46 protein-coding genes, 4 tRNA genes and 1 pseudogene (2 of these 51 only partly in view) are annotated in these 57,671 nt (G+C 61.2%); 25 read left to right on the top strand and 26 right to left on the bottom strand.

What is annotated here, in order from left to right; translation table 11 throughout:
• Positions 1–669, bottom strand: partial view of an alpha-ketoacid dehydrogenase subunit beta gene (locus tag C4J87_RS15680; protein ID WP_124363420.1) — the 5' portion only. It extends 390 nt beyond the left edge of the window; 669 of the gene's 1,059 nt are visible here — the first part of the coding sequence; the start codon lies at positions 667–669; its stop codon lies beyond the left edge, outside the window.
• Position 670: 1 nt separating this feature from the next.
• Positions 671–1,906, bottom strand: coding sequence for a 3-methyl-2-oxobutanoate dehydrogenase (2-methylpropanoyl-transferring) subunit alpha (locus C4J87_RS15675; protein ID WP_124367525.1), 1,236 nt, complete (start codon positions 1,904–1,906; stop codon positions 671–673).
• 194 nt (positions 1,907–2,100) lie between these two features.
• On the opposite strand from C4J87_RS15675, the gene bkdR reads away from it, so the two are divergent.
• Positions 2,101–2,589, top strand: coding sequence for a Bkd operon transcriptional regulator BkdR (gene bkdR / locus C4J87_RS15670; RefSeq protein WP_122489983.1), 489 nt, complete (start codon positions 2,101–2,103; stop codon positions 2,587–2,589).
• Between the two features lie 60 nt (positions 2,590–2,649).
• Here bkdR and C4J87_RS15665 read toward each other — a convergent pair whose 3' ends face one another.
• Positions 2,650–3,513, bottom strand: coding sequence for an MBL fold metallo-hydrolase (locus C4J87_RS15665; protein WP_124367524.1), 864 nt, complete (start codon positions 3,511–3,513; stop codon positions 2,650–2,652).
• A 94-nt stretch (positions 3,514–3,607) separates the two neighbouring features.
• Here C4J87_RS15665 and C4J87_RS15660 point away from each other — a divergent pair, with 94 nt between their 5' ends.
• From C4J87_RS15660 to C4J87_RS15640, 5 genes and pseudogenes are all read left to right on the top strand, one after another.
• Positions 3,608–3,943 carry a helix-turn-helix transcriptional regulator gene (locus C4J87_RS15660; RefSeq protein WP_005789341.1) on the top strand — a complete coding sequence of 112 codons (336 nt, stop codon included), beginning with the start codon at positions 3,608–3,610 and terminating at the stop codon, positions 3,941–3,943.
• Between the two features lie 51 nt (positions 3,944–3,994).
• A complete protein-coding gene (locus C4J87_RS15655) occupies positions 3,995–5,239 on the top strand; it encodes an FAD/NAD(P)-binding oxidoreductase (RefSeq protein ID WP_124367523.1) in 1,245 nt (414 codons plus the stop codon).
• Positions 5,240–6,043 carry a sulfite exporter TauE/SafE family protein gene (locus tag C4J87_RS15650; RefSeq protein WP_124367522.1) on the top strand — a complete coding sequence of 268 codons (804 nt, stop codon included), beginning with the start codon at positions 5,240–5,242 and terminating at the stop codon, positions 6,041–6,043.
• A gap of 109 nt (positions 6,044–6,152) precedes the next feature.
• Positions 6,153–7,799, top strand: a complete 1,647-nt coding sequence (locus C4J87_RS15645; RefSeq protein WP_124367521.1) for an MFS transporter — start codon at positions 6,153–6,155, stop codon at positions 7,797–7,799.
• Positions 7,796–8,940, top strand: a pseudogene (locus C4J87_RS15640) (HlyD family secretion protein). Before C4J87_RS15645 ends, C4J87_RS15640 begins: the two are co-directional and overlap by 4 nt.
• Before the next feature lie 63 nt (positions 8,941–9,003).
• Here C4J87_RS15640 and C4J87_RS15635 read toward each other — a convergent pair.
• From C4J87_RS15635 to copC, 9 genes are all read right to left on the bottom strand, one after another.
• Entirely contained in the window at positions 9,004–9,909 is a 906-nt protein-coding gene (locus tag C4J87_RS15635; protein WP_256679883.1) for an aldose 1-epimerase, read from the bottom strand.
• Positions 9,910–10,056: 147 nt separating this feature from the next.
• Positions 10,057–11,337, bottom strand: a complete 1,281-nt coding sequence (locus tag C4J87_RS15630) for a TRAP transporter large permease (protein WP_124367520.1) — start codon at positions 11,335–11,337, stop codon at positions 10,057–10,059.
• Position 11,338: 1 nt separating this feature from the next.
• Positions 11,339–11,866 carry a TRAP transporter small permease gene (locus tag C4J87_RS15625; protein WP_124367519.1) on the bottom strand — a complete coding sequence of 176 codons (528 nt, stop codon included), beginning with the start codon at positions 11,864–11,866 and terminating at the stop codon, positions 11,339–11,341.
• 74 nt (positions 11,867–11,940) lie between these two features.
• The gene (locus C4J87_RS15620) at positions 11,941–12,903 is read right to left on the bottom strand and encodes a TRAP transporter substrate-binding protein (RefSeq protein ID WP_124367518.1); all 963 of its coding nucleotides are present in this window, start codon (positions 12,901–12,903) and stop codon (positions 11,941–11,943) included.
• Between the two features lie 51 nt (positions 12,904–12,954).
• Entirely contained in the window at positions 12,955–13,830 is an 876-nt protein-coding gene (locus tag C4J87_RS15615) for an SMP-30/gluconolactonase/LRE family protein (RefSeq protein ID WP_124367517.1), read from the bottom strand.
• Positions 13,831–13,860: 30 nt separating this feature from the next.
• The gene (locus C4J87_RS15610) at positions 13,861–14,676 is read right to left on the bottom strand and encodes an NAD(P)-dependent oxidoreductase (protein WP_124363408.1); all 816 of its coding nucleotides are present in this window, start codon (positions 14,674–14,676) and stop codon (positions 13,861–13,863) included.
• A gap of 226 nt (positions 14,677–14,902) precedes the next feature.
• The gene (locus tag C4J87_RS15605) at positions 14,903–16,165 is read right to left on the bottom strand and encodes an OprD family porin (protein WP_124367516.1); all 1,263 of its coding nucleotides are present in this window, start codon (positions 16,163–16,165) and stop codon (positions 14,903–14,905) included.
• A 274-nt stretch (positions 16,166–16,439) separates the two neighbouring features.
• The gene (copD, locus tag C4J87_RS15600; RefSeq protein WP_124367515.1) at positions 16,440–17,297 is read right to left on the bottom strand and encodes a copper homeostasis membrane protein CopD; all 858 of its coding nucleotides are present in this window, start codon (positions 17,295–17,297) and stop codon (positions 16,440–16,442) included.
• A gap of 3 nt (positions 17,298–17,300) precedes the next feature.
• Positions 17,301–17,666: a copper homeostasis periplasmic binding protein CopC gene (copC, locus tag C4J87_RS15595; protein ID WP_124363405.1), complete on the bottom strand. Its 366-nt coding sequence runs from the start codon at positions 17,664–17,666 to the stop codon at positions 17,301–17,303.
• A gap of 116 nt (positions 17,667–17,782) precedes the next feature.
• Here copC and C4J87_RS15590 point away from each other — a divergent pair, with 116 nt between their 5' ends.
• Positions 17,783–18,403: a TetR/AcrR family transcriptional regulator gene (locus C4J87_RS15590; RefSeq protein ID WP_124367514.1), complete on the top strand. Its 621-nt coding sequence runs from the start codon at positions 17,783–17,785 to the stop codon at positions 18,401–18,403.
• A gap of 111 nt (positions 18,404–18,514) precedes the next feature.
• Here the strand turns inward: C4J87_RS15590 and preA are convergent, their stop codons facing one another.
• The 3 genes from preA to hydA all read right to left on the bottom strand — a co-directional run bounded on the left by preA (position 18,515) and on the right by hydA (position 22,760).
• Positions 18,515–19,789: an NAD-dependent dihydropyrimidine dehydrogenase subunit PreA gene (gene preA / locus C4J87_RS15585; protein WP_124367513.1), complete on the bottom strand. Its 1,275-nt coding sequence runs from the start codon at positions 19,787–19,789 to the stop codon at positions 18,515–18,517.
• The gene (locus C4J87_RS15580) at positions 19,789–21,156 is read right to left on the bottom strand and encodes an NAD(P)-dependent oxidoreductase (protein ID WP_124367512.1); all 1,368 of its coding nucleotides are present in this window, start codon (positions 21,154–21,156) and stop codon (positions 19,789–19,791) included. Before C4J87_RS15580 ends, preA begins: the two co-directional genes overlap by 1 nt.
• 164 nt (positions 21,157–21,320) lie before the next feature.
• Complete coding sequence (hydA, locus tag C4J87_RS15575; RefSeq protein WP_124367511.1) at positions 21,321–22,760, bottom strand: dihydropyrimidinase; 1,440 nt, start codon at positions 22,758–22,760, stop codon at positions 21,321–21,323.
• Positions 22,761–23,363: 603 nt separating this feature from the next.
• Between hydA and C4J87_RS15570 the strand changes: the two genes are divergently transcribed.
• A complete protein-coding gene (locus C4J87_RS15570; RefSeq protein WP_124367510.1) occupies positions 23,364–24,851 on the top strand; it encodes an NCS1 family nucleobase:cation symporter-1 in 1,488 nt (495 codons plus the stop codon).
• 157 nt (positions 24,852–25,008) lie between these two features.
• Complete coding sequence (locus tag C4J87_RS15565) at positions 25,009–26,292, top strand: Zn-dependent hydrolase (protein ID WP_124367509.1); 1,284 nt, start codon at positions 25,009–25,011, stop codon at positions 26,290–26,292.
• 206 nt (positions 26,293–26,498) lie between these two features.
• Here the strand turns inward: C4J87_RS15565 and C4J87_RS15560 are convergent, their stop codons facing one another.
• Genes C4J87_RS15560 through C4J87_RS15550 form a run of 3 tightly spaced genes read right to left on the bottom strand, consistent with a single transcriptional unit; the run spans position 26,499 to position 32,281 of the window.
• Positions 26,499–27,917 carry an efflux transporter outer membrane subunit gene (locus C4J87_RS15560; protein WP_124367508.1) on the bottom strand — a complete coding sequence of 473 codons (1,419 nt, stop codon included), beginning with the start codon at positions 27,915–27,917 and terminating at the stop codon, positions 26,499–26,501.
• Positions 27,901–29,070 carry an efflux RND transporter periplasmic adaptor subunit gene (locus tag C4J87_RS15555; RefSeq protein WP_124367507.1) on the bottom strand — a complete coding sequence of 390 codons (1,170 nt, stop codon included), beginning with the start codon at positions 29,068–29,070 and terminating at the stop codon, positions 27,901–27,903. The genes C4J87_RS15560 and C4J87_RS15555 overlap by 17 nt, the downstream gene beginning before the upstream one ends.
• On the bottom strand, positions 29,060–32,281 hold the full coding sequence (locus C4J87_RS15550; RefSeq protein ID WP_124367506.1) for an efflux RND transporter permease subunit: 3,222 nt from the start codon (positions 32,279–32,281) through the stop codon (positions 29,060–29,062). Before C4J87_RS15550 ends, C4J87_RS15555 begins: the two co-directional genes overlap by 11 nt.
• Positions 32,282–32,485: 204 nt before the next feature.
• Here C4J87_RS15550 and C4J87_RS15545 point away from each other — a divergent pair, with 204 nt between their 5' ends.
• Positions 32,486–32,896: a hypothetical protein gene (locus tag C4J87_RS15545; protein ID WP_124367505.1), complete on the top strand. Its 411-nt coding sequence runs from the start codon at positions 32,486–32,488 to the stop codon at positions 32,894–32,896.
• On the opposite strand, the gene C4J87_RS26145 is transcribed toward C4J87_RS15545, so the two are convergent.
• A complete protein-coding gene (locus C4J87_RS26145; RefSeq protein WP_164485263.1) occupies positions 32,893–33,054 on the bottom strand; it encodes a hypothetical protein in 162 nt (53 codons plus the stop codon). The genes C4J87_RS15545 and C4J87_RS26145 overlap by 4 nt on opposite strands.
• A gap of 213 nt (positions 33,055–33,267) precedes the next feature.
• On the opposite strand from C4J87_RS26145, the gene C4J87_RS15540 reads away from it, so the two are divergent.
• A complete protein-coding gene (locus C4J87_RS15540) occupies positions 33,268–33,930 on the top strand; it encodes a peptidase C39 family protein (protein WP_124367504.1) in 663 nt (220 codons plus the stop codon).
• A 126-nt stretch (positions 33,931–34,056) separates the two neighbouring features.
• Here C4J87_RS15540 and pbpG read toward each other — a convergent pair whose 3' ends face one another.
• Together pbpG and folD are read right to left on the bottom strand one after the other, a co-directional pair.
• Positions 34,057–34,980, bottom strand: coding sequence for a D-alanyl-D-alanine endopeptidase (gene pbpG / locus C4J87_RS15535; RefSeq protein WP_124367503.1), 924 nt, complete (start codon positions 34,978–34,980; stop codon positions 34,057–34,059).
• 205 nt (positions 34,981–35,185) lie between these two features.
• Entirely contained in the window at positions 35,186–36,040 is an 855-nt protein-coding gene (folD, locus tag C4J87_RS15530) for a bifunctional methylenetetrahydrofolate dehydrogenase/methenyltetrahydrofolate cyclohydrolase FolD (protein ID WP_124367502.1), read from the bottom strand.
• A gap of 274 nt (positions 36,041–36,314) precedes the next feature.
• On the opposite strand from folD, the gene C4J87_RS15525 reads away from it, so the two are divergent.
• From C4J87_RS15525 to C4J87_RS15480, 10 genes are all read left to right on the top strand, one after another.
• Positions 36,315–36,391 (top strand) — tRNA-Arg (locus C4J87_RS15525).
• Between the two features lie 32 nt (positions 36,392–36,423).
• Positions 36,424–36,499, top strand: a tRNA-His gene (locus C4J87_RS15520).
• Positions 36,500–36,554: 55 nt separating this feature from the next.
• A tRNA-Leu gene (locus tag C4J87_RS15515) sits at positions 36,555–36,639 on the top strand.
• A 77-nt stretch (positions 36,640–36,716) separates the two neighbouring features.
• Positions 36,717–36,792: transfer RNA gene (locus C4J87_RS15510), tRNA-His, on the top strand.
• Positions 36,793–37,192: 400 nt separating this feature from the next.
• Entirely contained in the window at positions 37,193–38,503 is a 1,311-nt protein-coding gene (gene tig, locus C4J87_RS15505) for a trigger factor (protein WP_124363387.1), read from the top strand.
• Positions 38,504–38,594: 91 nt separating this feature from the next.
• Complete coding sequence (gene clpP / locus C4J87_RS15500) at positions 38,595–39,230, top strand: ATP-dependent Clp endopeptidase proteolytic subunit ClpP (RefSeq protein ID WP_003174822.1); 636 nt, start codon at positions 38,595–38,597, stop codon at positions 39,228–39,230.
• A gap of 112 nt (positions 39,231–39,342) precedes the next feature.
• Positions 39,343–40,626, top strand: coding sequence for an ATP-dependent Clp protease ATP-binding subunit ClpX (gene clpX, locus C4J87_RS15495; RefSeq protein ID WP_010209414.1), 1,284 nt, complete (start codon positions 39,343–39,345; stop codon positions 40,624–40,626).
• A 190-nt stretch (positions 40,627–40,816) separates the two neighbouring features.
• Positions 40,817–43,213 carry an endopeptidase La gene (lon, locus tag C4J87_RS15490; RefSeq protein WP_124367501.1) on the top strand — a complete coding sequence of 799 codons (2,397 nt, stop codon included), beginning with the start codon at positions 40,817–40,819 and terminating at the stop codon, positions 43,211–43,213.
• A gap of 149 nt (positions 43,214–43,362) precedes the next feature.
• On the top strand, positions 43,363–43,635 hold the full coding sequence (locus C4J87_RS15485; protein ID WP_003174819.1) for an HU family DNA-binding protein: 273 nt from the start codon (positions 43,363–43,365) through the stop codon (positions 43,633–43,635).
• A 231-nt stretch (positions 43,636–43,866) separates the two neighbouring features.
• Positions 43,867–45,741 (top strand): SurA N-terminal domain-containing protein, encoded by a 1,875-nt coding sequence (locus tag C4J87_RS15480; protein WP_124367500.1) that lies wholly within the window; start codon positions 43,867–43,869, stop codon positions 45,739–45,741.
• Between the two features lie 81 nt (positions 45,742–45,822).
• On the opposite strand, the gene nhaA is transcribed toward C4J87_RS15480, so the two are convergent.
• Positions 45,823–47,166: a Na+/H+ antiporter NhaA gene (nhaA, locus tag C4J87_RS15475; RefSeq protein WP_124367499.1), complete on the bottom strand. Its 1,344-nt coding sequence runs from the start codon at positions 47,164–47,166 to the stop codon at positions 45,823–45,825.
• 233 nt (positions 47,167–47,399) lie between these two features.
• On the opposite strand from nhaA, the gene C4J87_RS15470 reads away from it, so the two are divergent.
• Positions 47,400–48,224, top strand: a complete 825-nt coding sequence (locus C4J87_RS15470) for a DUF2242 domain-containing protein (protein ID WP_124363379.1) — start codon at positions 47,400–47,402, stop codon at positions 48,222–48,224.
• Between the two features lies 1 nt (position 48,225).
• Here the strand turns inward: C4J87_RS15470 and aceE are convergent, their stop codons facing one another.
• The gene (aceE, locus tag C4J87_RS15465) at positions 48,226–50,886 is read right to left on the bottom strand and encodes a pyruvate dehydrogenase (acetyl-transferring), homodimeric type (protein WP_124367498.1); all 2,661 of its coding nucleotides are present in this window, start codon (positions 50,884–50,886) and stop codon (positions 48,226–48,228) included.
• 144 nt (positions 50,887–51,030) lie between these two features.
• On the opposite strand from aceE, the gene C4J87_RS15460 reads away from it, so the two are divergent.
• Positions 51,031–51,501 carry a MarR family winged helix-turn-helix transcriptional regulator gene (locus C4J87_RS15460; protein ID WP_124367497.1) on the top strand — a complete coding sequence of 157 codons (471 nt, stop codon included), beginning with the start codon at positions 51,031–51,033 and terminating at the stop codon, positions 51,499–51,501.
• Positions 51,502–51,528: 27 nt separating this feature from the next.
• Here the strand turns inward: C4J87_RS15460 and C4J87_RS15455 are convergent, their stop codons facing one another.
• The 3 genes from C4J87_RS15455 to C4J87_RS15445 all read right to left on the bottom strand — a co-directional run bounded on the left by C4J87_RS15455 (position 51,529) and on the right by C4J87_RS15445 (position 55,038).
• Positions 51,529–52,536, bottom strand: coding sequence for a pyruvate dehydrogenase (locus C4J87_RS15455; RefSeq protein ID WP_124367496.1), 1,008 nt, complete (start codon positions 52,534–52,536; stop codon positions 51,529–51,531).
• 332 nt (positions 52,537–52,868) lie between these two features.
• Positions 52,869–53,903, bottom strand: a complete 1,035-nt coding sequence (locus tag C4J87_RS15450) for an AraC family transcriptional regulator (protein ID WP_124367495.1) — start codon at positions 53,901–53,903, stop codon at positions 52,869–52,871.
• A gap of 4 nt (positions 53,904–53,907) precedes the next feature.
• Positions 53,908–55,038 carry a carbon-nitrogen hydrolase family protein gene (locus C4J87_RS15445; RefSeq protein ID WP_124367494.1) on the bottom strand — a complete coding sequence of 377 codons (1,131 nt, stop codon included), beginning with the start codon at positions 55,036–55,038 and terminating at the stop codon, positions 53,908–53,910.
• A gap of 211 nt (positions 55,039–55,249) precedes the next feature.
• Here C4J87_RS15445 and C4J87_RS15440 point away from each other — a divergent pair, with 211 nt between their 5' ends.
• Both C4J87_RS15440 and C4J87_RS15435 read left to right on the top strand, forming a co-directional pair.
• Positions 55,250–57,289 carry an NADPH-dependent 2,4-dienoyl-CoA reductase gene (locus tag C4J87_RS15440; RefSeq protein ID WP_124367493.1) on the top strand — a complete coding sequence of 680 codons (2,040 nt, stop codon included), beginning with the start codon at positions 55,250–55,252 and terminating at the stop codon, positions 57,287–57,289.
• Positions 57,290–57,357: 68 nt separating this feature from the next.
• A protein-coding gene (locus C4J87_RS15435; protein WP_124367492.1) for a 1-aminocyclopropane-1-carboxylate deaminase/D-cysteine desulfhydrase crosses the window boundary here: on the top strand, positions 57,358–57,671 show its start. It continues 577 nt past the right edge of the window; the window shows 314 of its 891 coding nt (coding positions 1–314); the start codon lies at positions 57,358–57,360; the stop codon falls past the right edge of the window.

Raw genomic sequence — 57,671 nt, 5'->3', positions numbered from 1 at the left:
CGGCACGGTGTAGTAACCGTCCGGCACTTGCGCTTGCGGATGTTTCGACCACGGCGTCACCGGGCGGTCGTGGTGGCCATCGAACGGGCCGTTATACAGGCGCTTGGGTTCAAGGAATATCACCGGGTCATCGTTTTCGATGGAGGCGATCAGCAGGCCTTTGGCGTCATAGGGGTTGGACGGCATCACCGTGCGCAGGCCGCAGACCTGGGTGAAAACCGCTTCGATACTCTGGCTGTGGGTCTGGCCGCCGTAGATGCCGCCGCCGCACGGCATGCGCATGGTCAAGGGCGCGGTGAACTGGCCGGCCGAGCGATAACGCAGGCGCGCAGCCTCGGAGATGATCTGGTCGGTGGCGGGGTAGACGTAGTCGGCGAACTGGATTTCCGCGACCGGGCGCAGGCCGTAGGCGCCCATGCCCACCGCCACGCCGATGATGCCGCTTTCGGAAATCGGCGCGTCGAATACCCGTGAACTGCCGTACTTGGTCTGCAGGCCTTCGGTGCAACGGAACACGCCGCCGAAGTAACCGACGTCCTGGCCGAACACCACCACGTTGTCGTCACGTTCAAGCATCACATCCATGGCCGAGCGCAGGGCCTGGATCATGGTCATGGTGGTGGTGGTCATGGCGGTTTCCAGTTCGATGCTGTTGTTGTGATCGTTCATGTCAGACCCCCAGCTCTTGACGCTGGCGCTTCAAGTGCTCCGGCATCTCTTTATAAACGTCTTCGAACATGGTCGCGGCGCTTGGAATCTGGCCGCCGGCGAGGGTGCCGTACTGTTCGGCCTGTTTTTGCGCGGCGATCACTTCGGCTTCAAGTTCGGCACTGACTGCCGCGTGTTCCTCTTCGGACCACTGGCCAATCCGGATCAGGTGCTGCTTGAGACGGGCAATCGGGTCGCCCAGTGGGAAGTGGCTCCAGTCATCGGCAGGGCGGTACTTGGACGGATCATCGGAGGTCGAGTGCGGGCCGGCGCGGTAAGTGACCCACTCGATCAGGCTCGGCCCCAGGTTACGGCGCGCACGCTCGGCGGCCCAGGCAGACGCGGCGTACACCGCAATGAAGTCGTTGCCGTCGACCCGCAGGGAAGCGATGCCGCAACCCACGCCGCGTCCGGCGAAGGTAGTGGCTTCACCACCGGCGATGGCCTGAAAGGTCGAGATGGCCCATTGGTTATTCACCACGTTGAGGATCACCGGCGCGCGGTAGACGTGGGCGAAGGTGAGGGCGGTGTGGAAGTCCGATTCTGCGGTGGCGCCGTCGCCGATCCAGGCCGAGGCGATCTTGGTATCGCCCTTGATCGCCGAGGCCATGCCCCAGCCCACGCCCTGTACGAACTGGGTGGCGAGGTTGCCGGAAATGGTGAAGAAGCCGGCGTCCCTGACCGAGTACATGATCGGCAACTGGCGACCCTTGAGCGGGTCGCGCTCATTGGACAGCAGTTGGCAGATCAGGTCGACCAGCGGCACGTCGCGGGCCATCAAAATACTTTGCTGGCGGTAGGTGGGGAAGCACATGTCGTCGATGTTCAAGGCCAGGGCCTGGGCGCTGCCAATGGCTTCTTCGCCTAGGCTCTGCATGTAGAACGACATTTTTTTCTGGCGCTGGGCGACCACCATGCGGTTGTCGAAGATGCGCGTCTTGAGCATCGCGCGCATGCCTTTGCGCATGATGTCGGCGCTGACACCCTCGGCCCACGGGCCCAAGGCCTGGCCCTGGTCGTCGAGCACGCGGATCAGGCCCTTGGCCAAGTCGGCGGTGTCGGCCGGTTCTACGTCGATGGCGGGTTTGCGCACCAGGCCGGCGTCGGTCAGGCGCAGGTAGGTGAAGTCGGTCTTGCAGCCTGGACGGCCTGAGGGTTCAGGGACGTGCAGGCGCAGCGGTTCGTACGGCTGGGTCATGGCTTCTACGCTCGATCTTGTGAATTTCTTGTAGTGGGCGCGCTAGCTGACAGTCAGTCTTCGGATAGAAGAAATCTTGTCCTACAACAATCATAGGCGTGGCGTAGAAGAATATTTATCTGTGTTTCGTTGCGCTCAAGATCATTTGCGGATAAAAAATCTGCATAAACATAATAAACAGGTGATTTTGTCTCATGCGCAAACTGGACCGTACCGATATCGGCATTCTCAACGCCCTGCAGGAGAACGCGCGCATCACCAACGCCGACCTGGCCCGCTCGGTCAACCTGTCGCCCACGCCGTGCTTCAACCGGGTGAAGGCGATGGAGGAGTTGGGCCTGATTCGCGAGCAGGTCACGCTGCTGGACGCCGACCTGCTGGGGCTGCATGTGAATGTGTTCATCCATGTGAGCCTGGAAAAGCAGAATGAACTGGCGTTGCAGCAGTTCGAAGGGGCGATCTCCGACCGGCCGGAAGTGATGGAGTGTTACCTGATGGCCGGCGACCCGGATTATCTGATCCGGGTGCTGGTGCCGACGATCCAGGCCCTGGAGCGCTTCATGATGGACTTTCTGACCAAAGTGCCGGGTGTGGCGAATATCCGTTCCAGCTTTGCCTTGAAGCAAGTGCGCTACAAAACCGCACTGCCGTTACCGGCCAACGGCATCAGCCTAGGTACCTGACTCAACACGGAACAAAATGTGGGAGGGGGCTTGCCCCCTCCCACATTTGGTTCTGTGTTCCTAAAGTTGGTTGAGGGGGATCTTGAGGTACGTCACGCCGTTTTCTTCCGCCGGCGGCATATTCCCCGCCCGCACGTTCACCTGGATCGCCGGCAACAAAAGCGTCGGCATCCCCAGCCCCGCATCACGGGCGGTGCGCATCGCTACAAACGCCGCTTCATCCACCCCGTCATGCACATGGATATTCCCCGCCCGTTGTTCCGCCACCGTGGTCAGGCACTTGGCCTCACGGCCCTCGGGTGGGTAGTCGTGGCACACATACAATTTGGTATCCGAAGGGAAGGCCAGCAACTTGCGCATCGATGCGTACAACTGGCGCGCATCGCCGCCGGGGAAGTCGCAGCGCGCGGTGCCGACGTCGGGCATGAACAGGGTGTCGCCCACCAGGATCAAACGCCCGTCGATCAGGTAAGCCATATCCGCCGGTGTATGCCCGGGCACATGCAGCGCCTGGGCCTGCAGGCCGCCAATGTGAAAGATCTCATCCGGCGCAAACAAGTGGTCGAACTGCGAGCCATCGACGCGAAACTCCGGCTCCAGGTTGAACAGGTGCTTGAACACGCCCTGCACCTGGCTGATGGACTGGCCGATGGCAATCTTGCCGCCCAAGGCGCGTCGCAAATAAGGCGCGGCGGACAGGTGGTCGGCATGGGCATGGGTTTCCAGCAGCCATTGCACCTTGAGGCCATGCGCTTGGACAAAGGCAATCACCTGGTCGGCTTGTGCGGTGTCGGTGCGCCCGGATGCCGGGTCGTAGTTGAGCACCGAGTCGACGATGGCGCAGGCACCGCCGTCCGCCTCATAGACGACGTAGGTATAGGTCGACGATGCCTCGTCCAGAAAGGCTTGAATCAACGCTGGCATGGCGGCTGTCCCCGATGCGGAAAAAAGTGGTTACAATCAGTTTACGTTTACACATAATGTTTTGAGCTTAAGTGAGACGAAGGAGCCGAGGCAAATGGAATCTACGTTGAGTGAGGGCGAAGTCGCCCAGTTGCGTGCATCGGCGTCCAAGGCCTGTTCCTTGCTCAAGGCGTTGGCCAACGAAGACCGCCTGTTGATCCTGTGCCAGTTGACCCAGGGCGAGCGCAACGTCGGCGAGCTGGAAGCGCTGACCGGCGTACGCCAGCCCACGCTGTCACAACAGTTGGGCATCCTGCGGGACGAAGGGTTGGTTGCCACCCGTCGGGAAGGCAAATACATTTTCTACGGATTGGCCAGCCACGAAGTGATTCAAGTGATGAAGACCCTGTCCGGCCTGTACTGCGGCGCGGTCATAAAAAGCTGGGCGTGACGCCATCCGGCAGCGACCCTTGTGTGCACTGACTCAAAAAGGCAGTAGACAATGACCGAACAACACTGGGGACCTACCATCAGTGGCGATATCGTAGTCATCGGCGGCGGCTCCGCAGGCATCGGCCTGCTGGCCAGCCTGCTCAAGCGCGACCCGCACCTGAACATCACCCTGATCGAACCCAACGACTTCCATTGCTATCAACCCGCCTGGACCCTGGTTGGCGGCGGCGCCTATAACCTGCAAAAGACCCGGCGCCCGCTGGCCGACGTACTGCCCAACGGCGTCACCTGGATCCAGGCCGCGGTCAGCCAGTTGTTGCCTGACGAGCAGAGCCTGGTGCTCGACAACGGCCAGCGCGTCAGCTGGCGCCACCTGATCGTCTGCCCCGGCCTGCGCCTGGCCTGGGAAAAGATCGAAGGCCTGCAAGATACCCTCGGCCGCCATGGCGTCACCTCCAACTACAGCTACGAGCATGCCGCCTACACCTGGCAGCTGGTGCAGCAACTCAAGGGTGGCAAGGCGCTCTTCACCCAGCCGGCCATGCCGATCAAATGCGCCGGTGCACCGCAGAAGGCCATGTACCTATCCTGCGATCACTGGCTCAGGCAGGGCGACCTGAAAAACATCGAGGTGGAATTCAACCTGGCCGGTGCCGCGCTGTTCGGCGTGCCGGCCTTTGTGCCGCCGTTGATGAAATACGTCGAGAAATACAACGCTCGCCTGGCGTTCAATGCCAACCTGATCAAGGTCGATGGCCCGGCACGCAAGGCCTGGTTTGAAGTGAAGGACGCCGAAGGCAACGTCAGTGTCGTCGAAAAAGCCTTCGACCTGCTGCATGTGGTGCCGCCGCAAGTTTCCCCGGATTTTATCCGCCAAAGCCCGCTGGCCGACGCCGGCGGCTGGTGCGAAGTGCACCCCCACAGCCTGCAACACCTGCGTTACCCGCATATCTTCGGCCTCGGCGATGTGTGCGGCACTCCCAACGCCAAGACCGCTGCGGCGGTGCGCAAGCAAATCGTGGTGGTTGCCGAGAACCTGCTGGCCCTGCGCAAACAGGCGCCGCTGCCGCTCAAGTACGACGGCTATGGCTCCTGCCCGTTGACGGTGGAGAAGGGTAAGGTGGTGCTGGCCGAGTTCGGTTATGGCGGCAAGCTGCTGCCGACTTTTCCTCTCGACCCGACCCAGGCACGCCGCTCAATGTGGTTCCTCAAGGCCACGCTGCTGCCGTGGTTCTACTGGAACGGCATGCTCAAAGGCCGCGAGTGGCTGACCCGCCTGAGCAAGGTGGACTGAATGCTGCTTGCGAGTGTGTTGGGTGTATTGATGGGCCTGGTCATGGGCCTGACGGGTGCGGGCGGCGGCATCCTCGGGGTGCCGGCATTGGTGCTGGGGTTGGGACTGACCATGACCCAGGCCGCACCGGTGTCATTGCTCGCGGTGGGCGCGGCGGCGGCGGTGGGCGCGATTGACGGCCTGCGCCACGGCCTGGTGCGTTACCGTGCGGCGCTATTGATCGCGTTGCTGGGCGCGCTGTTTTCGCCGCTGGGGGTGTTCGTCGCCCATCAACTGTCGGAGCCGGTGCTGATGGGCCTGTTCAGCGCATTGATGGTGCTGGTGGCCTGGCGCATGTTGCGGCGCGAAAAGCTCGAGGCCGGGCCGAGTGACCACGGCGCGGCCTCCTGGGGCCAGAAGAATTGCATGCTCAACCAGCAGACCGGCCGCCTGGCCTGGACCGCCAGATGCAGCGCGACCCTGGCGGCGCTGGGTGCGGTGACGGGCGCCGTGTCGGGGCTGCTCGGTGTGGGCGGCGGCTTCCTGATCGTGCCGGCGTTCAAGCAACTCACCGATGTGCAGATGCGCGGGATTGTCGCCACCTCGTTGATGGTCGTCAGCCTGCTGTCGTTGATCGGCGTGGTCGGGGCCTTTCACGCCGGGGTGAGCATCGAGCCGGTGGGCTGGGCGTTTATCGGTGCGAGTATCGTCGGCATGTTGGCCGGGCGCCGCTTGTGCTCGGTGATGCCTGCGCGTGCGCTGCAGGTGGGGTTTGCCAGTCTGTGTGTGATTGTGGCCGCAGGCATGCTGCTCAAGGCTTTCTAGGGACCCTCAGTTATGCGCTCAAAAGTGACAAAATGAACCCCGCTCAGGTTTACTGTTCTCTGAGTCATGGCTTCACCGGCCTTGCGCGTCGGTTCATCAAGGTCACCGAATGGATAAATACACCCCACACGCCTGGCAACCCCACGAGCGGCCGAGCCTGCCCGGCTCGCCGTCGACGCCGTTGCACCCCACTCACAAGCGCTGGCTGTTTGCGCTGGTCGGCGTACTGGTGGCAATCACCGGTGGGTTGGGCAACGCGCTGGTCATCGCCAATCTGCAATACCTGCAAGGTGCCCTGGGCGCGACCACGGCGGAAATGGCCTGGCTGCCCGCCGCCTATGTGATGACCAACGTGTGCATGAACCTGCTGCTGGTGAAGTTTCGCCAGCAGTTCGGCCTGCGCGCGTTTACCGAAGTGTTCCTGGTGCTGTATGCGCTGGTGACCTTCGGCCATTTATTCGTCAACGACCTCAACTCGGCCATCGCCGTGCGCGCGGCCCATGGCATGGTGGGGGCGGCGCTGAGTTCGTTGGGCTTGTACTACATGATCCAGGCGTTCCCGGCCAAATGGCGCTTGAAAGCCCTGGTGCTGGGGCTGGGCACGGCGCAGCTGGCATTACCCCTGGCGCGGCTGTTCTCCGAGGATTTGCTGCAGATCGCCGAATGGCGTGGCCTGTACCTGTTCGAGCTGGGCCTGGCGTTGATCTGCCTGGGCTGTGTGTTCCTGCTCAAGCTGCCGCCCGGCGACCGCTTCAAAACCTTTGAAAAACTTGATTTCCTCACTTTCGCAATTCTGGCCACCGGCGTCGCCTTGCTCTGCGCGGTGTTGTCCCTGGGCCGCATCGACTGGTGGCTGGAAGCACCGTGGATCGGCGTCGCCTCGGCCTGTTCGCTGGTGCTGATCATGGCCGGGCTGGCCATTGAGCATAACCGCGCCAACCCGCTGCTGATGACCCGCTGGCTGGGCAGCGGCACCATGATCCGTCTGGCACTGGCGGTGATCCTGATTCGCATGGTGCTGTCCGAACAATCCACCGGCGCGGTAGGTTTCATGCAGATGCTGAACATGAGCTATCAGCAGATGCATACGCTGTACGTGGTGATGCTGGCCGGAGCGATTGCCGGGCTGGTGGTCAGCGCCTTGACGATCAACCCGGCGCACTTGTTGATGCCGCTGGTGATTTCCCTGGCGCTGATGGCGACCGGGTCGGTGATGGACAGTTTTTCCAGCAACCTGACACGGCCGCAGAACCTATATATCAGCCAGTTCCTGCTAGGCTTTGGCGGTACCTTCTTTCTCGGCCCGACCATGGTGCTGGGCACCAAGAACGTGTTGACCAACCCGCGCAACCTGGTGAGTTTCTCGGTGATGTTCGGGATTTGCCAGAACCTCGGCGGCCTGATCGGCGCGGCGTTGCTCGGCACCTTCCAGATCGTGCGCGAGAAATATCATTCAAGCCTGATCACCGAGCACCTGACCCTGCTTGACCCCCGTGTAGCCGCGCGGGTGCAAAGTGGTGGCTCGGCTTATGGCGGTATCGTCGCCGACCCGGAGTTACGCAACCTCATGGGCATCCGCAGCTTGGCCACGGCGGCCACCCGTGAAGCGAACGTGATGGCTTACAACGATGTGTTCATGCTGATCGCGATCATCGCGATCCTGACCATGATCTGGATCTTTATCCGCAGCCTGTGGCTGATGAGCACCACCAAAGCGGCAACCCCTCCCGTTCAACCTGTCGGCGCCTCTTCATGACCGAACCCACGACCACCACTACCAATGCGATCGCCTCCACCCCGAGGGCACCACGCCGCCGGGCGCTGCGGTGACCGAACCGCGCTCGCTGCGGGTGCGCATCCTTTCGTCCCTGGGCTTTGCCGCGATTGCCATCGTCGGCGTGCTGATCGTGCTGTATGCCTGGCAACTGCCGCCGTTCAGCAGCGCGGTGGAAACCACTGAGAATGCCTTGGTGCGCGGGCAGGTGACGATTATCGGCCCGCAGCTCAGCGGCTATGTATTCGAAGTGCCGGTGCAGGACTTTCAGTATGTGAAAGCGGGCGACCTGCTGGTGCGCCTCGACGACCGTATCTACAAGCAACGCCTGGACCAGGCCCTGGCGCAACTGGCGGTGCAGAAAGCGTCGTTGGCCAATGTGGTGCAGCAACGCAACAGCGCCGAAGCGACCATCAAATTGCGCCAGGCCGCCCTGGTCGACAGCCAGGCCCAGGCGCGCAAAAGCACCGCAGACTTGCGCCGCAATGAAGAATTGATCAGCGACGGCTCGGTGTCCAGGCGCGAACTGGACGTGACCCGTGCCGCCAATGCCCAGACTATCGCCGCCGTGGCCCAGGCCCAGGCCAGCCTGGAAATCGCCCAGCAGGACCTGCAGACGGTGATCGTCAATCGCGGCTCCCTGGAAGCGGCAGTGGCCAGCGCGGAGGCGGCAGTGGAATTGGCGCGGATCGACCTGTCCAATACCCGCATCACTGCGCCACGGGACGGCCAACTGGGGCAGATTGGCGTGCGCCTGGGGGCCTACGTCAACTCCGGCGCGCAATTGATGGCGCTGGTGCCCAAGCAGTTGTGGGTGATCGCCAATATGAAAGAAACCCAGATGGACAATGTGCAGGTCGGCCAGCCGGTGACCTTCACCGTGGACGCGCTGAACCACCGCAAGTTTCACGGCACGGTGCAGCATATTTCCCCGGCGACCGGGTCGGAGTTCAGCCTGTTGCAGGCGGACAACGCCACCGGCAACTTCGTGAAAATCGCCCAGCGCGTGCCGGTGCGGATCACGGTCGACCCCGACCAGGTCGAGAGCGAGCGGTTGCGGCCGGGGTTGTCGGTGGTGGTGAGTATCGACACGGCAGGAAGGCTTAAAAACAGCCCGCCCTGAAGGAACTCGGTCAATGTGGGAGGGGGCTTGCCCCCGATTGCGGTGTATCAGTCAGCAGTTTTTTTACTGACCGACCGCTATCGGGAGCAAGCCCCCTCCCACATTTGCACTGTATTTCAGGGTGAAATTGAGTTGGGTTGACTGGCCTTGCTCCAGTAGCTTCAGGCCCGGTTTGCCCGGCAAGTGATGGGCATTGACCGGATGGCTTACCGGTTCGATGCAGAAAAATTCCAGCCCCGGCGGGCAGTACAGCAGGAAGTAATCGGCGCCGGTGGCCTGGCATTCGAGGGTATATCCAAGCTCCGGTTGTTCGATCAAGCAGTACCCATCCCACTCGCAGAATCCATTGTCCACCAGGCCTTCCGGCAGGGTTTGGGGTTGCCTGAAATCCCACTCCTGCGGCACCGGCGCCAACCCCGTCGGCAGCTTGGTAGCGTCACTCATCCACACCTGCGCCGCCTTGGCCTGCAAGCGCGTACCCGGCCGACGCGGGAAGTACGGGTGCAAGCCTACGCCATGCCATGCGGCTGTTTCGGCCAGATGCGTGACCCGCAACTCGATCCTCAGCACCCCACCGCTCAAGCGGATGCGCTGCTCGGCGCGATAGGCGAACGGCGTGTCACAGAGCACTTCCAGCAGCACCTCATCCGCCGACTGGCTGACCACCTGCCACGCTTGCTGCCAGGCCGAGCCGTGAATCGGCAGCGGATCGGTGAGGCTGTTGGGCTTGAGCGCGAGCCAGCCGTCGGGGTTATCGAAGCCTCCCTTGGCGACGCGGTTGGACCAGGGCGCCAGTGGGTAGCAGCCCAATTTGCCCGGCAGTCCGGTGTTGATCGCCTGCTCATCGCTGTGCCGCAACAGCGGCTGGCCGGTGGCGCGTACCGTCCAGTTGACGAGGCTGCCGCCGAGGGCGGGGGCGAGTACCAGATGGGTGAATTGATCCGTAAGCTCAACGAAGTTCAAAGACACGATCGACCTGCCGTATGGAAATAGTAAAAACAGCGCTGCCCGAAAGGTGGGAGGGGGCTTGCTCCCGATAGCGGTGTTTCAGTCAAAGATGCTCAGACTGACCCACTGCTATCGGGAGCAAGCCCCCTCCAACATTTAATCGCTGGGTTACAGCACCACGCTCGGCAGCCACAACGACAATGCCGGAATGTAGGTCACCGCTATCAACACCAGAAACAGCACCGCATAAAACGGCAGCAGCGCTTTCACGGTCTTCTCGATGCTGACCTTGCCCACTGCCGCGCCCACGAACAACACCGCGCCCACTGGCGGGGTGATCAGGCCGATCCCCAGGTTCACCAGCATGATCATGCCAAAGTGCACCGGGTCGACGCCGATGCCGAGGATCACCGGCAACAGGATCGGTGTGAGGATCAGGATCAGCGGCGCCATGTCCATCACCGTGCCGAGCAACAGCAGCATCACGTTGATGCACATCAGGATCACGTAGCGGTTGTCCGACAGGGTCAGGAACAGCGTGGTGATCTTCGCCGGAATCTGCATCAGGGTCATGATGTAGCCGAAGCTGGCGGCGAAGGCGATCAGGATCATCACGATGGAAATGGTGCGCACCGTGCGGTGCATCAGCTTGGGCAGCTCACTCCATTTGTAGTCGCGGTAGATGAACATGGTCACGAAGAACGCCCACAGCACTGCAATCGCGGCAGACTCGGTGGCGGTGAAGATACCCGACAGGATACCGCCGAGGATGATCACCATGGCCATCAGGCCCCAGAGCGCGTCGGCGGCGATCTTCAGCGCCTGCTTCAAGGGGATGACTTCGCCTTTGGGGTAATCGCGCTTTCTCGCGAAGATCAGGCACAGCACCATCAGGCACGCGCTCATCAACAGGCCTGGCACCACACCGGCCATGAACAGCGAGGCGATCGAAACGGTGCCGCCTGCCGCCAGGGAGTAGAGCACCGAGTTATGGCTGGGCGGCGTCAGCAGCGCCTGCACCGAGCCGCTGACCGTCACCGCAGTGGCAAATTCGCGCGGATAGCCGCGGCGTTCCATCTCCGGAATCAGCACCGAGCCGACCGACGCGGTGTCGGCCACCGACGAGCCTGAGATCGCGCCGAAAAACGTCGAGGCCATGATGTTGACCAGCGACAGCCCGCCGCGCACGAAGCCCACCAGCACCCCGGCAAACGCCACCAGCCGCCGCGACATGCCGCCCTCGGCCATGATCGCGCCGGCCAGTACGAAGAACGGAATCGCCATCAGCGAAAACTTGTTCACCCCACCCGCCACCTGAATCATCAGGGCCTGGAACGGAATGTCGATCCACCATGCGCCGATCAGCGCCGACAAGCCCAGGGCGTAGGCCACCGGCATGCCGATCAGGATCAAGGCGATAAAGCTGCCCAACAGAATAAACGCGTCCATATCAGGCGGCCCCTTCGCTTTCTTCAACCAGGTCGAAGCGCACCACGCGCCGGTTGCTCTGGTCGCCCAGCAGCAGTTTTTCCACCACGAATATCAAGGTCAGCAAACCGCCAATCGGGATCGGCATGTAGGTGATGCCGACCCGCAGCGTCGGGATGGCGCTCATGAACTGGTTCCAGGTGGACAGGCACAGCTTGGCGCCCCAGATCGTCATGAACAGACAGATGGTACCCATCAGCAGTTGCGAAACAATGCCGACGATGCGGCGTTGGGCGGGCGGCAGGCGGTCGGTGACCATGGCCACCGACATATGCGCACCGGCGCGGTAGCTGGCAGCAGCGCCGATAAAGGTAAAGACCAGCATCAGCAGGATGGCGGTGGGCTCCGGCCAGCTTGAGCCGGTGCCGAGGATATAGCGGGCAAAAATGCCCCAGGGAATGATCAGTGCGACCCCGAGCACCGAGAGGCCGGCGACCCAGATGCAGGTCATGTAGATGCGGTCATTGATGCGCAGCAGTAGATTCTTCATGGCGTTCACCGTAACCGGGCGCGGCCCCCTGCATGAGCAGCGGGCCGCGCCGGGCCTTGTCAGGAAGGAGGGCGTTATTGAACGGCGTCGATACGCTTGATGATGTCGGCGTAAGGCGCGCCGTACTTGGCGCGAACCTGTGCGGTGGCGTCATAGAAGGGTTTCTTGTCGACGGTGATGAACTCGACCCCGGCCTTCTTGAGTTTTTCCTCACTGCTGGCGGACTTGGCATCCCACAGCACGCGCTCGTCAGCCTGGGCGGCCTTGGCGGCTTTCTTGACCATGTCCTGCTGCGCGGGGCTGAGCTTGTTCCAGGTGATCTTCGACATCACGATGGGCTCGGGCAAAATCAAATGCTCGGTGAGGGTGTAGTACTTGGCGTTCTGGAAATGGTTGTGCTCGAGCAGCGTCGGCGGGTTGTTTTCCGCGCCGTCGATCACACCGGTCTGCAATGCGCTGAAAATCTCGCCGGTGTCCATGGCAATGCCGTTGGCGCCCATCGCATTGAAGGCGTCGATGAACAGCGGGTTGCCCTGAACGCGAATTTTCATGCCCTTGAGGTCTTCGATCTTGCGCACCGGTTTCTTGGTGTAGAGATTGCGCGTGCCGCCGTCCATCCAGGCCAGGGCGACCAGGCCGAACTCGGAATCGGTGATTTTGGCCAGGATCTCATCACCGATCTCGCCGTCGATGACCTTGCGCATGTGCGCCTGGTCGCGGAACACGAACGGCAGGTTGAACACGTTGACGTCCGGCACCACCGGGCCGACGATGCCGAGGCTGACGCGGGTCATCTGCACGGCGCCGACCTGGGCCTGTTCGACCACTTCCTTTTCCGAGCCCAGCACGCCGCCCGGGAAGTACTTGAAGGTCAGTTCGCCGTTACTTTCCTTGGTCAGGGCCTCGCCCATGTTTTTTTCGGCGACAACGGTTGGGTAGCCGGCGGGGTGGATGTCGGCGAACTTGATTTCCAGCGCGTGGGCGGCGCTGCTGAGGGCCACGAGTGTGGCGGCGAGCAAGGTGCGTTTGAAGTCCATGGGCGGTCATTCCTGTCTTGTTATTGTTGTATTCAAGGCACAGCGATGCAGCTAGAGGATGAAGCTGGGTTCGGGCAGTCCCTGCACGCCAGGGTTGAGGGCAAACACGCCGCCGGACAGCGATTGATCACTCGCATCGTCACGGATGGAGGTGACGTACAGGGTGTCCAGGCGACTGCCGCCAAAGGCGCACATGGTGGGTTTTTTTACCGGTACGGGCAGCGACTGGTCGAGGCGGCCGTCCGGGGTGAAGCGGTGGACCAACCCGGCGTCGTTGGCGCAGATCCAGTAGCAGCCGTCGGCGTCTACCGCTGCGCCATCGGGCCGCCCGAGGTGGTGATGCATGTCGACGAACACTCGGCGGTTGGACGGCGTGCCGGTCTCGATGTCGTAGTCGAAGGCCCAGATCTGCTGCACCAACGGGTGTGAGTCGGAGGCGTACATCGTGCGGCCATCGGGGCTGAACGCCAGGCCGTTGAGAGTGATGAAACCGTCCAGCTGTGCGTGGGGCGCCGCACCTGACGCGTAGCGATAAAGAATGCCCTCGGCGGCGTTCAAGCTCATGTCCAGCACCATGCTGCCGGCCCAGAAGCGGCCCTGGCGATCACAGCGGCCGTCGTTCAGGCGCATATCCGCGCGCGGGTGCTCGACGCCGGCCAGCGGCATGGTCTCAAGGCTGCCATCGCTGCGCGGGGTCAGTTGGAAAAAACCGCTCTGCATGCCGGCGACCCAGTTGCCTTTATCGGTGCGAGCAATACAGGCGAGCACCTGCGGGGCCTGCCAGGCTGCCACCTGGCCTGTGGTCGCGTCCCAGCGTTGCAGGCGACCGTTGGGAATATCCACCCAGTACAGGGCGTTTTCTTCGGGCACCCACACCGGGCATTCGCCCACGGCGTTGCGGGCGTCGGCAATCAATTCTGCACTCATGGCCACTCATTCCCTTGGGTTGCTGTGAACTCAGTCACCGAATGGCCCAGCAGCGCAGAACGCGCCGCCCTGATAGAGCTTGGCCGGGTCGTTGTCAGCCACCGGCGGCTGGGCCTCGACCTGGGCGCGGAACACTTCGGAGCTGTCCTTGGGCGCAAAACCCAGGTGCGCGGCGTAGCGGTTGTCCCACCAGGTGTCCTGGTTATTGGACATGCCATAGACCACGGTATGGCCGACGTTCGGCGTGTACAGCGCGCGTTCGAGCAGTTGGGTCAGGTCGTCGAAGCTCAACCAGGTGTGCATCATTCGGCGGTTCTGCGGTTCCGGGAACGAGGAGCCGATACGGATGCTCACGGTCTCGATGCCGTAGCGGTCGAAGTAGAAACTCGCCATGTCTTCGCCATAGGACTTGGACAGACCGTAGTAGCTGTCCGGACGGCGCGGTGAGTGGGCGTCGAGCTTTTCGTCCTGTGGGTAGAAGCCGATCACATGGTTGGAGCTGGCGAAGATCACGCGCTTCACACCATGACGGCGCGCGGCTTCGTAGATGTGGAAAACGCCGCTGATATTGGCGCCGAGCACTTCTTCGAAAGGGCGCTCCACCGACACGCCGCCAAAGTGCAGGATCGCATCGACGCCTTCCACCAGATGGTGCACGGCTTGTTTGTCGGAAAGATCGCAGGTTTGTACTTCTTCATGGGCGGCGGCGGGGGCCATATCAGCGATGTCTGACAGGCGCAGCACCTGGGCGTAGGGACGCATGCGCTCGCGCAGCACTTTACCCAGGCCGCCGGCGGCGCCGGTGAGCAGGATGCGGTTGAAGGGAACGGGGGTAGTGGTGGTCATGGGTAGTCCAATTTTTTGTTGTAGGTTGTCGTATGACTAAGTCGAAGTATTGTTAGGGATCCCCAGGTTGTCAACGTTCTTCCAGACGAGTGAGATTCAAATGTGGGAGGGGGCTTGCTCCCGATGGCGGTGGCCCAGTCAGAAATGTATTCACAGACACTCCCTCATCGGGGGCAAGCCCCCTCCCACATTGGTTTTGCAGTGGTTTTTAGATCACCAACAACTTTTAAAGCAGTGAGATTGGATAGCTGACGAAGATCCGGTTCTCGTCGAATTCGTTATTGCTGAAATCCCGACGCATGGTCGAGTTACGCCACCTGACGTTCAGGTCCTTCAGTGCGCCGCTCTGCACGGTGTAGGCCAGTTCCGATTCGCGGCCCCATTCCTTGCCGTCGGTGATTGCCCCGGTGTGCACGTTACTGCCGCTGATGTAGCGGTTCATCATGGTCAAGCCAGGAATGCCAAGCACCACGAAGTTGAAGTCATGGCGCAGCTGCCAGGATTTTTCCTTGGCGTTGTCATAGCTGGAGTTATAGCTGTCGTTGGCCAGCGTGCCGCCGCTGGTGCCGTTGACGCGCATCCACACACTGTCGCCGGTGAGTTTCTGCAGGCCCACGTAGAAGGTGTTGCCGTTGTACTTGGCCGACAGCAGGGCGAACACGGTCTTGTTGTCGAGGTCGCCTGCCAGCGCGCTGCCGTCTTCCTTGCCATTGAAAAAGCCGAGGTTGGCGCCCAGGGTCCAGTCACCCACCGGCTGGCTGTGGGTGAGGTTGAGGTACTGCTGCTGGTAGATATCGGTGAGTTCGGCGTACCACAGGCCGACCTGGGTGCGCTTGTCATTGAACGTGTATTCGCCGCCGCCGAAGTTGAACCGGTCGGAGGTGAACGCGGCTTTGCCGTTCATGAACATGTCTTCCATGCTCGCGTCGTTGCGCGGGCTGTTGCCGCGAAACTGGCCGCCGTAGAGCGTCAGGCCGGCGATCTCGTTGGACGTTACCTGGCCGCCGCGAAAGGTCTGGGGCAGGGAGCGGCCATCATCGGAGCGCAGGATCGGCAGCACCGGCATCCATTCGCCGACCTTCAACTCTGTCTTCGATAACTTGGTTTTCAGCGCTACGCCCAGGCGTCCGAAATTATCGGCAGGGCGCCCATCGTCATGCACCGGCAGCAATTGGGTGCCAGCGGTGCCTTTGCCGCCATCGAGCTTTTGCGAGTACAGGCCCAGGACATCAATGCCGAAACCCACGGTGCCACGGGTGTAGCCGGACTTGGCATCGAGAATGAAGTTCTGCGTCCACTCTTCGGCTTTGCCCTGGGGATTGGCGGGGTTGGTGAAGTTACGGTTGAAGTAGGCGTTGCGCAGGTTGAGCGTGGCCTTGGCATCTTCGACGAACCCATCGGCGTGGGCCGTGAGGGGTAAGGTGAATGCGAGGCTGCCGAGGCTGATCAAACCGAGACGCGAGGACAAATGACGGGCGAATTGACTCACAGTGAGGCTCCCTTTTCTTTTGTTGTTTTTATTATTCGTCATACGTTGTCGTACAACGATGGGCGGGATATTTACGGGGATTCAAGGGAGTGTCAAGCAGAAGTTATAGGATGACTTGCTCAGCCTAGCTAAATGTGGACACGGTCAAAATGTGGGAGGGGGCTTGCTCCCGATAGCGGTGGGTCAGCTACACATAAGTTGACTGTCACACTGCCATCGGGAGCAAGCCCCCTCCCACATTTGATTGGTGACCAATCATAAGAATGGCGGGGTTTCAGCCGGCCATGACCATTGGGGGCAGGGTGCCCAGCAGGGAAACCGCTGCCACTGCTGCAATACCCAATAGCCATTCCAGCAGGACACTGGCCTTCAAGCTGCCCACCCGCTGTTCACACTGTTCCAGGCGCAATCGGTTCAGCAAGGCCAGCACCAACATGCCCGCTACCAGCAGCACCTTGATCAGCAGAATCAAGGCAAACCCTTCAAACGGCGGGGTAGGCCACAGCTGCCCGGTGAGCACGCGCACGTTGACCAAACCGGTCACCAGCAGGCCGGCAACCAGGCCATAACCCACCCCACTGAAGCGCCGCAGGATCGGCTGCAGGGTCAGCGGCCGTGGCTGTCTGAGGATCAACACCAGCAGCAGCAAGCCGCCCAGCCAGGCACCGACGCACGCCAAGTGCACCACCTGGTTGAGGATCAGCAGTCGCCCGCTGAGGCCATCGAGCATGGCGCCGTGGCCCACCGGAGCCAGGGTCGCCAGCACCAGCGCGATCAGCGGCAGGCGCAAGGCCGGCCACGGCTTGATCAATACGATCACCAGCAACAGGTTGAGCAGCAGGTGCCAGACCCATACCTGCCCGAAAAAGGTGCTGCCCAATACCAACATCACCGTGGCCGGTTGCAGCGCGGCGTCCCACCCGCCGGCCATGCTCGCAGTGATCAGCAACAGCCACGCGACCCCGGAGCCCAGCCCCAGCCAGGCCAGGCCTCGGGTCAAGCGCAGCAGGCGCTGGTCGAGTGCCGGTTGCGCAGCCGTACCGAGCAACAGAGGCCTGAACACACAGACCCCGAACAGCAGCAGCACCACGATGAAATGCACAAAACGGCACAGCACCAGCAGGGTCGCCATGGATTATTGGCCAACCTTGAAGCTGTAAGTGCCTTCGCTCTTGTGGGTGTCGACGGACACCGCGTGCCACTCAACCTTGTAAGTACCGGCCGCCAGCGGAGCGGCAGGGGTGACCACCAGGGTCTTCTTGTCGGTGTCCGGGGTTTCCAGCCCCTTGATCGCGATTTCCGTGCCGTCCTTGCTCAGGGACACCTTGGTGAACGTCGCTTCGACGCCTTCGCTGAAGGTCAGGCGCAGGTCTGTCGGTGCGGCTACGCTGCTGTCTGCCGCTGGCGTGGCGCTTTTCAGGTGCGCGTGGGCAAAGGCTGCAGACGCGCCCAGCAGGGAGGCGAGCAGGGCGACGATGGTCAGGGACTTCTTGATCAACATTGTTCAATACCAATCAGAGGATGGAAGCGAGCAGTGTACGAAGTTTCGGTTCGGCGTGTCGCCCCGATCTAGAGCGGATGGTAGTCTCTAGGTCGTGTTGTTGTCAGGGAGCCCTTATGGGCAATCACAAGATCGGAATTCGGCGGATCAACGTCGAGAAAATCCTGCTGGCCGCAGAGAAAGTCTTCGCTGAAAAAGGCTATGGCAGCACCGCCATGGCCGACATCGCCAAAGAGGCACAACTGCCGCGCTCGAATCTGCATTACTACTTCACCACCAAGAGCGATCTGTACAGCGCGGTGCTGTTCGACCTGCTGGACCTGTGGAAACAGGACGCCCTGAGCTTCGAAACTTTCGATGACCCACGGGTGGTGCTCAGCAGCTACATTCGCGCCAAGATGCAGCGCTCGCGCACACGGCCGTATGGCTCGAAAGTCTGGGCCAATGAAATCATCCACGGTGCGCCTACCCTGGGTGAGGCGCTGGACGAAAGCCTGTACGACTGGGCCAAGATGAAGGAAGCGAAAATTCGCCATTGGGTGGAAGACAAACGCATCCTGCCGGTGGAGCCGTCGAGCCTGCTGTACATGATCTGGGCGTCGACCCAGCACTATGCCGACTTCGATCATCAGGTGAACATTTTGAATGATCACCAGCCGTTATCGGATATGCAGTTTGAGCGGGCGATACAGACGGTGACCGGGGTGATATTGCGCGGGATTGGGTTGGAGCCTTGAATAGTGTGGTGAGGTTGAGGGCCCCATCGGGAGCAAGCCCCCTCCCACACTTGGCTGTGTGAACCCAATCAAATGTGGGAGGGGGCTTGCCCCCGATAGCGGTCTACAAACCTACACAGCCTCCCGATAAGGATTCCTCGGATCCTGTGTCCAATTCAAAAACGGCTTGCCTGTGTCGACCGGCACCATCTCGATACAATCGGCGACTGGACAAGTGATCTGGCACAAATTGCAGCCCACGCACTCGTCATCGATCACCTCATATTTATGCGTACCATCCACCTGCTTCAAGCTGGCGATGGCCTGGTGCGAGGTGTCCTCACAGGCGATATGGCAACGCCCACAGCCGATACACGCCGCCTGGTCGATCTTGGCGATCACCTGGTAGTTGATGTCCAGGTACTTCCAGTCCGTGGTGTTGCCCACCGCGCGCCCGGAAAATTCCTGCAAGCTCTGGTAACCCTGAGTGTCCATCCACCGCGACAGCCCGTCCTTCATCTCTTCGACGATGCGGAACCCATGCAGCATCGCCGCCGTGCACACCTGCACCGCGCCGCAGCCCAGGGCGACGAATTCAGCGGCGTCACGCCAGTTGCCGATGCCGCCGATACCGCAGATGGGCAAGCCCTGGGTCTGCGGGTCGCGGGCGATTTCGGCGACCATGTTCAGCGCAATCGGCTTCACCGCCGAGCCGCAGTAGCCGCCGTGGGTACTCTGGCTGCCGACCATGGGCAGGGCGACCATGCGTTCCAGGTCGACGCTGGTGATGGAGTTGATGGTGTTGATCAACGACACCGCATCCGCGCCGCCGCGATAAGCCGCCCGCGCGGCCACGCGGATATCGGTGATGTTGGGCGTGAGCTTGACGATCACCGGCAGCGAGCAATACGTCTTGCACCAGCGCGTCACCTGCTCCACGTACTCAGGCACCTGGCCGACCGCCGCGCCCATGCCGCGTTCGGGCATGCCGTGGGGGCAGCCGAAATTCAGCTCGATACCGTCGCAGCCGGTGGCTTCCACCTGCGGCAGGATGTTTTTCCAGGATTCTTCAACACAGGGCACCATCAGCGACACAATCAATGCGCGGTCGGGCCAGTCCTTTTTCACCTGGGTGATTTCGCGCAGGTTGATCTCCAGGGAGCGGTCGGTGATCAGCTCGATATTATTGATACCCAGCACTTCGCGATTCGCCCCGTAGTGAGCCGAATAGCGCGACGACACGTTGACCGCCGCCGGGTCTTCCCCCAGGGTTTTCCACACCACGCCGCCCCAGCCGGCCTCGAACGCGCGCACCACGTTGTAGGCCTTGTCGGTGGGTGGTGCGGAGGCCAGCCAGAACGGGTTGGGCGCTTTGATGCCGGCGAACACAATCGACAGATCAGCCATTACGCGGCCTCCACGTTGAGCATAAGTTGAGCGTGCATGGCCTCGGCGGCCAGCTTGCCGTGTTGCACCGCCTGCACGGTGAGGTCCTGGCCGAGGCTGACGCAGTCGCCGCCGGCATACACCCCGGGAATGCTGGTGCGCAGTTGTTCGTCGACGAAGATGCGTTCGCCCACGCGATGCAGCTGCTGAGCCAGCGGGTCGTGCAGCGCGTCGTTGTCAAAACCTTGGCCGATGGCCTTGAAGATCGCGTCTGCGGCCAATTCGAAGGTTTCCCCGGTGGGGTGCAGGCGACCGTTCTCCATGCGCGTACGAGCGAAGCGCATACCGCGTACATGCCCCTGGTCATCGAGCAGCACCTGCTCCGGCTGGGCCCAGGTCAGCAGGCGAACCTGGTTGGCCTTGGCGATGTCTTGCTCATGGTGGGTCGCGCCCATGTCATCCAGGCCACGGCGGTACACCAGGTTCACATCACGGGCACCGAGGCGCGCCATTTGCACGGCCATGTCGATGGCGGTGTTGCCGGCGCCGAGCACGATGCAGCGGTCGGCCAGCGGTAGCTGGGTGAGGTCATCGGTCTGGCGCAGTTCGCGGATGTAGTCGGTGGCGGCGAGCAGGCCGGGGGCGTCTTCGTCGGGCAGGCCGAGGCGTTTGCTGGCCGCCAGGCCGAGGCCGAGAAACACCGCGTCAAATTGCGCGTGCAACTCGCTCAGGGTGAGGTTTTCACCCAGGCGCTGGCCATGACGGATCTCGATGCCGCCGATTTGCAGGAGGAAATCCAGTTCCTTCTGGGCGAAGTCGTCCACCAGTTTGTACTTGGCGATTCCGTATTCATTCAAGCCGCCGGCTTTTTCCCGGGCTTCGAAGACCACCACGTCATGCCCGTGCAGGGCCGCACGGTGGGCGCACGCCAGGCCCGCCGGCCCGGCACCGACCACCGCGATGCGTTTGCCGGTGGGCGCGGCACGTTGGAACGGGTGCTGGCTGAAGTGCGCGTTGTCGATGGCATAGCGTTGCAACAGGCCGATCAGCACCGGGGCGCATTCTTCGGCGTTGTTACGCACGCACGCTTGCTGGCAGAGGATTTCCGTGGGACAGACTCGAGCGCAACTGCCGCCGAGGATGTTGGCCGAGAGGATTTTCTGCGCTGCGCCCTGGACGTTGTCGGTGTGGATATTGCGGATGAACGAGGGGATGTCGATTTCGCTGGGGCACGCGTTCACGCAGGGGGCGTCGTAGCAATACAGGCAGCGCGAAGCTTCAAGCTGGGCCTGGCGGGCGTTGAGGGGCGGCGCCAGGTCGGTGAAATGGCTGGCGAGGGTGGGCCCGTCGTCATGGGGATGGGGGAGGTGGGTCAGGGTCTGGATCACGGTGGTGGCCTCACGGTTATTGAGGTGCTGCCTCTGATGGGCGATCGTTCCCATGCTCTGCGTGGGAATGCCTCACTGGACGCTCTGCGTCCGCTCTTGGAACGCGGAGCGTCCCTGGCTGCATTCCTACGCAGAGCGTGGGAATGATCATGTGCGCTGTATGTTCAGCGTTTCACCGCAGTGGGCCTGGACTGCTCCGCCCGCTTGCGCAACTGTTCGAACACCGCCGGATACGCCGGCCGTTCCACATACCGCCCGGCCCCACGCTCGGCGCGCAGGTCGCCATCGGCCCAGACCAGCTTGCCCTGGCTGATGGTGTGGCTCGGCACGCCGCGTACGGTCTTGCCTTCGAAGATGTTGAAATCGACTTGCTGATGATGGGTCTTGGCGGAAATGGTGCGTGTGCCCTCGGGATCCCACAGCACCAGGTCGGCATCGGCGCCGACGCGAATCGCGCCTTTGCGCGGGTAGAGGTTGAAGATCTTCGCGGTGTTGGTGGAGGTCAGCGCGACGAACTCCTGCATCGACAGGCGCCCGGTATTGACACCCTCATGCCACAGCAGCGCCATGCGGTCTTCGATACCGGCGGTGCCGTTGGGGATCTTGCTGAAGTCGTCACGCCCGGCGGCCTTTTGCTCGGCGCAGAAGCAGCAGTGGTCGGTAGCGGTGGTGTGCAGGTTGCCCGATTGCAAACCGTGCCACAGCGCCTCCTGGTGCCCGCGCGGGCGGAACGGTGGGCTCATCACGTAGCCGGCGGCGGTCTGCCAATCGGGGTGTTGATAGACGCTGTCGTCCAGCAGCAGGTGGCCGGCGAGCACTTCCCCGTAGACCGCCTGGCCCTTGCCCCGGGCATAGGTGATTTCGTCCAGCGCCTCCTGGGTGGAAACGTGCACCAGGTACAACGGCGTGCCAATGGTCTCGGCGATGCGGATCGCACGGCTGGCCGCTTCGCCTTCCACCTGGGAAGGGCGCGACAGCGGATGCGCTTCCGGCCCGGTGATGCCCTGGGCCATCAGCTTGCGTTGCAGGTGATAGACCAGCTCGCCGTTTTCCGCATGCACCGTGGGCACCGCGCCCAGTTCCAGGCAACGTTCGAAACTGGCCACCAGGGTGTCGTCGGCCGCCATGATCGCGTTCTTGTAGGCCATGAAATGCTTGAAGCTGTTGATGCCGTGATGGCTGACCAGCTCGGCCATTTCCTCGCGGACCTGTTCGCTCCACCAGGTGATCGCCACATGAAAGCCGTAGTCGGACGCCGATTTCTCGGCCCAGCCGCGCCACTGGTGGAACGCCTCCATCAACGACTGCTGCGGGTTGGGGATCACGAAGTCGATGATCGACGTGGTGCCACCGGCCAGCCCCGCCGCCGTGCCACTGAAAAAATCTTCACTGGCCACGGTGCCCATGAACGGAAGTTGCATATGGGTATGGGGATCGATGCCACCGGGCATCAAGTACCGGCCGCTGCCATCGAGTGTTTCAGTGCCGGCGGGAATATCCAGGTCCGTGCCGATAGCACGAATCAGACCGCCTGCGCATAACACATCGGCGCGGTAACTTTCATCATGGGTAACAACGGTAGCGCCACGGATCAACAGCGACATGTCGAGTTCCTCACAGGCTTGACCGGCTTGTGCCAGTTCTAAGTGTTGTAATACGGCTCGCCGATAACTGGTTGATTCCTGTCATCGGTGACAGGAATAGAAACTAGCCCGAGTTTTTCGATTGAGCAAGAATATTTTTATTAGGCTTATAACCAATATAACTACTTGATTTTAAACGTTAAAAATCAAAATTCACCAAAATGAAGCAGCCTCACACCATTTTGACGCACTTGACAGGTTGTCGATTTGAACAACATTTCTTATTGCAAATCAGCCGGTTGAACGATGGCGCTTGACGGGGCCGGGAAATAAAAATAATTGTGTTGCACCAGATTGAGTCCTGAAGGTTCGGACAACTTCCTTGCTATTCACCCTGAGTTCCCAAGGCAAGTTCCGAAGACGCAATCGGTCAACCGGATAAAGCTGATAAACATCAGCCAGTTATAGATGCAGCGTGGGTCGGGAAGCAGTTATCGGCACGGTTATTGAGTGCAGTGGCGGCTGGCCGGGCCCGAGATGTCATGTTGTCGACGAGGTACTCCGGCTACCTGCCTTAACCGTGCAGGTGAGCAAGAATAATTTTAAAAAAACCGTGGAGCGGCCATGCAACAGAACAGATCGCAAGTCATCGAACGTAACGGCCTGTACGAACTCGACGCCGGCCCCGACGTCCTCGACAGCCCTCGCTACAACCACGACATGGCACCGACCAAGGTGCACGAACGCACCTGGAACAAATGGCACATCACTGCGCTGTGGGTCGGCATGTCGATTTGTGTGCCTACCTACACGTTGGGCGGCGTGCTCACCGCGTACTTCGGGTTGTCGGTGGGCGAGGCGCTGATGGCGATTTTGCTGGCCAACATCGTGGTGCTTATCCCCCTCACGCTCAACGCGTTTCCCGGTACGAAATACGGCATCCCGTTTCCGGTGCTGTTGCGCTCATCGTTCGGCATTCTCGGCTCCAACGTGCCATGCCTGATTCGGGCGCTGGTGGCGTGCGGCTGGTTTGGCATCCAGACGATGTTTGGCGGCCTGGCGATTCACTTGTTCCTGGGCTCGATTTTCGAGGGCTGGAAATCCCTTGGCGGCACCGGTGAAGTGATCGGTTTCATGATTTTCTGGTGCCTGAATTTGTGGGTGGTGCTGCGCGGCGCCGAGTCGATCAAGCGTCTGGAAACCCTGTCGGCGCCGCTGCTGGTCGCGGTGGGTATCGGCCTGCTGGTGTGGGCGATGCCGAATGTGTCCCTCAGTGAGCTGATGGCGATTCCACCCAAGCGCCCCGAAGGCGCGAGCCTAACGGGTTATTTCATGGCGGGCCTGACTGCCATGGTCGGGTTCTGGGCCACCTTGTCGCTGAATATCCCGGACTTCAGCCGCTACGCCAAAAGCCAGAAGGACCAGATTCTCGGGCAGATTTTCGGCCTGCCGCTGACCATGTTCCTGTTCGCTGCGCTTGGCGTGATCATGACGGCGGCCTCGGTGAAACTCGTGGGGGTCAGCGTGTCCGACCCGGTCACCCTGATCGGCCATATCCAGAGCCCGGTGTGGGTCGCGATCGCCATGGCGCTGATCATCATCGCCACCTTGTCCACCAACACGGCGGCGAACATTGTCTCGCCGACCAACGACTTCCAGAACATCGCGCCCAAGTTGATCAACCGCACCACGGCGGTGATTCTTACCGGGGTGGTGGGGCTGGCGTTGATGGCCCATGAGCTGCTGAAAAAACTCGGGCTGATCGTGTCCGATGTGAGCCTGGAGACGGTGTATTCCAACTGGCTGCTCGGCTACTCCAGCCTGTTGGGGCCGATCGCCGGGATCATGGTGGTGGACTACTTCATCACCCGCAAACAGCAGCTGGACCTGGCCGGTTTGTACCGCGACGACGTGTACCCGGCGTGGAACTGGAGCGGCTTCGTCGCCTTTGGCGTGCCGGTGGTGCTGACCTTGCTGTCCCTGGGCAGCGATGCATTCAGTTGGTTCTACAGCTACGGCTGGTTCACCGGTTCGGCATTGGGCGGGGTGTTGTATTACGCGCTCAATGCCAGGCGCGCGATCACCCCGATGCCCGCCAAATCCCCGCTATAACGCCAGTGCAATGCAATCCAGATGTGGGAGGGGGCTTGCTCCCGATTACGGTATTTCAATCACAGCATCATTGACTGATCCACCGCCATCGGGAGCAAGCCCCCTCCCACATTGGAATGCGGTCCAATCATAAGAAATGTAGCCTGAGGAGATCCCCATGAACGCTGCCCTCGACGTCCTGCAATCGTCCCATCAGCACATCAACCGCGACCGCTTGTGGCAGTCGCTGATGGACCTGGCCAAACTCGGCGCCACCCCAAAAGGTGGGGTGTGCCGGCTGGCCCTCACCGACCTCGACCGCAAGGCGCGCGACCTGTTTGTGCAGTGGTGCGAGCAGGCCGGGTGCACGGTGACCGTCGACGGCATCGGCAATATTTTCGCCCGGCGTCCCGGGCGCAATCCCGACCTGCCGCCGGTGATGACCGGCAGCCACATCGACACCCAGCCCACCGGCGGCAAGTTCGACGGTTGCTTCGGCGTGCTGGCCGGAGTGGAAGTCCTGCGTACCCTCAACGACCTCAAGCTCGAAACCGAGGCGCCGCTGGAGGTGGTGGTGTGGACCAACGAAGAAGGCTCGCGCTTTCCACCCTGCATGATGGGCTCCGGGGTGTTTGCCGAAAAATTCACCCTGGCCGAGACCTTGGCCAAGGTCGATGCAGACGGCGTCAGCGTGGGCGATGCGTTGAATGCGATCGGCTATGCCGGCACGCGGCCGGTCAGCGGGCACAAGGTTGGGGCGTACTTCGAAGCGCATATCGAACAGGGGCCGATCCTGGAGGATGAGAAAAAGACCATCGGCGTGGTGCTCGGCGCACTCGGGCAGAAATGGTTCGACCTGAAACTGCGTGGCGTCGAAGCACACGCGGGGCCTACGCCGATGCACCTGCGCAAGGACGCCCTGGTCGGCGCGGCAGCGGTGGTGGCTGCGGTGAATGCGGCGGCGCTGGGGCATCAGCCGCACGCCTGTGGGACCGTGGGTTGCCTGCAGGCGTATCCCGGTTCGCGCAATGTCATTCCCGGTGAAGTGCGCATGACCCTGGATTTTCGTCACTTGGAGCCGGCGCGGCTGGATTCGATGATTGCCCAGGTGCGCACGGTGATTGATGAGACCTGCGCCAAACATGGGTTGAGTTTCGAGCTGGAACCCACCGCCGACTTCCCGCCGCTGTACTTCGACAAAGGCTGCGTAGACGCCGTGCGCGATGCGGCGAATGGCTTGGGCTTGTCGAACATGGACATCGTCAGCGGGGCCGGGCACGACGCGATTTTCCTCGCCGAACTAGGCCCGGCGGGGATGATCTTCGTGCCGTGTGAAGGCGGCATCAGCCATAACGAAATCGAGAACGCCGCGCCGGATGATCTGGCAGCAGGGTGTGCGGTGCTGTTGCGCGCCATGCTGGCCGCTTCGGCGGCCATTGCCAGTGGCACGCTTGCGGCCTGAAATGCGGTTAAAAAAATGTGGGAGGGGGCTTGCTCCCGATGGCGGTGGGTCAGTCGATAAGTTTTGGCTGATACACCGCCATCGGGAGCAAGCCCCCTCCCACATGGGCCCGGCAGTGTTCATACATTCTGTGTCTGGCACAAAACCAATGTGGGAGGGGGCTTGCTCCCGATGAGGCCGGAACTAACGCCGCCGAACGTGCAGCCTCAGCCACCCGGTTTCCAGCCACCCCCCAACGCCGTAACCAACCCCACACTCGCTTGCAACTGCCTTGTCTGCACCGCCTGCAACGTCCTCTGTGCCTGCAACGCCGCCGTTTGCGCGGTGACCACGTCCAGATAACTCACGGCTCCGGCCTGATAGCTGTTCATCGCCAATACTTGTGTGTGCTGCGCCGCATCCGCCGCCGCTTGTTCATCCTGCGCCTCCTGCTGTAAATCCCGCAGTTGCGCCAGGTTATCTTCGACCTCGCGCACGGCCTTCAGCACCTGGCTGCGGTACTGCTCCGATGCTTCTTCGAACTCGGCCTTGGCCTGGCGTTCGTTGGCACTCAAGCGCCCGCCATCAAAGATCGGCAGGTTCATCAACGGCCCCAGCGCCCAATAGCGATTACCCGCCGCAAGCAGGTTGCCCACGCCCTGGGTCTGGCCGCCGATCAACCCGGTCAGGCTGAAGTCCGGATACCAGGCCGCTTTGGCCACGCCAATGTTGGCATTGGCCGCAAACACGCGCCGTTCGGCCGCCGCGATATCCGGGCGACGTTGCAGCAGATGGCTCGGCAGCTGTGAGGGAATGCCTGGCAAGGCAATCAATTGCGGGCTCGGCGGCAGGGAGAAATCGCTGGCCGCCGCGCCGACCAGTTCGCCGATGGCATGCTCGGTCAGGTTGCGCTGCCCGCGCACGTCATCCAGCTGCGCCTTGGCCTCGGCCAGTTGACTCTGCGCACGGGTCAGGTCCAGTTCCGACGCGATCTGGCCCTCATAACGGCTGCGGGTGAGTTGCAGCGCCTGGCTGAAATCCTCCAGCGAGTGGGCGAGAATCCGGCTCTGCGCATCCAGCCCGTTGAGCTGCACATACAGCGTCGCCAACTGGCGTTGCAGGCTTAACCGCGCTGCCGCCAAGTCATCGCCGGACGCTTGGGCCTGGGCATCGCCGGCCGCGACCTGGTTGCGGATTTTGCCCCACAGGTCCAGGTCGTAACTCAACGAAAACCCGGCGGTGTCGCTGTTGTATACCGACGGCTGTGTCGTGCCGCGCAACGGTCTGGAGTCCGATTGCCGCTGGCGCAACGGCTGCACGCTGGCGCTGATCTGTGGGAAAAGCCCGGCATGCAATTGACTGGCATACGCCTGGGACGCATCGAAATGCGCCAGCGCCGCGGCCAGGTCCGGGTTGGCCTTGAGCAGTTGCTGTTGCAGCCCATCGAGCGTTGGGTCGTTGTACAGTTTCCACCACTGCGGCATCAATTGATCGGACGGCTGCGCGCTGTGCCACGGGCCATCGCTGGTGTGTTCGCGATAACCCGCTGGCAGGTCAACCGACGGCACCTGGTAGCTGGGCGCCAGGGAGCAGCCTTGCAACGCCAGCAACAGGCAGGCCGCAAAAGGTTTAAGCCTTGGGCGCATGGGCACCCCCTGTGGCGTCGGCCAGTTGTACCGGGTCGCCTTCGCGCAGGGCGTCGGGCGGGTTGTCGATGATGCGGTCGGCGGGTTTCAGGCCCTGGTCGATCACCAGGCGTTCGCCCAGGTCCAGGCCGATATGAATGTCTTGCAGGTGCACATGGTTGTGCGGGTCCAGCACCGCGACCTGGGTGCCCTGGGCACGGAAGATCAAGGCGCTGGCCGGGATGCTCACGCCGTGGGTGTCCGCCGGAATCGGCAGGGTGGCTTCGGCATAATCGCCGGGCAGCAACTCACCGTTCGGGTTGTCGGCGACGAACTGCGCGAGCAGGGTGCCGGAGCGCCGGTCGATGGCGGTGGAGTCGCCGATCAGGTGCGCCTTGAAGTGTTCGCCCGGATGTTCGGGCACGCTCAGCTCGGCTTCCAGGCCGGGGCGGATCACCGCCGCGTAGTTCTGTGGCACCGGCACGTACAGGCGCAGTTGGTGGGTGTCGGCGATGCTGAACAGTTCCGGATCGCTGTCGGTGTCGGCCTTGATCAACTGGCCGATATCGGTGTTGCGCGCGGTGATGGTGCCGGCGAACGGCGCACGGATCGTCTTGTAGCTTTCCAGCGCGCACAGCCGCGCATAGTCGGCGGCGGCAGCCTGGGCATTGGCTTTGGCGGCGGCGGCATTCGAGGTTTTTTCATCGGCTTCCTGGCGCGATACCGAATGACTGGCCAACAGGTTTTGCCAGCGCGTTGCGGTGGTGGCGGCAAGGCGCGCATTCGCCTGCTCCTGAACCAGGTGGGCGTGGGTTTGCGCCAGTTGTTGGTCCAGGTCCGGGCTGTCGATTTGCGCGAGGACCTGCCCGGCCTTGACCTGGCTGCCGATGTCGACCTTCCAGTCTTTCAGGTAGCCGCTGACCCGCGCATGGATCGGCGCTTTGCTCCAGGCCTCCAGGTGCGCGGGTAAGCGCAGGGTATCGCCGACGGCATTCTGTTTGGGTTGGAACACCAGCACCTGGGGGATGGCCGCTGTTTCCGTCCAGGCGCTGACCGACTGTTCATGCAGCGCACGGGCATGCAAGCCGTTGGCGACCAACAGGGCGGCCAGGGTCAGGCCGCCGACACCCAGGAGCATCAGACGCTTGCGCGAGGGTTTGTGATCAGACGACATGGGGCATTTCTCCAGCAGTTGCGCGGGTAGGGTGACGGCCGTGGACCAGGCTGAAAACCACGGGAACAAACAACAGGGTGGCGATGGTGGCGAAGATCAAGCCGCCGATCACCGCGCGGCCCAACGGCGCGTTCTGCTCCTCGGAGAGCGCCAGGGGCAGCATGCCGATGATCATCGCCAGGGCGGTCATGCACACCGGGCGAAAGCGCGTGTAACCGGCTTCCATGGTGGCTTTCAAGGCATCGCCATGCGCGGCCAGGCGTTCACGGCAGAAGCTCACCACCAGGATCGAGTTGGCGGTGGCCACGCCCATGCACAGGATCGCGCCGGTGAGGGCCGGCACCGATAACGAGGTGCCGCTGAGGAACAGCATCCACACGATCCCCGCCAGTGCGGCGGGCAACGCGGTGATGATCACGAAGGGGTCGGCCCAGGACTGGAAATTGACCACGATCAGCAAGTAGATCAGCACCACCGCGCCGAGCAGGCCGAAGCTCAACCCGCTGAACGCCTCATGCAGCGCATCGATCTGCCCGTGCAGGCTGATCGTCGCGCCTTTGGGGCGCATGGACGCGGTGTCATCCAGCACTTTTTGCACATCACGGGCGACGCCGCCGAGGTCGCGGCCTTGCACGTTGGCATACAGGTCCAGGGTGGGCTCGATGTTGTAGTGCGTGACCACCGCCGGGCTTTGTACCCGCGAGATACTCGCCACGCCGCCGAGGATTTGTGACTGGCCGTCGGCACCGGTCACCGGCAGCGCCTCCAGCGAAGGCAGGCTGTCGAGGCGGTATTGCGGCGTTGCGGCCACGATCGAGTAGGACACGCCATTGGCCGGGTTCAGCCAGAACGTCGGCGCTACTTGGGAACTGCCGGCGAGGGAGGCGACCATGCTGTTGGTCACGTCTTTCTCGGTGATGCCCAGGCCATTGGCGCGCAGGCGGTCCACATTCACCTGCAGCGACGGATAACCGGTGGATTGCTGGATACGCAGGTCGGCGATGCCGGGCACGTGTTGCAGGCGGCGTTCGAGCTCCACCGCATAGGCGCGGTTTTCGGCATCGCTGCGCCCGGAAATTTTCACGTCCAGCGGTGCCGGCGCGCCGAAGTTGAGGATCTGGCTGCTGATGTCCGCCGGCAGGAACGCAAAATGGCTGCCGGGGAAGCTTTGCGGCAGGGCTTCACGCAGTTTTTTTACGTAGTCGGCGGTGGGCGCGTGGTCTTTTTTCAGGGTGACCTGAATATCGCCGTCCTGCGGGCCGATGGTGCCGCTGCTGCTGTAGGCCATGTCGATGCCGCTGAGGGGGATGCCGATGTTGTCGACAATGGTGTCCAGCTCTTGGGCCGGGATCACTTCGCGAATCCGCGCTTCGATGCGGTCGAACGCAGCGGCGCTTTCCTCGATGCGCGTACCCAGCGGCAGGCGCACATGCAGTGCCAGCGCACCGGCATCGGTCGCCGGGAAAAAATCCTGGCCCAGGCTCGGCAATAACACGAACGAGGCCAGCACGCAGGCGAGAAAACCGACGATAAAGCGTTTGCGCGCGCCCAGCGCGAGCAGCAGCAGGCCGTGGTAAGTGTCGCGGATGTTCGAGAAATGCCGCTCGAATCCCTGCTGGAAATTCAGCACTGCTTGCAGCAGTCGATTGCGCGGTTTCTTGTGCTGATCACCTTCATGGTGATTGATGAATTCATCTTCCGGATGATGCCCTGCACCTTGCTCCGGCGTGTGCGGCTTGAGCAGGTACATCGCCAGTGTCGGCACCAGGGTGCGCGAAAGAATGAATGAACTGGCCATGGCAAAAATCACCGCCAGCGCCATCGGCCGGAACAGATACCCGGCGATGCCTTGCAGCAAGAACATCGGCACGAACACGATGCAGATGCACAGCAGCGAGACGAACGCCGGGCCGACGATTTGCGCGGCGCCGTCGAGGATCGCCGTCTTCACCGCCTTGCCTTGTTCCAGGTGCCAATTGATGTTTTCGATGGTCACCGTGGCGTCGTCCACCAGAATGCCCACCGCCAGGGCCAGGCCGCCCAGGGTCATCACATTCAGGGTTTGCCCGCTGACCGCCAACAGCGCGATGGCCGACAGCACCGCCAGGGGAATCGACGCGGCGATGATCAGCGTCGAGCGCCAGCTGCCGAGAAACAGCAGGATCATCGCACTGGTCAGCAGGGCGGCGATGATGCCTTCCTGGGCCACGCTGCTCACCGACTGCTTGACGAACACCGAGGCATCGCCCAGCAGTGAGGTTTTCAGCGACGGCGGCAGGGTTTCGTTGATGCGCGGCAGCATCTGGCGGATGCCGTCGATGATCGACAGGGTGGAAATACTGCCGTTCTTCAACGCCGGCATCAGCACGGCGCGATGGCCGTCGACGCGCACGATATTAGTCTGCGGTGGCGAGCCATCCCGCACGTGAGCGACCTGGCCGATGGTGATGATTGCGCCGTCGACATTCTTGATCGGCAAGTCATTGAGCTCATCGATCGCCTTGGGGCTGTTGTTCAGCAGAATCGTGTATTCGTTGCGGCCGAGCTTGGCGGTGCCCACCGGGATGATCTGGTTCTGCAGCGCCAGGGCATTTCCGACGTCCTGGGCCGACAAACCTTTGGCGGCCAGGGCCTGGGGGTCGAGGTCGAGGGTGATCTGGCGCTGCTTGCCGCCCATGGGCGTGGGCATCGCCAGGCCGGGCAGGGCGCTCAGCGGCAGGCGAATATTGTTCTGCACCAGGTCGCGGATTCTGGCTTCCGAAAGGCTCGGGCTGGAGAACGCCATTTGCAGGATCGGTACGGTGGAGGCGCTGTAGTTGAGGATCAGCGGCGGCGTAATGCCCGGTGGCATCTGCTTGAGCACGGTCTGTGACACCGCCGTGACCTGGGCGTTGGCGGTGCGGATATCCACGCCGGGTTGGAAGAAAATTTTGACGATGCCCATGCCGGGCAGGGATTGGGACTCGATATGTTCGATGTCGTTGACGGTGGTGCTCAGGGAGCGTTCGTAGGTGTAGATCACCCGCCCGGCCATGGCGTCTGGCGACAGGCCGTTGTACTGCCAGACCACGGCGACCACCGGGATGCCGATATCGGGGAACACATCCGTGGGGGTACGCAGGGCCGCCATCGGCCCGATGATGCAGATGAATATGGCCAACACGATGAAGGTGTACGGCTTGTGCAGTGCGGTCTTTACCAGCCCGAGCATGCGTGGATCTCCGAAAGAGCAGGGTTGCAAACCCCGGCAGTCTTGCCCGACCCACCTAACACGCACCTTTCAGCCAGGTGAAGGAAGATTTAGGTAACGGCTGAAGATCCTTTCATGTGTATTCATTTGTTCTACAAATGGCAGCTCTTCAAGCTTGTCAGCCATCGGATACGCCTTTTTATTGATGTGTTTTGGAGCCCTGCCATGTCACCGAAAACCCTGTTGTTGATTCCCGCCCTGGCTGCCGCCTTGGTGTTGTCGGCGTGTGCCGGCCCGATACCCCAGGCCGACCCGAGCGAAGCCTGGATCGGCTTGAAAGAAGAAGCACCGAATGACCTGTTGGCCGAGCGCGTCGACGGTCGGCGCGTGGATGACGGGCGCTACTTTGAAGTGAGCCCTGGGGACCATCGACTGGACGTGACGCTGTTTGAAGAAGAGCCCGGCGACGATAACCAGCAGGACTGCCAGGGCCGGGTCGAGTACAGGCATTTCAAGGCGGGTGAGCATTACACTCTGGAGGAGTCGAGCCTCGGGACCACGGTGCGCGCAGCGCTCAAGGATGGGCATGGCAAAGAGGTTGCCGCCACGCAAGACTTCGCGTGCATGCCCGGCTAAGCGTGATGCGCCGTCGCCTTGCTCGGCTTGGCGGGCGCAGTGGGTTTGACGTGGGGGTGATGATGGCGGCGGGTCACGCGCATGACCCCCCACAACATGGCGGCGGCCACCGCCAGCCAACCGCAGATCAGCATGAAAATCGTCGTTGCAAGGCTCATTCAGGCCTCCCTTCGCCCCATCCGGGGTCTATACACAGTCTTCCCAATGGACAGTCTAGCTACCCGGGGGTTGCCTGCTATTGACCAATGGTCGTGTCTGTCCAACTCGTTTGCTCTATCGCGGGCGTTTTACCGACACTGGAGGCTATACCCCTGCCCAAGAGCGTCCTATGATCGGGGCCCTCACCGGCAGTTGATCAAGAGAGTTAAAAATTGCGCTTACGGTCGAACCTTAAAGCATCCATCCTGCTGGCCTGCGCCCTGGGGCTGACGGCCTGTTCCAGCCATCCTTCGAAACTCCCCGGCCTGCCGGAGCGGGTTGAACTCAACGGCGTACCGACCTTTCGCAGCGAGGCTTATCAGAGCGGTCCTACGGCTTTGGCCAGCATGCTGTCGCAACAAGGCATTGTCATGACACCGGGGTTGCTGGATAAGCCGCTGCACTTGCCAGGCGCCGAAGCGGACCTTGAGCGCAACATGCAGAAGCTGGCGCGCGAGTACGGGCTGATGGTGTATCCACTGGAAGCCAGGCTGACCGCCGTGCTGGCGCAAGTGGCGGCGGGCTACCCGGTGATGGCGCGGATCAACTCAAGCTTCTGGTCCGACCCGCGCTATGTCGTGGTGGTGGGATTCAACCAGCAGAAGAGCACGGTGCTGTTGCGTTCCGGCAGGGAGCGGCGATTGATGATGGGCTTCAGCGACTTTGAGTCGGCGTGGAAGAGTGCGGGGAATTGGGCGATTCTTACCCAGCGTCCGAGCCAGTTGCCGGCGAATGTGGACGCGCAGCGTTGGCGCGAGGCGGCGAATGCGACCGCTCAGGCCGGGCAGGAGCAGTCGGCGGCCCAAGCACTCAAGGTGCTGGCGGAACACAGATAGAAATGTGGGAGGGGCGGTGCGACGATTCGACTTGCCCCCGATAGCGGTGGATCAGTCACTGACTACTGTGAATGACACACTGCTATCGGGAGCAAGCCCCCTCCCATATGGGTTCTGCGGTGTTCTTTAACGGCGGACTTCTGTCACACCTGCACGGTTCTTCAGGTTCTTGTCAGCCTTGTAGCGCAACGCCACATCCGGCACCGCGCCGCCCTTGCCGGTTTCGACCCAGCTGCGAATACGACTGGCATCGGCGAAGTGGGTGAATTTGCCGAAAGCATCCAGGATCACCAGCGACACCGGGCGGTTGCCCATGCTGGTCACCAGCACCAGGCAATGCCCGGCCTGGTTGGTAAAACCGGTCTTGGTCAGCTTGATATCCCAGTTGGCCCGGTTGATCAGGTGGTCGGTGTTGGAGAAACCCAGGGTGTAGTTGGGCTTGCGGAACGCCACGGTTTTTTCCTTGGTGGTACTCAGCTGGCTCAACATCGGAAACTTGCGTGCATAGGCCAGCAGCTTGCTCAGGTCGCGCGCGGTCGACACGTTATGGATCGACAGCCCCGTAGGTTCCACGTAATGGGTGCTAGTCATGCCCAGCGCCTTGGCCTTGGCGTTCATCGCGGCAATAAACGCCGCGTAACCGCCCGGATAATGGTGGGCCAGGCTCGCGGCGGCGCGGTTTTCCGAGGACATCAGCGCGATCAGCAGCATTTCCTTGCGCGGCATTTGGCTACCGATCTTCACCCGGGAGAACACGCCCTTCATCTCTGGTGTGTCGGTGATGTTGATGTCGATGTATTCATCCATGTCCTGCTTGGCTTCCAGCACGATCAGGCCGGTCATCAGCTTGCTGACGGAAGCGATGGGGACCACCACATCGGGGTTGCTTGAATAGATGACCTTGTTGGTCTGTAGATCCACAAGCATGGCGCTGCCGGAGGCGATTTGCAGTTTGGAGGCGTCACGCGGGGCCAAGGTGGTTTCGGCGGCGTTCGCGAAGGTGCCTGTCAATGCAAAAAGTAGGCTGACAATGGAAAGACGAATTTTCACGCGGATGAACTCGCTAAAAGTAAGAAGTACCGTCTGGGAACGGGTTTGATGACAAATGGCGTTACATTTTAGGAGTATGGATCAGAAACTGTCGAATGTTCTTCCAGATCCGGACGAAAGTACTTAAAAACTATGAATAAACAGGTTTTTTTCGGGCAATAAAAAGCCCCGCGATAAGGCAGGGCTTTTTCAGTACGCCTGGTTATCAGCTGTGCAGGGTTTCTGCTGCATACAGCGTGTTTTCCAGCAGGCACGCTCGGGTCATCGGGCCTACGCCGCCGGGAACCGGGGTGATCCAGCCGGCGCGGGGCAGGGCGGTCTCGTAAACTACGTCGCCCACCAGCTTGCCATCATCCTGGCGGTTGATGCCGACGTCGATGACGATTGCGCCTTCCTTGATCCACTCACCCTTGACCAGGCCCGGCTTGCCTGCGGCGACCACCACCAGATCAGCGCGGCCCACATGGCCGGCGAGGTCCTTGGTGAAGCGGTGGGTAACGGTCACGGTGCAGCCGGCCAGCAATAATTCCATCGCCATCGGGCGGCCGACGATATTCGAGGCGCCAACCACAACCGCGTCGAGGCCATACAGATCAACCCCGGTGCTTTCCAGCAGGGTCATGATGCCTTTGGGCGTGCAAGGGCGCAGCAGTGGGATGCGCTGGGCCAGGCGGCCGACGTTATAGGGGTGGAAGCCATCGACGTCTTTGTCCGGGCGGATGCGTTCCAGCAGTTTGGAGGCGTCCAGATGCTCGGGCAGCGGCAACTGGAGCAGGATGCCGTCCATGTTCGGGTCATCGTTGAGGCTGTCAATCAGGTCGGTCAGGGCCTGTTGAGTGGTCTCCGAAGGCAAGTCGTAGGCTTTGGAGATAAAGCCAACCTCTTCACAGTCTTTACGCTTGTGCGAGACATAAACCTGAGAGGCAGGATCGCTGCCGACCAGGATCACCGCGAGGCCAGGCGTGCGCAGGCCTTGCAGGCGACGCTCGGTGACGCGTTTGGCGATCTGCTGGCGCAGGCTGGCGGCGATTGATTTGCCGTCGATAAGTTGTGCAGTCATTACGCGTGATTAACCATCGAGAGGGGGAAGAAAAGTGCGCGCATTCTCGCACGCCAGGGCGCGAGGGCAAAGGCGCTTGGTCTGCAAATTGCCCTAACCCCTTAAATAAAATCAGTTTTTTTCAAAAAAGATTTGACGGGTTTCGGGACCCTCTATACTATTCGTCGCACTTGTCGGGCACAGCCTAGCACTGGTTAGAAGGTCGAGCAGAATTGTTGTGCTGCAAGGCTGGAAACACTTAGTTTGTAATCCTCCAAGAGTACAGATTAATCAGGCGCCCGTAGCTCAGCTGGATAGAGCATCCGCCTTCTAAGCGGATGGTCGCAGGTTCGAGTCCTGCCGGGTGCGCCATTAGGCAGCTTTGGCACAAGTAGCGTTAGATGGTGGGCGTAGCTCAGTTGGTAGAGCACGGGATTGTGACTCCCGTTGTCGAGGGTTCGATCCCCTTCGTCCACCCCATATTTGAAAGGCGCCAGATTAATCGTCTGGCGCCTTTGCTTTAAGAGCTTCAAGCGCGGATGTGGTGGAATTGGTAGACACACTGGATTTAGGTTCCAGCGCCGCGAGGCGTAAGAGTTCGAGTCTCTTCATCCGCACCAAATAAAACGTTGCTAGGCCGTCAGGCAGGGCAGGGTTTAACAAAGAAGTGGTTTGGTTTCTTTGTTAACGCAATATGGTGGGCGTAGCTCAGTTGGTAGAGCACGGGATTGTGACTCCCGTTGTCGAGGGTTCGATCCCCTTCGTCCACCCCATATTCGAAAGGCGCCAGATTTAACAGTCTGGCGCCTTTTTTGGTTTTGGCGGTTTGATTATCTCGGCGGTCGCAGGTACTGGGCCGCATCGGCAGCGCGTTTCGTCGTATTTGTGTGTCTCGATGATGCCGCGTTGCCTGTCCGCTCCGCTCGCGGCGTGGGCCGTCAGGGAGATGAATGGCAGCTTCTTCTATATATAGAAGGGCGGCGCAGAGCCCTGGCGCAATTGGCTGTATTTGTCACCGGGGCGGGGTACTTCAGTGCCTTCGTACCGATAAATTGCCGGCGGTTTCCGGGTGTATTTTCAGTAGGGTGACTTCTTGAGTTTGACCCACTAGAATGCATGCCCTTGATTGGGGTCGGAAATGGCCGGCTAATGTCTGTGCAACGAGGAATATCCATGCAAGTTTCTGTTGAAAATACTACTGCTCTCGAGCGCCGCCTGAGCATCACCGTGCCGGCAGAGCGTATCGAGACTGCGGTCAACAAGCGTCTGCAGCAGACTGCCCAAAAGGCCAAGATCGCTGGTTTCCGTCCAGGCAAAGTGCCGATGAGCGAAATCAAGCGTCGTTTTGGTGCCGATGCGCGCCAGGAAGCTGTAGGTGACGTGATCCAGGCTTCCTTCTACGAAGCCGTTGTCGAGCAAAAGCTGAACCCGGCTGGCTCGCCTTCGATCGAGCCCAAGTCCCTGGAAGCCGGCAAGGACCTGGAATACGTAGCCGTATTCGAAGTGTTCCCGGAATTCGAAGTAGCGGGCTTCGACGGTATCGCTATCGAGCGCCTGAGCGCCGAAGTGGCTGATTCGGACCTGGACAACATGCTCGAAATCCTGCGCAAGCAGAACACCCGTTTCGAAGTGGTCGAGCGTGCCGCCCAGAACGAAGACCAACTGAACATCGATTTCGTTGGCAAGGTCGACGGCGAAGTATTCGCTGGTGGCTCCGCCAAGGGCACTCAGCTGGTGCTGGGTTCCAACCGCATGATCCCTGGCTTCGAAGACGGCCTGGTTGGCGCCAAGGCCGGCGAAGAACGCGTTCTGAACCTGGAATTCCCTGCTGACTACCAGAACCTGGACCTGGCCGGCAAAGCCGCCGAGTTCACCGTGACCGTCAACAGCGTTTCCGAGCCTAAGCTGCCAGAGCTGAACGAAGAGTTCTTCGCGCAATTCGGCATCAAGGAAACCGGTATCGAAGGCTTCCGCACCGAAGTTCGCAAGAACATGGAGCGTGAGCTGCGTCAGGCGATCAAGTCCAAGGTCAAGAACCAGGTCATGGACGGTCTGCTGGCCGCCAACCCGATCGAAGTGCCAAAGGCCCTGCTGTCCAACGAAGTGGATCGCCTGCGCGTACAAGCGGTTCAGCAGTTTGGTGGCAACATCAAGCCTGACCAACTGCCGGCCGAGCTGTTCGAAGAGCAAGCCAAGCGCCGCGTCGTGCTGGGCCTGATCGTGGCTGAAGTGGTCAAGCAGTTCGACCTCAAGCCAGACGAAGACCGTGTTCGCGAAATGATCCAGGAAATGGCGTCGGCCTACCAGGAACCTGAGCAGGTCGTGTCCTGGTACTACAAGAACGACCAGCAGCTGAACGAAGTACGTTCGGTTGTGCTGGAAGAACAAGTTGTGGATACTGTTCTGCAGAAGGCTAAGGTGACCGATAAAGCGGTCTCTTACGAAGAAGCAGTCAAACCGGCGGAAGCAGCACAAGCCGACTGATTGTCCAACTCGTTGGAAATTCAACCATAAGCCAGCCTCGCGCTGGCTTATGCGTTTTCAAGACATGACTATTTGGGAGTAACTGCAGAGCATGTTCCGTAATTCCTATATTCAGCAGAACTCTGATATCCAGGCCGCTGGCGGCCTGGTCCCGATGGTTGTCGAGCAGTCCGCTCGTGGTGAACGCGCCTACGACATCTACTCGCGCCTGCTCAAGGAGCGAGTGATCTTTCTGGTTGGCCCGGTAGAGGACTACATGGCCAACCTGATCTGTGCGCAACTGCTGTTCCTTGAAGCGGAAAATCCGGACAAGGACATCCATCTCTACATCAACTCGCCGGGCGGTTCGGTGACTGCGGGCATGTCGATCTATGACACCATGCAGTTCATCAAGCCGAACGTGTCGACTACCTGCATTGGCCAGGCCTGCAGCATGGGTGCATTCCTGCTGACCGCCGGCGCCGAGGGCAAGCGTTACTGCCTGCCGAACTCACGCGTGATGATTCACCAGCCACTGGGCGGTTTCCAGGGCCAGGCATCGGACATCGAAATCCATGCCAAGGAAATCCTCTTCATTCGTGAGCGCCTCAACACGCTGATGGCCAAGCACAGCGGGCACACACTTGAAGAAATCGAGCGTGATACCAACCGTGACAACTTCATGAGCGCTGAAGCCGCCCGTGAGTACGGGTTGATCGACGCAGTGATCGAAAAGCGCCCCGCTTAATATAAGCCGCTCAAAATAGGGCTGGTCGGCATGTCCGACCACTGGCGGGCTTGAAAAAGCCCGCATAAGCCTTCATCTTGTGTTGCAAGCCTATCGGATTTGGATCGAACGAATGACTGACACCCGCAACGGCGAGGACAACGGCAAGCTGCTCTATTGCTCCTTCTGTGGCAAAAGCCAGCATGAAGTACGCAAATTGATTGCCGGCCCCTCGGTGTTTATCTGCGACGAATGCGTCGACCTGTGCAATGACATCATCCGCGAGGAGGTGCAGGAAGCCCAGGCCGAGAGCAGTGCGCACAAACTCCCATCGCCTAAAGAAATCAGCGGCATCCTTGACCAGTACGTAATTGGTCAGGAGCGTGCAAAGAAGGTTCTGGCCGTAGCGGTGTACAACCACTACAAGCGCTTGAACCAGCGTGACAAGAAAGGCGACGAAGTCGAACTCGGCAAGAGTAACATCCTGCTGATCGGCCCTACAGGCTCGGGTAAAACCCTGCTTGCGGAAACCCTCGCTCGTCTGCTGAACGTTCCGTTCACCATCGCCGACGCCACCACCCTCACCGAGGCTGGCTACGTGGGTGAAGATGTCGAGAACATCATTCAGAAACTGCTGCAGAAGTGCGACTACGACGTAGAGAAGGCCCAGATGGGTATTGTCTACATCGACGAAATCGACAAGATCTCGCGCAAGTCGGACAACCCGTCCATCACTCGGGATGTTTCCGGTGAAGGCGTGCAGCAAGCACTGTTGAAGCTGATCGAAGGCACGGTCGCTTCGGTACCGCCCCAGGGCGGCCGTAAGCACCCGCAGCAGGAATTCCTGCAGGTCGATACGCGTAACATCCTGTTTATCTGTGGCGGTGCGTTCTCCGGGCTGGAAAAGGTTATTCAGCAGCGTTCCACCCGTGGCGGCATCGGTTTCAGCGCGGAAGTGCGTAGCAAGGAAGAAGGCAAAAAGGTAGGCGAGTCCCTGCGTGAAGTCGAACCTGACGATCTGGTCAAGTTCGGCCTGATCCCGGAATTCGTCGGTCGTCTGCCGGTCCTGGCGACGTTGGACGAGCTGGATGAGGCGGCTTTGATTCAGATCCTCACCGAGCCGAAAAACGCCCTGACCAAGCAATATGCCAAGCTGTTCGAGATGGAAGGTGTGGACCTCGAGTTCCGTACCGACGCGCTCAAATCAGTGGCCAAGCGGGCATTGGAGCGCAAGACCGGTGCACGTGGTCTGCGTTCGATCCTCGAAGGCGTGTTGCTCGACACCATGTACGAAATCCCCTCGCAGTCCGAGGTGAGCAAGGTGGTGATCGACGAAAGCGTTATCGAAGGCAAGTCCAAGCCACTGTATATCTACGAAAACAGTGAGCCGGCTGCCAAGGCTGCACCTGACGCGTAAGCGTCTTTGCAGTGGCGGTACAAGCAAGGGGCCTTTCGGGGCCCCTTGTTTTTTTCGGGTGTTTTTGCGGGGTGGTAGATTAAATCGCGTTTATTCATGCGTTTAAGTGCTGGCATTGCGCTTGTTTTTTTTGCATGCAACCCCCATCTTGGTTTCAAGCTTATTTTTCAACTGTCATAGAGGCGAAATCATGAAGACAACCATCGAATTGCCTCTCCTGCCGTTGCGTGATGTCGTCGTCTATCCGCACATGGTTATCCCGCTGTTCGTGGGGCGCGAGAAGTCTATCGAAGCCCTCGAGGCCGCGATGACGGGCGACAAGCAGATCCTGCTGTTGGCCCAGAAGAATCCTGCTGATGATGATCCAGGCGAAGACGCCCTGTATCGGGTCGGCACCGTTGCGACTGTCCTGCAATTGCTCAAGCTGCCTGACGGTACCGTCAAGGTACTCGTGGAAGGCGAGCAGCGCGGCGCGGTAGAGCGTTTCATGGAGGTGGATGGCCACCTGCGCGCCGAAGTGGCGCTGATCGACGAAGTCGAAGCCCCTGAGCGTGAATCCGAAGTGTTTGTGCGCAGCCTGCTTTCGCAGTTCGAGCAGTATGTGCAACTGGGCAAGAAAGTCCCGGCTGAAGTCCTCTCGTCGCTCAACAGCATCGATGAGCCAAGTCGCCTGGTCGACACCATGGCTGCGCACATGGCGCTGAAGATCGAGCAGAAGCAGGACATTCTCGAAATCATCGATCTGTCGGCCCGTGTCGAGCATGTGCTGGCGCTGCTGGATGGCGAAATCGACCTGCTGCAGGTTGAGAAGCGCATCCGCGGCCGCGTGAAGAAACAAATGGAGCGCAGCCAGCGCGAGTACTACCTGAATGAGCAGATGAAGGCCATTCAGAAAGAACTCGGCGACGGTGAGGAAGGCCACAACGAAATCGAAGAGCTGAAAAAGCGTATCGATGCCGCTGGCCTGCCGAAAGACGCGCTGACCAAGGCCACGGCCGAGCTGAACAAGCTCAAGCAAATGTCGCCGATGTCGGCCGAAGCCACTGTGGTTCGTTCCTACATCGATTGGCTGGTGCAGGTGCCGTGGAAGGCTCAGACCAAGGTACGCCTGGACCTGACCCGCGCCGAAGAAATCCTCGATGCCGACCACTACGGCCTTGAAGAGGTCAAGGAGCGTATCCTTGAATACCTCGCGGTACAAAAGCGCGTGAAGAAAATTCGCGGCCCGGTGTTGTGCCTGGTCGGTCCGCCTGGGGTGGGTAAAACTTCGCTGGCCGAGTCGATTGCCAGTGCGACCAACCGCAAGTTCGTGCGCATGGCCCTCGGCGGCGTGCGTGACGAAGCGGAAATCCGTGGCCATCGCCGGACTTACATCGGTTCGATGCCAGGAAGATTGATTCAAAAGATGACAAAAGTGGGCGTGCGCAACCCGCTGTTCCTGCTCGATGAAATCGACAAGATGGGCAGCGACATGCGTGGCGATCCGGCGTCGGCGTTGCTTGAGGTGCTCGATCCCGAGCAGAACCACAATTTCAACGACCATTACCTGGAAGTCGACTACGACCTGTCTGACGTCATGTTCCTGTGCACCTCCAACTCCATGAACATTCCGCCAGCCTTGCTGGATCGGATGGAGGTGATTCGTCTGCCGGGTTACACCGAAGACGAGAAGATCAACATCGCCGTCAAATACCTCGCGCCCAAGCAGACTGCGGCCAACGGCCTGAAGAAAGGCGAGATCGAATTTGACGTCGAAGCGATCCGTGACATCGTGCGCTATTACACCCGCGAGGCCGGTGTACGGGGCCTTGAGCGTCAGATCGCGAAAATCTGCCGCAAGGCGGTCAAGGAACATTCCTTGGAGAAACGCTTCTCTGTGAAGGTGACGGCCGACGCGCTGGAGCATTTCCTGGGTGTGCGTAAATTCCGCTACGGCCTGGCCGAGCAGCAGGACCAGGTAGGGCAGGTGACTGGCCTGGCATGGACCCAGGTGGGCGGCGAGTTGCTGACCATCGAAGCTGCCGTGATCCCGGGCAAGGGCCAGTTGATCAAGACCGGCTCTCTCGGCGATGTGATGGTCGAATCGATCACCGCCGCGCAGACCGTGGTGCGCAGTCGCGCCAGGAGCCTGGGTATTCCCCTGGACTTCCACGAGAAGCACGACACCCATATCCACATGCCGGAAGGCGCGACGCCGAAGGACGGCCCGAGCGCCGGCGTAGGCATGTGCACGGCGCTGGTGTCGGCATTGACCGGTATTCCGGTGCGCGCCGATGTGGCGATGACCGGGGAAATTACCCTGCGCGGCCAGGTATTGGCCATCGGTGGGCTGAAAGAGAAATTACTCGCTGCACACCGGGGTGGAATCAAGACCGTGATCATTCCTGAAGAGAATGTTCGCGACTTGAAGGAAATTCCTGACAATATCAAGCAGGATCTTCAGATTAAACCGGTTAAATGGATTGACGAAGTCCTGCAAATTGCGCTGCAATACGCGCCGGAGCCCTTGCCGGATGTGGCTCCGGAGATTGTCGCGAAGGACGAAAAGCGCGAGTCGGATTCCAAGGAAAGAATTAGCACGCATTAAGGTGTTGAAGCCTGGGGGGCTTCCTTGACAGCTTTTTAGAGCCCTTGTTATAAAGCGGCTCTTAAGTGTCTGTAGGCCATTCAGCACTGGTTTTTGCTTTTTACCAAAAAACTTAGAATCATACTCATAGATATATAAGGGGACTTAGAGTGAACAAGTCGGAACTGATTGATGCTATCGCTGCATCCGCTGATATCCCGAAAGCTGCTGCCGGCCGTGCGCTGGACGCAGTAATCGAATCCGTCACTGGCGCTCTGAAGGCCGGCGACTCCGTGGTACTGGTAGGCTTCGGTACTTTCTCTGTGACTGACCGCCCAGCTCGCACTGGCCGTAACCCACAGACCGGCAAAGCACTGCAAATCGCTGCTGCCAAGAAACCAGGTTTCAAAGCCGGTAAAGCCCTGAAAGAAGCCGTTAACTAAGCTTCGATCAAGCCTTTGCTTACCCGGGTCGGACGCAGGTCTGGCCTGGCAGCGGAGCGGTAGCTGACCCACGTATCCATTGGGTCGCCACGCCGGGGGTCAGAGTTAAAACCCCCGTCCGCTCCGCCAGTTACGAGAAGGCGCATCCTCGGATGCGCCTTTCTTCTATCCGGATTCTACCCACGCTCCACGGTTGCCTATTTTTGATGTTCAACCGTTTCTGGGGGACGCATGCTGCAAAATATCAGGGACAATTCACAAGGCTGGATTGCCAAGACCATTATCGGGATCATCGTCGCATTGATGGCGTTCACCGGTATCGAGGCTATTTTCCAGGCTTCGGGTAATAACAAGCAGGACGTGGCCAAGGTCAACGGTGAGGAAATCACCCAGACCGAATTGAGCCAGGCCGTCGATATGCAAAGGCGCCAGCTGATGCAACAACTGGGCAAGGATTTCGATGCTTCCCTGTTGGACGAAAAACTGCTGCGCGACGCGGCCCTCAAGGGCCTGATCGATCGCAAGCTGCTGCTGCAAGGCGCTGCTGATGCCAAGTTCGGTTTCTCGGAAGCGGCCTTGGACCAGGTGATCCTGCAGACGCCGGAGTTCCAGGTGGACGGCAAGTTCAACGCCGAACGCTTTGACCAGGTGGTGCGCCAACTGGGCTATACCCGCCTGCAATTCCGTCAGATGCTGACCCAGGAAATGCTGATCGGCCAGGTTCGCGCAGGCATCGCTGGCAGTGGTTTCGTGACCGATGCCGAGGTGCTGGCATTTGCCCGTCTGGAAAAACAGACCCGCGATTTCGCCACCGTCAACGTTAAAGCTGACCCGGCAGCGGTGAAACTCACCGATGACGAAGTCAAGGCGTACTACGACCAGCACGCCAAGGAGTTCATGACCCCGGACCAGGTGGTCATCGACTACCTGGAGCTGAAGAAGTCGTCGTTCTTCGACCAGGTTACCGTCAAGGACGATGAACTTCAGGCTGCCTACGAGAAAGAAACCGCCAACCTCGCTGAACAGCGTCGTGCTGCGCACATTCTGATCGAGGTCAACGACAAGGTCACCGAGGCGCAAGCCAAGGCCAAGATCGAAGACATCCAGGCGCGCCTGGCCAAGGGCGAGCAGTTTGAAGCCCTGGCCAAGGAGTTTTCCCAGGATCCGGGTTCGGCCAGCAATGGCGGCGATCTCGGGTTTGCCGGTCCTGGCGTCTACGATCCAGACTTCGAGACGGCGCTGTACGGCCTCAAGCAGGACCAGGTGTCGGTGCCGGTGCGCACGTCCTTCGGTTGGCACTTGATCAAGCTGCTGGGCGTTGAAGCACCCGAGGTGCCATCGTTCGCCAGCCTGAAAGACAAGCTGACCCGCGAACTCAAGACCCAGCAGGTTGAACAGCGGTTTGTCGAAGCTACCAAGCAATTGGAAGATGCGGCGTTCGAAGCGTCCGACCTGGCCCAGCCGGCGTCCGATCTGAAGCTGACGGTACACACTTCCGCGCCGTTCGGCCGTGAAGGTGGCGAAGGCGTCGCGGCCAACCGTGCCGTGGTCACCGCAGCGTTCAGCCCGGAAGTGCTGGATGAGGGTGCCAACAGCAGCGCCATTGAGCTCGACCCGGAAACCATCATCGTGCTGCGCGCCAAAGAGCACCTCAAGCCTGCCCAGATTCCGCTGGAAAAGGTTGCCACGGCGATTCGCGCACAGATGACCAAGGAGCGTGCGAGCGCTGCCGCCAAAGCCCATGCCGACGAGCTGATCGCCGGCCTGCGTGATGGCAAGATCGCCCTGAGCCAGCCGATTGACGGCCAGGCCTGGAAGGTGACTGAAGCCGCTACCCGTGGCCAGGAAGCTGTCGACCCTGCCGTGCTGCAAGCGCTGTTCCGCATGCCCAAGCCTGCGGGCAAGGACAAGCCGAGCTTCACCACTGTCAGCCTGCGCGATGGCAGCCAGGTGATCGTGCGCTTGAATGGCGTCAACGAAGCTGCTTCGCCTACGGACGAAGAAAAGGCGCAATACCGCCGCGCCCTCGCTTCGCGTATTGGCCAGCAGGATTTTGCGGCCTACCGCAAGCAGCTGGAAACCCAGGCAGACATCAAGAAGTTCTGATGCCGGCTTGAATGAAAAGACCCCGTCCTGAAAAGGCCGGGGTCTTTTTTTGCGCGCGTTAAAGCCCGCGACGCTTCGTTCTCAAGTCCGCTTGCCCGAGAACTTGAGCTTGCCCCAGCTCAGGCCGATGACCGCCGCCAGGGTCGAGGCCGTCAATACGCTCAGCTTGGCCGCCGCCAGCAAAGCCGGGTCGGAGAACGCCAGGGAGGAGATGAAGATCGACATTGTGAAACCAATCCCCGCCAGCAGACCCACCAGGCCCACACCCGTCCAGGTAACGCCGTCCGGCAGCTTGCAGAGGTTGAGCTTGACCAGCGTGAAGCTTGCCAGCATCACGCCAATGGGTTTGCCCAGCACCAGGGCGAAGATGACGCCCATGAACACACCCTGGGGCAGGGGATCGTCCAGGTTGAAGCCGCTCAAGCTGACACCCGCGTTGGCCAGGGCAAACAACGGCATCACGCCGAACGCCACCCATGGATGCAGCGCCGATTGGACCCGCTGCACTGGCGGTAATATTTCCCGCTGTGCTTCGCGCAATTGCTTCAACGGCTGGGTAACGTGCCCTGGGCCTTCAGGCGACTGGGAAAAGCGCTCCATCAATTCGTTGAGCGTGCGGCCTATGGTGTCCAGCGGGCGTTCGGTGGTGGGCTTGGAGTTGACGGGCGTCATCAGCCCCAGGATCACGCCGGCGAGCGTCGGGTGAACGCCGGTCTTGAGCAGGCCGAACCACACAATCGCCCCAGGCAACAGGTAGATCGCGGCCTTGCCGATGCCCATGCGCTGGAAAACCAGCACCAGCGCCAGCCCGGCGACAGCAATCACCAGCCCCATATAATCGAGACTGGCAGTGAAGAAAACGGCAATGATCAGGATCGCCACGATGTCATCGATAATCGCCAGGGCCAGCAGCAAAATACGCACGCCGCTGGGGATCGACTTACCCAACAGTGCCAGCACGCCGACGGCAAAGGCGATGTCCGTCGCGGTTGGCACGGCCCAGCCACTGGCAGCGGCGGTGCCGTGGTTGAGCAGGGTGTAAATGAGCGCCGGCATCAGTACGCCGCCCAGCGCAGCGCCCAATGGCAGCGTGGCCAGCTTGAGGTTGGCGAGCGCGCCGTCCTTGATTTCCTGACGGATCTCGGCGCCCACCACCAGGAAGAAGATGGTCATCAGGCCATCGTTGACCAGAAAATGCAGGGAGCGCGACACACTGTAGTCGCCCAACCCAAGGGTGACCGGTGTGTTCCAGAAGTGCTCATAGGTTGCGGCAGCCGGGCTGTTGGCCCAAATCAATGCGACGATGGCAGCCAGCAGCAGGACAATGCCGCTGACGGCTTCAATCCGTGAAAAGCGCTCGAGGGCCGACAGTGCGCCCTCGGTCAAACGCTGAGGGCGAGGGATGGCGGGGTGTTTATCAGGCACGACAGATCTCCATTGGCGGCCCGACCAACGCTTATCCTTTAACCTGCGCTGTACCGTATGCAGCAGCGCACCCAGGGCGATAATAGGAAGTTGGGGAATAAGTTGTAAACAAACTTGTCATAGTCAGCGGCGCCGGTCTCAAAAGCCTGTGACGTTTTACCGACAGGAATGCGCGCGCCAACGCCTCGTTCTGTTGCACAATACCGCCCGGACTGTTTTTCTCAGGATTTTCGATGTCGACATCATTTCACTTGCGAAACCTAGGGTTGGCGCTGGTGCTGGCGGGCGCGGCGGGTTGCTCGTCGCCCAAGACCGCTATTTACGAACATGAGAATTTCGACGATTCCGGTACGTTTTCCCGCGATTACCCGGTGAGCGATGTGGCGGCCTGTGAAGCCGCGCGCCGTGCCCTGCTGAGCCAGGGCTATATCATCACCAGCAGCGACCCGAAGCTGGTGGCCGGTAACAAGAGTTTCCAGCAGACCGGCGAAAGCCACCTGCAGATCAGCTTCAACGTGGTGTGTGCCGCGGATGGCAAAGGCAGCAATCATTCGACGATGTTTGCCAACGCCTTGCAGGACCGCTATGCCCTGAAGAAGGTCAACAATTCCGCAAGCCTCGGGGTAGGGGTTTTGGGTTCGGTGTCGATGCCGATCGGCTCCACCGATGACTCGATGGTCAAGGTGGCGAGCGAGACCGTTTCGGCGCCCAAGTTCTATGAGCGTTACTTTGCGTTGGTGGATGTGTTCCTGCCCCAGGAAGTGAAGCAGGCTGCGCACATCCCCGAGAAGCCCAAGGATGAGCTTGGCATGCCTGAACCCAAGGCCGCACCGGCCGCCGAGAAGGTCGAGGCGCCCCAGGAGACACCGGCAACGCCTGCCGCTGCGCAACCGCTCGCACCGCCAGCCGAAGCCGCACCGATCGCGCCGAGCGTAGCGCCGGAGCCCGTACCGGACACCGCACCGGCCCCGGCAGCAGAACCCGCGCCGGCGCCGACCAACCCGAACCTGCCAGCGCCGACGGAGGCGATTCCACCCCTGCCAACGCCTGCGCAGTGACTCACACCGCTACGGGGTCTGCCTTGTCGGCATTGATCCCGTAGCGGCTGATGGCCTCCACGACTTTGTCACGGCCTATCACGCCGTCATCTGCCAGTGCCTTCAGCGCCGCCAGCACGATGAAGTGTCGATCCACTTCAAAAAACTCCCGCAACGCTTCCCGCGTATCCGACTGCCCGAAACCATCGGTTCCCAACGCCACGAAGCGGCGGTTGTGTACGAAAGGGCGGATCTGGTCTGCGAATAATTTCATGTAGTCCGTTGCCACCACCACCGGCCCGGTTTGACCGACGAGGCACTGTTCCACGTAGCTCAGGCGTGGCTCGCCCTCCGGATGCAGCAGGTTCCAGCGCTCCGTTGCGTGCCCGTCACGGCGCAGCTCAGTCAGGCTGGTGGCGCTCCATACGTCACTGTGCACGGCAAAATCCTGTTCAAGCAGGGCCGCTGCGGCGATCACTTCGCGCAAAATCGAACCGCTGCCCATCAATTGCACCTGTGCGTCGGGGTGTGTGCTCAATGGATACAGACCCTTGAGGATGCCATCCTCCACGCCTTCGGGGATCGCCGGGTGCGGGTAGTTTTCGTTGAGCAGGGTGATGTAGTAGTAAATGTCTTCTTGCTCGACATACATACGGCGCATGCCCTCGCGAATGATCACCGCCAGCTCGTAGGCAAAGGTCGGATCATAGGCCACGCAGCACGGAATCACTGACGCCAGGATATGGCTGTGCCCGTCGTCATGTTGCAAACCTTCGCCCATCAGGGTGGTGCGACCGGCCGTGGCCCCCAGCAGAAAACCACGGGCCCGCGCATCCCCGGCCGCCCAGGCCAGGTCGCCGACGCGCTGGAAGCCGAACATCGAATAGAAGATATAGAAAGGCACGGTCATCAGGCCGTGGTTGCTGTAGGACGTACTCGCCGCGATCCACGAGGAAATGGCACCCGATTCATTCAGGCCTTCCTGCATGATCTGTCCGTCCTTGCTCTCCTTGTAGTAGCTCAGTTGCCCAGCGTCCTGCGGGGTGTACAGCTGGCCGACGGCGGAGTGGATGCCGATCTGCCGGAACAGGCTTTCCATGCCGAAGGTGCGTGACTCATCCGGCACGATGGGGACGATCAGCTTGCTCAGATGTGGGTCCTTGAGCAGCGTGCCGAGGATGCGCACGAACGCCATGGTGGTGGAAATCGCACGCTCGCCGGTGTCCTTGAGCTGGGTAGCGAAGGCGGACAGCGGCGGGATCGTCAACGGCGCGACGCTGCTGTGCCGAGCGGGCACATAGCCGCCCAAGGCCTGGCGTCGGGCGGCAAAGTAGCGGGCTTCGGCACTGTCGGCGGCGGGTTTGAGATAGGGGATTTCGTCGAGCTGGTCATCGGCCACTTCCAGCCCGAAGCGGTCGCGGAAGGCTTTCACCGCGTCCGCCCCCATCTTCTTCAATTGATGGTTGATGTTCTGGCCTTCGCCAGCTTCGCCCATGCCAAAGCCTTTTACGGTCTTGGCCAGGATCACCGTGGGCTGGCCCTTGTGCCGCACGGCGGCGGCGTAGGCGTTGTAGACCTTGTCCGGGTCATGCCCGCCCCGTGAGAGTTTCCAGATATCGTCGTCGGACATATCTGCAACCAGCGCCAGCAACTCCGGGTATTTGCCGAAGAAATGTTCGCGTACGTAGGCGCCATTCTGGGATTTGTAATTCTGGTAGTCGCCGTCCACGCATTCCATCATGCGTTGGCGCAGCAGGCCGCTGTGGTCCTTTTCCAGCAGCGCATCCCAGCCACCGCCCCAGATTACCTTGATCACATTCCAGCCGGCGGCGCGGTACAGGCTTTCGAACTCCTGGATCACCTTGGCATTACCGCGCACCGGGCCGTCCAGGCGCTGCAGGTTGCAATTGACGACAAAGATCAGGTTGTCGAGTTTTTCACGGCCCGCGACGGAGATGGCGGCCAGGGATTCCGGCTGGTCCATTTCGCCATCGCCCAGGAACGCCCATACCTTGCGCCCCTGGTGTGGCTTGAGGTCGCGAAACTCCAGGTAACGCATAAAACGCGCCTGGTACGCGGCAGTGATCGGCCCGAGCCCCATGGACACCGTAGGGAATTGCCAGAAGTCCGGCATCAGCCGTGGGTGAGGGTATGACGACAGGCCTTCCCCGCCGGCCTCGCGGCGAAAGTTATCCAGTTGGGCTTCGTTGATACGGCCTTCCAGATATGCGCGGCCATAGACGCCAGGGGAGGAATGGCCCTGGATGTACACCAGGTCGCCGTCGAAGGTGTCGGTTCGGCCACGGAAGAAATGGTCGAAGCCTACGTCGTACAGCACTGCGGCTGACGCATAGGTCGCAATATGCCCACCCACGCCGGAGTGTTTGCCTGCACGCAAAACCATCGCCATGGCATTCCAGCGGATAAATGCGTTGGTCCGGCGTTCGATGTCCAGATTGCCGGGGTAGGGCAGCTGGCGATCGACGGCAATGGTATTCACGTAAGGGGTAGTCACCCGTCCGTAAAAGTCACCGTGGCGCGCGACGTCGAAATCCAGCAACTGATCGATCAGGTAATGGGCGCGGGGGCGGCCTTCGGCCGACAGCACCGATTCGATGGAGTCCAGCCACTCGCGGGTTTCCTGCGGATCGTTGTCCAGGGACGCGGCGTTATTCGGGTTCATATGAGGCTCCAGGGTAAGCGGATTCCAGGCGGTGAACGCCTTGTGGGCGTGGCGTAATATGATTGCAATTGCAACGACATGACGGAATTTAGCCCGGGATGAGCTACTATTGCAACCTTCTTGAAATTCCCCGGATGGTGTTGCATGTCGTCGAAAGAGCCTGATGTATGGTTCCGTTTTGTCAGGGCTCACAGGACGGTCATCCGTGAAATCGAGCGCCGGTTGGCCGAGGCGCAACTGCCGCCGTACGCCTGGTACGACGCGCTGTGGGGACTGGAGAGCGGTCCTGAGGGCACTCGCCGTATGCATGAACTGGCCGATGTACTGGCCATCGAGCGTTACAACCTCACGCGTCTGGTCGACCGCCTGGAAAAAGATGGCCTGGTGGTGCGCTCGCGCTCCGACGGTGATGGCCGGGCGGCGTTTGCCTCGATCACCGAGGCGGGCCGCACCCTGCGCAAAAAAATGTGGAAAATCTACGAGAGCACTGTGGACGAGCTGTTCCTGTCGCAGATCGCGCCTGAGCATCGCCAGGCCTTTGCCGATGCGCTGGAGCGTACGGCAGGGTTGGCGATGGGTGCCGCTGTGCAAACCCGTGGCCGGCGCAAAACCTGATGAAGTGAGAAAGAGGCTGTATTCCCGTCATTTCAAGTGATAGCGCTGCAGGGCGTTTTCCACACTTTGTGTGTCCAGATGCCCCTCATCGGCCAACGCTTTGAGCGCCAACACCGCAATCCAATACCGGTTCGGTGCGGCTGCCTGCACCGAGCCTGCGCCCAGCGCCACGAAGCGCGTATCCACATGCGCCGCCAACTGATCGACAACCGCCTGTGGGTAGCCGGTGACGGCAACCACCGGGGCCCGGCTCCCCGCCAGGCAGTCGCGCAGATGGCAGCTGCGCCTGGGCGCGCGCGGATGCAGGCGGTTCCAGCGCTCAGCGGCCGCCGCCTCGCGGGCCAACCGGGTGTAACTGGGGCAACTCCAGACGTGCGCCGCGATGCCCCATTCATCTTCCAGCAACTGCGCCGCGTGTATCACCTCCTCCAGTGCCCGGCCGGCACCGAGCAGGCGCACTGCCGCCCCTGCGCCCGGTCGCCGCACGGAGTACATGCCCTTGACCATGCCTTCACGGTCCAGCGCCTGCGGTGCGATGGCGCTTTCTTGGTCATGCAACGCCAGGTAATAAAACCCCGGCGAGCCATCGACGTATAACGTGCGCAACCCCGCCAGCACGATCGCCTGTGCTTCTTCGCCTGAGGCGGGGTCGTAGGGCGTGCAGCGTGGATTGGCCGACAGCCACAATGGCAACGACGGCTGCGCGCCCTTCGGCCAAGGCGATGGCTGGGTTTCGCTGTCGTTGCACAAGATGCCGCGCTGGGCGGTCTGGTCTGACAATGCGCACAGCTGCGCGGACGACGTCACGCTGTGCAGGTAGAGCAGCGGTTTTTCGCCGGTGTTGCGCGCAAACCAGGTGGGCCAATTGCCCACACGCCGGCTACGTGACTGCCCGCGAATCACCCAGGCTTGGCGGCTCGATTCCAAGGTGTTGGCCATGGTCATGACCGTGTACAGCGGCGAGTTGCGCGCGTGCGCGCAGGGGGTGAGTGCGTCGATGCACAATTGCGCTGCATTCGCGGTAGAGGCGGGCATGGGCGTGGCTCCTGACAACAGAGGGCCTACCCTAATGGAATTCGACTTGTAATTGCAATTGCAATGATTGCAATTGCGCGCCAGCGCTGATCTGCTAAATCTGTCCGCCGCCGACGCGTTTAATCTTCGAGTGCAGGAACGTCATGGCACAGACATTTTTTCGTCATGACGGCACTTTAGGCTGATCGTGCAGGTCATTAACCGTGCGGCCGCTTTTAACTCAACAAGGAGTCCCCCATGGACGATTACCAGGAAGAACTATTGGAGTACCAGGCATTCGAATTCGACCCGCTGGACCCGGTCGACGATGCCACCGAGCTGTAAGCCCGACTTCAGGCGGAATGCCGCTGACTGCGGCGAAATTCCCCTGGGGTCTGGTTGTTCCAGCGCCTGAAGGCGCGTTGGAAGGCTTGGGCTGAGGCGAAACCGAGCAAGTAGGCGATCTCGCCGAAAGCCAGTTCCGTATCGCGAATGTAGGTCATGGCCAGGTCGCGGCGGGTGTCGTTGAGAATCGCGCGGAACTGGGTGCCCTCGTCGGTCAGTTTGCGGCGCAGTGTCCAGGTGGGCAGCTTCAAACGTGCCGCCACTTCTTCCAGGTCGGGTTCCCGGCCGCCATTGAGCATCGGCCCGAGCAACCGGGTAATGCGCTCGCGCAGGCTGCGGGTGCGCGTCAGCTGCTCCAGTTCCCGTTCACACAGTTGCAGCAACAGCTGCCAGGTACTCGGGCAGTGGTGCGGGTTGCGCAGGGCCAGGGTAGGTTGGCTGAGGCGCAGTTGATTGTTCTCGGCACCGAACTGCAGCGGTGCGGCCCCCAGCACGTCATACCGCTCACTGTACTCGGGAGCTTCGAACTCGATTTCGATGCGCTGGGCCTGCACCCTTTGTTGCGCCAGGCTCGACAGTTGATGCAGCCAGCCGGCGATGATCGAGTCCACCACAAAGCGGTTATAGGCGTTGTAGGGGCTGATCGAATAGAACCGCAGCCAGGCGCCTTCGGCGTCCTCATGAAAACTCGATTGCCCACGGTAGTTGGAGCCATACAAGGGTTCGAAACGCGTCAGCGTACGCGCGGCTTCGCGCACAGTCGGTGCCTGGGCCGCGGTGACACCGGCGAGTCCGGCCTGGCTCAGGCGGCTGAGCTGGCCCATGCGCAGGCCCAGCCCCGCATCGCCGGTCAGTTGGATGGCCGCATGGCCCAGGCGCATATAGCGCGGTATCGACAAACGCGCGCCCGCTTCGGCCAGGCGGGCGGGGTCCAGGCCGTATTGCAGCAGCAGCGGTTGCGGGTCCAAGCCGTGGCTGTGCACGGCATCGGCCAGGGTGTGCACGAAGCCCACCGACAAATCCCCCAGGCGCACCGGCTTCACGCGCTTACAGCCAAATATTCAGCAGGCGCGCACCACGGGCATCGCCATCGGCGAACAGTTGCCCGTTGCGGCTGAGGAAGCTTTGCCCGGCGCTGCCCAGGTCCCAGAACTGCCCACGCAAAAACACGCTCATGCCCGCCGTGGCTTGGCTGATCGGTGGCTGGCTGATCAGAGTCAGGCGGCGCCAGGCTTCGCCCTCGCTGGTTTCTTCGGGTTTGAGGCTGACTTCCGACGGCGTCGACACGCTCTTGAAGCCGCGCCACGGGCGGTCCCAGGTGTCGCGCCCGGTCACGTAGGCCGGCACCGCAACCAATTGGGCGCCTTGATCGTTGAGCTTGCGGTAGTTATCCGGGTACCAGCTGTCGCTGCCGATCAGGATGCCCAGGCGCCCGGCCGGGGTGTCGACCACGCTGACGATGTTTTCATCGCCCGGCTCGATAAAGCCGCGTTCGTCGTAGATCGGATACAGCTGACGTTGCGGCTGGCCCAGGGGCAAACCGTCGGCGGCAAACACCAGGCTGACGTTGTACAGCGCGCCGTGCCCGACCTGCAGTTGCCCCAGGCTGACACTCGGGTTGGGCAGGGCGATGGAGCCGGCCACCAGGGTCACGCCGAACTCCTTGGCCAAGCCGCCAAACAGCACTTGGTAATCGCGCGCCATGCCCGGCGCTTTCATGCGCAAATACGCATCGTCCATGCGGTTCTCGCCGGTGGCGCTGATCCAGGCGCGCATGAACTGCACCGGGTTGCTGATCGACAACCAGTTCATCGCGTCCCTGAGATGAGGCGCCTGGTACAACTCGTTTTTCTCGCCGCCCAGCATCAGCCAGGTGCCGATGTGCTCGGGCAGCACCACGATGGTCTTGTTGTTGATCAAGCCCAGCTCACGGGCCTTTTGCAGATAGGCCGAGAGCTTCAAGTGCAGGCGTTCCAGGCTCTGGTAGTCGGCAGGGAACAGCTCCGGCTGGATGCCCAGCAGGTTGCCACGCTCGGCCGGCTGGCCTTCGTTGACGGCGAGGGTGATGCGCAGGTCTGACAGGTAATGCCCCACGGGGCGCTCCTGGGTCCAGACCAGATACGCGGCAAGGGCGGCAACCAGGGCCATGGAGACGGTGAACACGAGTAATTTACGCATGGGGCAACAGACAACACACCGGGGGCAGGGTTCGCGACTAGGGTAGGGCCCATGGCCTGGCTTGCCAAGGGGTGCTGTGCATTTGGATCAATAACTTGTCAGTTTCAGTCATTGAGCGGTAGGTGCTCGCCTCTTAGTCTGTGGGACATAAACCGATGGGGTGCCATTCGAGCCCTCCACGTCCCGTGATGATCCGTTGTGGAGCTGTACCATGACCGCTGCTGCCTACTCGCATTTGCTGGCCCCGTTGGACCTGGGTTTTACCACCCTGCGCAACCGCACCCTGATGGGCTCCATGCACACTGGCCTGGAAGAAAAGCCCGGCGGTTTCGAGCGCATGGCGGCTTACTTCGCCGAGCGTGCCCGTGGCGGCGTCGGCCTGATGGTGACCGGCGGCATCGGCCCCAACGATGAAGGCGGCGTGTATGCCGGTGCGGCCAAGCTGACCACCGACGAAGAAGCGCAAAAACACAAGATCGTCACCCGAGCCGTGCACGACGCCGGTGGCAAGATCTGCATGCAGATTCTGCATGCCGGGCGTTATGCCTACAGCCCCAAGCAAGTGGCGCCGAGCGCGATCCAGGCGCCGATCAACCCGTTCAAGCCCAAGGAGCTGGACGAGGAGGGCATCGAGAAGCAGATCCAGGATTTTGTCACCTGCTCGCTGCTGGCCCAGGTCGCCGAGTACGACGGCGTGGAAATCATGGGTTCCGAAGGCTACTTCATTAACCAGTTCCTCGCCGCCCACACCAACCACCGCACCGACCGTTGGGGCGGCAGCTTTGAAAACCGCATGCGCCTGGCCGTGGAAATCGTGCGCCGGGTGCGTGAAGCGGTAGGCCCGAATTTCATCATTATCTTTCGCCTGTCGATGCTCGACCTGGTCGAGGGCGGCAGCGTCTGGGACGAAGTCGTGCAACTGGCCAAGGCCATCGAGCAGGCCGGCGCGACCCTGATCAACACCGGCATCGGCTGGCATGAAGCGCGCATTCCGACCATCGCCACCAAGGTGCCGCGCGGGGCGTTCAGCAAGGTCACCGCCAAATTGCGCGGGGCGGTACAGATCCCGCTGATCACCACTAACCGCATCAACACCCCCGAAGTCGCCGAGCAGATCCTCGCCGAAGGCGACGCCGACATGGTCTCCATGGCGCGGCCGTTCCTCGCCGACCCGGAGTTCGTCAACAAGGCCGCGGCCGGGCGCGCCGACGAGATCAACACCTGCATCGGCTGCAACCAGGCGTGCCTGGACCACACCTTCGGCGGCAAGCTGACCACTTGCCTGGTCAACCCGCGGGCGTGCTATGAAACCGAGCTTAATTACCTGCCGGTCAAGCAGATCAAGAAAATCGCGGTAGTCGGCGCCGGCCCCGCCGGCCTGGCGGCGGCAACGGTGGCCGCCGAGCGCGGCCACCAGGTGACGCTGTTCGATTCCGCCAGCGAGATCGGCGGCCAGTTCAACATCGCCAAGCGTGTGCCGGGCAAGGAAGAGTTCTTTGAAACCCTGCGCTACTTCAAGCGCAAATTGCAGACTACCCATGTCGAGCTGTGCCTCGACACCCGTGTCGACGTGGCGCAACTGGTGGCGGGCAGTTATGACGAGGTGATCCTGGCCACCGGTATCGCGCCGCGTACCCCGGCGATCCCCGGTGTGGAACACGCCAAGGTGCTGAGTTACCTGGATGTGATCCTCGAGCGCAAGCTGGTAGGCAAGCGTGTGGCGGTGATCGGCGCTGGCGGCATCGGGTTCGACGTGTCGGAATTCCTGGTGCATCAGGGCGTGTCTACCAGCCTGGACCGTGAAGCGTTCTGGAAGGAGTGGGGCATCGACACCCAGCTTGAGGCCCGTGGCGGCGTGGCCGGGATCAAGCCCGAGCGGCATGCACCGGCGCGTGAGGTGTTCCTGCTGCAACGCAAGGCGTCCAAGGTCGGCGACGGCCTGGGCAAGACCACCGGATGGATCCACCGCACCGGCTTGAAAAACAAACAGGTGCAGATGCTCAACAGCGTCGAATACCTGAAGATCGATGATGAAGGCCTGCACATCCGCATCGGCGCCGACGGCGAGCCCCAGGTGCTGGCGGTGGACAACATCGTCATCTGCGCCGGCCAGGACCCGCTGCGCGAACTGCACGACGGCCTGGTCGCCGCCGGGCAGCATGTGCACCTGATTGGCGGTGCCGATGTGGCGGCCGAACTGGACGCCAAGCGCGCCATCAACCAGGGCTCGCGTCTCGCCGCCGAGCTTTGAAGCACAGGAGCTGTGAAGAACAGGAGCGGTGGTAGACTGCCGCTCTTTTTTCAGGCAGATGCGCCCTCATGGGTCCTTTCGACTGGCTCCCCCATGCTTCTCTTGAACCCGTGCAACTGGACTGGCTGCAGGGCGTCGAGTTGGCCGTACTGCGCCTGGACCGCATCGACCCGCTGATCGGCGGCAACAAATGGTTCAAGCTCAGCGGCCACCTGGCCCAGGCGCAACAGGCTGGCGCCCGCGGCATCATCAGCCTCGGCGGGGCGTACTCCAACCATCTGCATGCACTGGCGGCGGCGGGCAAGCGCTTTGGCTTCCCCACTGTCGGCCTGCTGCGCGGCCATCCCCAAGACACCCCCACCGTGCTCGACCTGAAAGCCTT

It is taken from the genome of Pseudomonas sp. R1-43-08, assembly GCF_003852255.1.
In the GTDB taxonomy this organism is placed as follows: Bacteria; Pseudomonadota; Gammaproteobacteria; order Pseudomonadales; family Pseudomonadaceae; genus Aquipseudomonas.
The sequence above is the reverse complement of the archived record's forward strand: the minus strand, read 5'-3'. Positions and strand labels throughout refer to the sequence as shown.

Bases quoted from the DNA above. Each gene is read 5' to 3' on its own strand.
- C4J87_RS15675 (WP_124367525.1), bottom strand. From the start codon at position 1,906: ATGACCCAGCCGTACGAACCGCTGCGCCTGCACGTCCCTGAACCCTCA.
- bkdR (WP_122489983.1), top strand. From the start codon at position 2,101: ATGCGCAAACTGGACCGTACCGATATCGGCATTCTCAACGCCCTGCAG.
- C4J87_RS15665 (WP_124367524.1), bottom strand. From the start codon at position 3,513: ATGCCAGCGTTGATTCAAGCCTTTCTGGACGAGGCATCGTCGACCTAT.
- C4J87_RS15660 (WP_005789341.1), top strand. From the start codon at position 3,608: ATGGAATCTACGTTGAGTGAGGGCGAAGTCGCCCAGTTGCGTGCATCG.
- C4J87_RS15655 (WP_124367523.1), top strand. From the start codon at position 3,995: ATGACCGAACAACACTGGGGACCTACCATCAGTGGCGATATCGTAGTC.
- C4J87_RS15650 (WP_124367522.1), top strand. From the start codon at position 5,240: ATGCTGCTTGCGAGTGTGTTGGGTGTATTGATGGGCCTGGTCATGGGC.
- C4J87_RS15645 (WP_124367521.1), top strand. From the start codon at position 6,153: ATGGATAAATACACCCCACACGCCTGGCAACCCCACGAGCGGCCGAGC.
- C4J87_RS15630 (WP_124367520.1), bottom strand. From the start codon at position 11,337: ATGGACGCGTTTATTCTGTTGGGCAGCTTTATCGCCTTGATCCTGATC.
- C4J87_RS15625 (WP_124367519.1), bottom strand. From the start codon at position 11,866: ATGAAGAATCTACTGCTGCGCATCAATGACCGCATCTACATGACCTGC.
- C4J87_RS15620 (WP_124367518.1), bottom strand. From the start codon at position 12,903: ATGGACTTCAAACGCACCTTGCTCGCCGCCACACTCGTGGCCCTCAGC.
- C4J87_RS15615 (WP_124367517.1), bottom strand. From the start codon at position 13,830: ATGAGTGCAGAATTGATTGCCGACGCCCGCAACGCCGTGGGCGAATGC.
- C4J87_RS15610 (WP_124363408.1), bottom strand. From the start codon at position 14,676: ATGACCACCACTACCCCCGTTCCCTTCAACCGCATCCTGCTCACCGGC.
- copD (WP_124367515.1), bottom strand. From the start codon at position 17,297: ATGGCGACCCTGCTGGTGCTGTGCCGTTTTGTGCATTTCATCGTGGTG.
- copC (WP_124363405.1), bottom strand. From the start codon at position 17,666: ATGTTGATCAAGAAGTCCCTGACCATCGTCGCCCTGCTCGCCTCCCTG.
- C4J87_RS15590 (WP_124367514.1), top strand. From the start codon at position 17,783: ATGGGCAATCACAAGATCGGAATTCGGCGGATCAACGTCGAGAAAATC.
- preA (WP_124367513.1), bottom strand. From the start codon at position 19,789: ATGGCTGATCTGTCGATTGTGTTCGCCGGCATCAAAGCGCCCAACCCG.
- hydA (WP_124367511.1), bottom strand. From the start codon at position 22,760: ATGTCGCTGTTGATCCGTGGCGCTACCGTTGTTACCCATGATGAAAGT.
- C4J87_RS15570 (WP_124367510.1), top strand. From the start codon at position 23,364: ATGCAACAGAACAGATCGCAAGTCATCGAACGTAACGGCCTGTACGAA.
- C4J87_RS15565 (WP_124367509.1), top strand. From the start codon at position 25,009: ATGAACGCTGCCCTCGACGTCCTGCAATCGTCCCATCAGCACATCAAC.
- C4J87_RS15560 (WP_124367508.1), bottom strand. From the start codon at position 27,917: ATGCGCCCAAGGCTTAAACCTTTTGCGGCCTGCCTGTTGCTGGCGTTG.
- C4J87_RS15555 (WP_124367507.1), bottom strand. From the start codon at position 29,070: ATGTCGTCTGATCACAAACCCTCGCGCAAGCGTCTGATGCTCCTGGGT.
- C4J87_RS15550 (WP_124367506.1), bottom strand. From the start codon at position 32,281: ATGCTCGGGCTGGTAAAGACCGCACTGCACAAGCCGTACACCTTCATC.
- C4J87_RS15545 (WP_124367505.1), top strand. From the start codon at position 32,486: ATGTCACCGAAAACCCTGTTGTTGATTCCCGCCCTGGCTGCCGCCTTG.
- C4J87_RS26145 (WP_164485263.1), bottom strand. From the start codon at position 33,054: ATGAGCCTTGCAACGACGATTTTCATGCTGATCTGCGGTTGGCTGGCG.
- folD (WP_124367502.1), bottom strand. From the start codon at position 36,040: ATGACTGCACAACTTATCGACGGCAAATCAATCGCCGCCAGCCTGCGC.
- tig (WP_124363387.1), top strand. From the start codon at position 37,193: ATGCAAGTTTCTGTTGAAAATACTACTGCTCTCGAGCGCCGCCTGAGC.
- clpP (WP_003174822.1), top strand. From the start codon at position 38,595: ATGTTCCGTAATTCCTATATTCAGCAGAACTCTGATATCCAGGCCGCT.
- clpX (WP_010209414.1), top strand. From the start codon at position 39,343: ATGACTGACACCCGCAACGGCGAGGACAACGGCAAGCTGCTCTATTGC.
- lon (WP_124367501.1), top strand. From the start codon at position 40,817: ATGAAGACAACCATCGAATTGCCTCTCCTGCCGTTGCGTGATGTCGTC.
- C4J87_RS15480 (WP_124367500.1), top strand. From the start codon at position 43,867: ATGCTGCAAAATATCAGGGACAATTCACAAGGCTGGATTGCCAAGACC.
- C4J87_RS15470 (WP_124363379.1), top strand. From the start codon at position 47,400: ATGTCGACATCATTTCACTTGCGAAACCTAGGGTTGGCGCTGGTGCTG.
- aceE (WP_124367498.1), bottom strand. From the start codon at position 50,886: ATGAACCCGAATAACGCCGCGTCCCTGGACAACGATCCGCAGGAAACC.
- C4J87_RS15460 (WP_124367497.1), top strand. From the start codon at position 51,031: ATGTCGTCGAAAGAGCCTGATGTATGGTTCCGTTTTGTCAGGGCTCAC.
- C4J87_RS15455 (WP_124367496.1), bottom strand. From the start codon at position 52,536: ATGCCCGCCTCTACCGCGAATGCAGCGCAATTGTGCATCGACGCACTC.
- C4J87_RS15445 (WP_124367494.1), bottom strand. From the start codon at position 55,038: ATGCGTAAATTACTCGTGTTCACCGTCTCCATGGCCCTGGTTGCCGCC.
- C4J87_RS15440 (WP_124367493.1), top strand. From the start codon at position 55,250: ATGACCGCTGCTGCCTACTCGCATTTGCTGGCCCCGTTGGACCTGGGT.